Source organism: Loktanella sp. DJP18, from assembly GCF_049310965.1.
In the GTDB taxonomy this organism is placed as follows: domain Bacteria; phylum Pseudomonadota; class Alphaproteobacteria; order Rhodobacterales; family Rhodobacteraceae; genus Loktanella.
On the sequence record NZ_JBMERN010000021.1, the window covers coordinates 1 to 56297 of the forward strand.

Annotated in this window: 55 protein-coding genes (1 of these 55 running past the window's edge); 28 read left to right on the forward strand and 27 right to left on the reverse strand. The window is 66.6% G+C overall.

Annotated features, from left to right (window positions below; all coding sequences use genetic code 11):
- Positions 1-244: 244 nt before the first annotated feature.
- From ettA to ACOI1H_RS08425, 3 genes are all read left to right on the forward strand, one after another.
- Complete coding sequence (gene ettA, locus ACOI1H_RS08415; RefSeq protein WP_422436616.1) at positions 245-1900, forward strand: energy-dependent translational throttle protein EttA; 1656 nt, start codon at positions 245-247, stop codon at positions 1898-1900.
- Positions 1901-2160: 260 nt separating this feature from the next.
- Positions 2161-2367 (forward strand): cold-shock protein, encoded by a 207-nt coding sequence (locus tag ACOI1H_RS08420; RefSeq protein ID WP_072856590.1) that lies wholly within the window; start codon positions 2161-2163, stop codon positions 2365-2367.
- Positions 2368-2592: 225 nt separating this feature from the next.
- On the forward strand, positions 2593-2799 hold the full coding sequence (locus tag ACOI1H_RS08425; RefSeq protein WP_422436618.1) for a cold-shock protein: 207 nt from the start codon (positions 2593-2595) through the stop codon (positions 2797-2799).
- Here ACOI1H_RS08425 and ACOI1H_RS08430 read toward each other — a convergent pair.
- The gene (locus ACOI1H_RS08430; protein ID WP_422436619.1) at positions 2796-3464 is read right to left on the reverse strand and encodes an arylesterase; all 669 of its coding nucleotides are present in this window, start codon (positions 3462-3464) and stop codon (positions 2796-2798) included. The genes ACOI1H_RS08425 and ACOI1H_RS08430 overlap by 4 nt on opposite strands.
- Here ACOI1H_RS08430 and ACOI1H_RS08435 point away from each other — a divergent pair.
- Positions 3463-4137: an ABC transporter ATP-binding protein gene (locus tag ACOI1H_RS08435; protein ID WP_422436621.1), complete on the forward strand. Its 675-nt coding sequence runs from the start codon at positions 3463-3465 to the stop codon at positions 4135-4137. The genes ACOI1H_RS08430 and ACOI1H_RS08435 overlap by 2 nt on opposite strands.
- Positions 4134-6650: an ABC transporter permease gene (locus tag ACOI1H_RS08440; protein WP_422436622.1), complete on the forward strand. Its 2517-nt coding sequence runs from the start codon at positions 4134-4136 to the stop codon at positions 6648-6650. Before ACOI1H_RS08435 ends, ACOI1H_RS08440 begins: the two co-directional genes overlap by 4 nt.
- Positions 6651-6716: 66 nt before the next feature.
- On the opposite strand, the gene gltX is transcribed toward ACOI1H_RS08440, so the two are convergent.
- The 5 genes from gltX to ACOI1H_RS08465 form a co-directional block, all read right to left on the reverse strand.
- Positions 6717-8042: a glutamate--tRNA ligase gene (gene gltX, locus ACOI1H_RS08445; RefSeq protein WP_422436624.1), complete on the reverse strand. Its 1326-nt coding sequence runs from the start codon at positions 8040-8042 to the stop codon at positions 6717-6719.
- A 33-nt stretch (positions 8043-8075) separates the two neighbouring features.
- Positions 8076-9536 carry an MFS transporter gene (locus ACOI1H_RS08450; RefSeq protein WP_422436626.1) on the reverse strand — a complete coding sequence of 487 codons (1461 nt, stop codon included), beginning with the start codon at positions 9534-9536 and terminating at the stop codon, positions 8076-8078.
- Between the two features lie 51 nt (positions 9537-9587).
- Positions 9588-10028, reverse strand: a complete 441-nt coding sequence (locus tag ACOI1H_RS08455) for a DUF1801 domain-containing protein (protein WP_422436627.1) — start codon at positions 10026-10028, stop codon at positions 9588-9590.
- Positions 10029-10134: 106 nt separating this feature from the next.
- On the reverse strand, positions 10135-10818 hold the full coding sequence (locus tag ACOI1H_RS08460; protein ID WP_422436628.1) for a DUF1236 domain-containing protein: 684 nt from the start codon (positions 10816-10818) through the stop codon (positions 10135-10137).
- 269 nt (positions 10819-11087) lie between these two features.
- Positions 11088-12746, reverse strand: coding sequence for an NAD+ synthase (locus ACOI1H_RS08465; protein ID WP_422436630.1), 1659 nt, complete (start codon positions 12744-12746; stop codon positions 11088-11090).
- A gap of 132 nt (positions 12747-12878) precedes the next feature.
- Here ACOI1H_RS08465 and ACOI1H_RS08470 point away from each other — a divergent pair, with 132 nt between their 5' ends.
- Positions 12879-14372 carry an MORN repeat-containing protein gene (locus tag ACOI1H_RS08470; protein WP_422436631.1) on the forward strand — a complete coding sequence of 498 codons (1494 nt, stop codon included), beginning with the start codon at positions 12879-12881 and terminating at the stop codon, positions 14370-14372.
- 7 nt (positions 14373-14379) lie between these two features.
- Here the strand turns inward: ACOI1H_RS08470 and ACOI1H_RS08475 are convergent, their stop codons facing one another.
- Positions 14380-15177 carry a uracil-DNA glycosylase gene (locus tag ACOI1H_RS08475; protein WP_422436632.1) on the reverse strand — a complete coding sequence of 266 codons (798 nt, stop codon included), beginning with the start codon at positions 15175-15177 and terminating at the stop codon, positions 14380-14382.
- Positions 15178-15317: 140 nt separating this feature from the next.
- On the opposite strand from ACOI1H_RS08475, the gene ACOI1H_RS08480 reads away from it, so the two are divergent.
- The 7 genes from ACOI1H_RS08480 (at position 15318) to plsY (ending at position 21490) form a co-directional block, all read left to right on the forward strand.
- A complete protein-coding gene (locus ACOI1H_RS08480; RefSeq protein WP_422436634.1) occupies positions 15318-16268 on the forward strand; it encodes an aspartate carbamoyltransferase catalytic subunit in 951 nt (316 codons plus the stop codon).
- Between the two features lie 77 nt (positions 16269-16345).
- Positions 16346-17089 carry a 5-oxoprolinase subunit B family protein gene (locus ACOI1H_RS08485; RefSeq protein ID WP_422436635.1) on the forward strand — a complete coding sequence of 248 codons (744 nt, stop codon included), beginning with the start codon at positions 16346-16348 and terminating at the stop codon, positions 17087-17089.
- Positions 17086-18105 carry a biotin-dependent carboxyltransferase family protein gene (locus ACOI1H_RS08490; protein ID WP_422436636.1) on the forward strand — a complete coding sequence of 340 codons (1020 nt, stop codon included), beginning with the start codon at positions 17086-17088 and terminating at the stop codon, positions 18103-18105. Before ACOI1H_RS08485 ends, ACOI1H_RS08490 begins: the two co-directional genes overlap by 4 nt.
- A gap of 2 nt (positions 18106-18107) precedes the next feature.
- Entirely contained in the window at positions 18108-18872 is a 765-nt protein-coding gene (locus ACOI1H_RS08495) for a LamB/YcsF family protein (protein WP_422436637.1), read from the forward strand.
- 81 nt (positions 18873-18953) lie between these two features.
- A complete protein-coding gene (locus ACOI1H_RS08500; protein ID WP_422436639.1) occupies positions 18954-19475 on the forward strand; it encodes a hypothetical protein in 522 nt (173 codons plus the stop codon).
- Positions 19476-19608: 133 nt separating this feature from the next.
- Complete coding sequence (gene pyrC, locus ACOI1H_RS08505) at positions 19609-20889, forward strand: dihydroorotase (RefSeq protein WP_422436641.1); 1281 nt, start codon at positions 19609-19611, stop codon at positions 20887-20889.
- Positions 20882-21490, forward strand: coding sequence for a glycerol-3-phosphate 1-O-acyltransferase PlsY (plsY, locus tag ACOI1H_RS08510; protein ID WP_422436643.1), 609 nt, complete (start codon positions 20882-20884; stop codon positions 21488-21490). Before pyrC ends, plsY begins: the two co-directional genes overlap by 8 nt.
- Here plsY and ACOI1H_RS08515 read toward each other — a convergent pair.
- From ACOI1H_RS08515 to ACOI1H_RS08535, 5 genes are all read right to left on the reverse strand, one after another.
- On the reverse strand, positions 21487-21729 hold the full coding sequence (locus ACOI1H_RS08515; RefSeq protein ID WP_422436644.1) for a hypothetical protein: 243 nt from the start codon (positions 21727-21729) through the stop codon (positions 21487-21489). The genes plsY and ACOI1H_RS08515 overlap by 4 nt on opposite strands.
- Positions 21730-21790: 61 nt before the next feature.
- Positions 21791-22069 carry a hypothetical protein gene (locus tag ACOI1H_RS08520; RefSeq protein ID WP_422436645.1) on the reverse strand — a complete coding sequence of 93 codons (279 nt, stop codon included), beginning with the start codon at positions 22067-22069 and terminating at the stop codon, positions 21791-21793.
- A 37-nt stretch (positions 22070-22106) separates the two neighbouring features.
- A complete protein-coding gene (locus ACOI1H_RS08525) occupies positions 22107-23477 on the reverse strand; it encodes a glutamate--cysteine ligase (protein ID WP_422436646.1) in 1371 nt (456 codons plus the stop codon).
- Between the two features lie 60 nt (positions 23478-23537).
- Positions 23538-24056, reverse strand: a complete 519-nt coding sequence (locus tag ACOI1H_RS08530) for a hypothetical protein (RefSeq protein WP_422436648.1) — start codon at positions 24054-24056, stop codon at positions 23538-23540.
- Between the two features lie 84 nt (positions 24057-24140).
- On the reverse strand, positions 24141-24857 hold the full coding sequence (locus tag ACOI1H_RS08535) for a 16S rRNA (uracil(1498)-N(3))-methyltransferase (protein ID WP_422436650.1): 717 nt from the start codon (positions 24855-24857) through the stop codon (positions 24141-24143).
- A gap of 11 nt (positions 24858-24868) precedes the next feature.
- Here ACOI1H_RS08535 and ubiA point away from each other — a divergent pair, with 11 nt between their 5' ends.
- The 3 genes from ubiA to ACOI1H_RS08550 are packed head-to-tail and all read left to right on the forward strand — an operon-like array spanning position 24869 to position 28142.
- The gene (ubiA, locus tag ACOI1H_RS08540; RefSeq protein ID WP_422436651.1) at positions 24869-25834 is read left to right on the forward strand and encodes a 4-hydroxybenzoate octaprenyltransferase; all 966 of its coding nucleotides are present in this window, start codon (positions 24869-24871) and stop codon (positions 25832-25834) included.
- 60 nt (positions 25835-25894) lie between these two features.
- Complete coding sequence (locus tag ACOI1H_RS08545; RefSeq protein WP_422436653.1) at positions 25895-27799, forward strand: OmpA family protein; 1905 nt, start codon at positions 25895-25897, stop codon at positions 27797-27799.
- Between the two features lie 16 nt (positions 27800-27815).
- Entirely contained in the window at positions 27816-28142 is a 327-nt protein-coding gene (locus tag ACOI1H_RS08550; RefSeq protein ID WP_422436655.1) for a hypothetical protein, read from the forward strand.
- Positions 28143-28230: 88 nt separating this feature from the next.
- Here ACOI1H_RS08550 and ACOI1H_RS08555 read toward each other — a convergent pair whose 3' ends face one another.
- The 3 genes from ACOI1H_RS08555 to ACOI1H_RS08565 form a co-directional block, all read right to left on the reverse strand.
- Complete coding sequence (locus tag ACOI1H_RS08555) at positions 28231-28581, reverse strand: DUF6614 family protein (RefSeq protein WP_422436656.1); 351 nt, start codon at positions 28579-28581, stop codon at positions 28231-28233.
- A gap of 65 nt (positions 28582-28646) precedes the next feature.
- Positions 28647-29588, reverse strand: a complete 942-nt coding sequence (locus tag ACOI1H_RS08560; protein WP_422436657.1) for a cation diffusion facilitator family transporter — start codon at positions 29586-29588, stop codon at positions 28647-28649.
- A gap of 57 nt (positions 29589-29645) precedes the next feature.
- Complete coding sequence (locus ACOI1H_RS08565; protein ID WP_422436659.1) at positions 29646-30611, reverse strand: L-threonylcarbamoyladenylate synthase; 966 nt, start codon at positions 30609-30611, stop codon at positions 29646-29648.
- A gap of 80 nt (positions 30612-30691) precedes the next feature.
- Here ACOI1H_RS08565 and ACOI1H_RS08570 point away from each other — a divergent pair, with 80 nt between their 5' ends.
- Positions 30692-32395 (forward strand): acyl-CoA dehydrogenase, encoded by a 1704-nt coding sequence (locus tag ACOI1H_RS08570; protein WP_422436661.1) that lies wholly within the window; start codon positions 30692-30694, stop codon positions 32393-32395.
- On the opposite strand, the gene ACOI1H_RS08575 is transcribed toward ACOI1H_RS08570, so the two are convergent.
- The 8 genes from ACOI1H_RS08575 to ACOI1H_RS08610 form a co-directional block, all read right to left on the reverse strand.
- Positions 32396-34282: a bifunctional sugar phosphate isomerase/epimerase/4-hydroxyphenylpyruvate dioxygenase family protein gene (locus ACOI1H_RS08575; protein ID WP_422436663.1), complete on the reverse strand. Its 1887-nt coding sequence runs from the start codon at positions 34280-34282 to the stop codon at positions 32396-32398.
- A complete protein-coding gene (locus ACOI1H_RS08580) occupies positions 34279-35121 on the reverse strand; it encodes a shikimate dehydrogenase family protein (protein WP_422436664.1) in 843 nt (280 codons plus the stop codon). Before ACOI1H_RS08580 ends, ACOI1H_RS08575 begins: the two co-directional genes overlap by 4 nt.
- On the reverse strand, positions 35118-36623 hold the full coding sequence (locus ACOI1H_RS08585) for a tripartite tricarboxylate transporter permease (RefSeq protein ID WP_422436666.1): 1506 nt from the start codon (positions 36621-36623) through the stop codon (positions 35118-35120). The genes ACOI1H_RS08580 and ACOI1H_RS08585 overlap by 4 nt, the downstream gene beginning before the upstream one ends.
- Positions 36623-37186, reverse strand: coding sequence for a tripartite tricarboxylate transporter TctB family protein (locus tag ACOI1H_RS08590; RefSeq protein WP_422436668.1), 564 nt, complete (start codon positions 37184-37186; stop codon positions 36623-36625). Before ACOI1H_RS08590 ends, ACOI1H_RS08585 begins: the two co-directional genes overlap by 1 nt.
- Positions 37187-37300: 114 nt before the next feature.
- The gene (locus ACOI1H_RS08595) at positions 37301-38305 is read right to left on the reverse strand and encodes a Bug family tripartite tricarboxylate transporter substrate binding protein (RefSeq protein ID WP_422436669.1); all 1005 of its coding nucleotides are present in this window, start codon (positions 38303-38305) and stop codon (positions 37301-37303) included.
- A 118-nt stretch (positions 38306-38423) separates the two neighbouring features.
- On the reverse strand, positions 38424-39347 hold the full coding sequence (locus ACOI1H_RS08600) for a LysR family transcriptional regulator (protein WP_422436671.1): 924 nt from the start codon (positions 39345-39347) through the stop codon (positions 38424-38426).
- A gap of 25 nt (positions 39348-39372) precedes the next feature.
- Complete coding sequence (gene eutC, locus ACOI1H_RS08605) at positions 39373-40146, reverse strand: ethanolamine ammonia-lyase subunit EutC (protein WP_422436672.1); 774 nt, start codon at positions 40144-40146, stop codon at positions 39373-39375.
- Positions 40143-41522, reverse strand: a complete 1380-nt coding sequence (locus tag ACOI1H_RS08610) for an ethanolamine ammonia-lyase subunit EutB (RefSeq protein ID WP_422436673.1) — start codon at positions 41520-41522, stop codon at positions 40143-40145. Before ACOI1H_RS08610 ends, eutC begins: the two co-directional genes overlap by 4 nt.
- Before the next feature lie 175 nt (positions 41523-41697).
- Between ACOI1H_RS08610 and ACOI1H_RS08615 the strand changes: the two genes are divergently transcribed.
- The 5 genes from ACOI1H_RS08615 to ACOI1H_RS08635 all read left to right on the forward strand — a co-directional run bounded on the left by ACOI1H_RS08615 (position 41698) and on the right by ACOI1H_RS08635 (position 47317).
- Positions 41698-42801 (forward strand): ABC transporter substrate-binding protein, encoded by a 1104-nt coding sequence (locus ACOI1H_RS08615; RefSeq protein WP_422436675.1) that lies wholly within the window; start codon positions 41698-41700, stop codon positions 42799-42801.
- Between the two features lie 66 nt (positions 42802-42867).
- Positions 42868-43734, forward strand: coding sequence for an ABC transporter permease (locus tag ACOI1H_RS08620; protein ID WP_422436704.1), 867 nt, complete (start codon positions 42868-42870; stop codon positions 43732-43734).
- Positions 43731-44510, forward strand: coding sequence for an ABC transporter permease (locus ACOI1H_RS08625; RefSeq protein ID WP_422436676.1), 780 nt, complete (start codon positions 43731-43733; stop codon positions 44508-44510). The genes ACOI1H_RS08620 and ACOI1H_RS08625 overlap by 4 nt, the downstream gene beginning before the upstream one ends.
- Positions 44510-45568: an ABC transporter ATP-binding protein gene (locus ACOI1H_RS08630; protein WP_422436677.1), complete on the forward strand. Its 1059-nt coding sequence runs from the start codon at positions 44510-44512 to the stop codon at positions 45566-45568. The genes ACOI1H_RS08625 and ACOI1H_RS08630 overlap by 1 nt, the downstream gene beginning before the upstream one ends.
- A gap of 99 nt (positions 45569-45667) precedes the next feature.
- Positions 45668-47317 (forward strand): GMC family oxidoreductase, encoded by a 1650-nt coding sequence (locus tag ACOI1H_RS08635; RefSeq protein WP_422436679.1) that lies wholly within the window; start codon positions 45668-45670, stop codon positions 47315-47317.
- Between the two features lie 12 nt (positions 47318-47329).
- Here the strand turns inward: ACOI1H_RS08635 and ACOI1H_RS08640 are convergent, their stop codons facing one another.
- Together ACOI1H_RS08640 and ACOI1H_RS08645 are read right to left on the reverse strand one after the other, a co-directional pair.
- Positions 47330-49051 (reverse strand): hypothetical protein, encoded by a 1722-nt coding sequence (locus ACOI1H_RS08640; RefSeq protein WP_422436680.1) that lies wholly within the window; start codon positions 49049-49051, stop codon positions 47330-47332.
- Positions 49048-50058 (reverse strand): Gfo/Idh/MocA family protein, encoded by a 1011-nt coding sequence (locus ACOI1H_RS08645; protein ID WP_422436681.1) that lies wholly within the window; start codon positions 50056-50058, stop codon positions 49048-49050. Before ACOI1H_RS08645 ends, ACOI1H_RS08640 begins: the two co-directional genes overlap by 4 nt.
- A 175-nt stretch (positions 50059-50233) precedes the next feature.
- Between ACOI1H_RS08645 and ACOI1H_RS08650 the strand changes: the two genes are divergently transcribed.
- From ACOI1H_RS08650 to ACOI1H_RS08665, 4 genes are all read left to right on the forward strand, one after another.
- Positions 50234-51574: an ABC1 kinase family protein gene (locus tag ACOI1H_RS08650; protein WP_422436682.1), complete on the forward strand. Its 1341-nt coding sequence runs from the start codon at positions 50234-50236 to the stop codon at positions 51572-51574.
- Positions 51575-51738: 164 nt separating this feature from the next.
- Positions 51739-52764, forward strand: a complete 1026-nt coding sequence (locus ACOI1H_RS08655) for an MBL fold metallo-hydrolase (RefSeq protein WP_422436683.1) — start codon at positions 51739-51741, stop codon at positions 52762-52764.
- Positions 52765-52973: 209 nt separating this feature from the next.
- A complete protein-coding gene (locus tag ACOI1H_RS08660; RefSeq protein WP_422436685.1) occupies positions 52974-53108 on the forward strand; it encodes an aa3-type cytochrome c oxidase subunit IV in 135 nt (44 codons plus the stop codon).
- A complete protein-coding gene (locus ACOI1H_RS08665) occupies positions 53108-53719 on the forward strand; it encodes a hypothetical protein (protein ID WP_422436687.1) in 612 nt (203 codons plus the stop codon). Before ACOI1H_RS08660 ends, ACOI1H_RS08665 begins: the two co-directional genes overlap by 1 nt.
- A gap of 9 nt (positions 53720-53728) precedes the next feature.
- On the opposite strand, the gene ACOI1H_RS08670 is transcribed toward ACOI1H_RS08665, so the two are convergent.
- Together ACOI1H_RS08670 and ACOI1H_RS08675 are read right to left on the reverse strand one after the other, a co-directional pair.
- The gene (locus tag ACOI1H_RS08670; protein WP_422436688.1) at positions 53729-54064 is read right to left on the reverse strand and encodes an AzlD domain-containing protein; all 336 of its coding nucleotides are present in this window, start codon (positions 54062-54064) and stop codon (positions 53729-53731) included.
- Positions 54061-54759, reverse strand: coding sequence for an AzlC family ABC transporter permease (locus ACOI1H_RS08675; protein ID WP_422436689.1), 699 nt, complete (start codon positions 54757-54759; stop codon positions 54061-54063). Before ACOI1H_RS08675 ends, ACOI1H_RS08670 begins: the two co-directional genes overlap by 4 nt.
- Positions 54760-54821: 62 nt before the next feature.
- Between ACOI1H_RS08675 and ACOI1H_RS08680 the strand changes: the two genes are divergently transcribed.
- Both ACOI1H_RS08680 and mobA read left to right on the forward strand, forming a co-directional pair.
- A complete protein-coding gene (locus ACOI1H_RS08680) occupies positions 54822-55700 on the forward strand; it encodes a formate dehydrogenase accessory sulfurtransferase FdhD (protein ID WP_422436691.1) in 879 nt (292 codons plus the stop codon).
- A gap of 181 nt (positions 55701-55881) precedes the next feature.
- On the forward strand, positions 55882-56297 hold the 5' portion of the coding sequence (gene mobA, locus ACOI1H_RS08685) for a molybdenum cofactor guanylyltransferase MobA (protein ID WP_422436692.1). 166 nt of this gene lie beyond the right edge of the window; only the first 416 of its 582 coding nucleotides appear in the window; it begins with the start codon at positions 55882-55884; its stop codon lies beyond the right edge, outside the window.

Here is a 56297-nt window from a genome sequence, read left to right on the forward strand (position 1 = left end):
AGCAGATCTACTGTGTCGCCTGCGGGATCGAGACGGCATCGCAGGCCGAACTTGTCGTCGCGCGCGGTGGTTTTGTCGGGCAGGGCAATCATTTCGCGCGCGCCATGCCGGCAGAGGATGCCGTGGACTGGCTGAAGCGGCGCGTGGCAGCGACGGCCTTGCGATCCGCCGGCTAGACGCCGATTGCCCCCCGCGCCGTCCCCCGATATGCAAGGTCAAATTCCAGATCGAGCGGAGCATCCTCATGGCCAGCTATCAATTCGTCTATTTCATGGACGGCGTGTCCAAGACCTATCCCGGCGGCAAGAAGGTCTTCGAAAACATCCGCCTGAACTTTCTCCCCGGGGTCAAGATCGGCGTCGTCGGCGTCAACGGCACCGGCAAGTCGACCCTGATGCGGATCATGGCCGGTCAGGACAAGGAGTTTCAGGGCGAGGCCTGGGCCGCCGAAGGCGCCACCGTCGGCTATCTGCCGCAGGAACCCGAACTCGATCCCAACCTGACGGTGCGCGAGAACGTCATGCTGGGTGTGGCCGACAAGAAGGCGGTGCTGGATCGCTACAACGAAGTCGCGATGAATTACAGCGACGAGACCGCGGACGAGATGGCCCGCCTGCAGGACGAGATCGACGCCCAGAACCTCTGGGACCTCGACGCGCAGATCGACGTCAGCATGGAGGCGCTGCGCTGCCCCCCCGACGACGCCGATGTCACCACCCTGTCGGGCGGCGAAAAACGGCGCGTGGCACTGTGCAAGCTGCTGCTGGAAGCGCCGGACATGCTGCTGCTCGACGAACCGACCAACCACCTCGACGCCGAAACCATCGCATGGCTGCAGCAGCATCTGGTCGACTACAAGGGCACCATCCTGATCGTCACCCACGACCGCTACTTCCTCGACGCGATCACCGGCTGGATTCTCGAACTGGACCGCGGGTCGGGCATCCCGCACGAAGGCAACTACTCCAGCTGGCTGGAGGCCAAGGCCAAGCGGCTCGAGAAGGAAGCGAAAGAGGACAAGTCCAAGCAGCGGACGCTGGAACGCGAACTCGAGTGGATGCGGCAGGGGGCCAAGGCGCGTCAGGCCAAGTCCAAGGCCCGCATCAGCGCCTACAACGACCTTGCGAACCAGTCTGAAAAGGAAAAGCTGGGCCGCGCACAGATCATCATTCCGAACGGCCCGCGTCTGGGGTCCAATGTCATCGAGGTCACGGACCTTAAAAAGGCGATGGGCGACAAGCTACTTGTCGAAGGCCTGTCCTTCGACCTGCCGCCGGGTGGTATCGTCGGCGTGATCGGCCCGAACGGCGCCGGCAAATCCACGCTCTTTTCCATGCTGACAGGACAGACCCAGCCGGACGAAGGGACGGTCGAATACGGCGACACGGTGAAACTGTCCTACGTCGACCAGTCCCGCGACGCCCTGTCACCCGATGCCACCGTCTGGGAAGAGATCACCGGCGGTGCCGAGATCATCGAACTGGGTGACGCTGCCATGAACTCCCGCGCCTACTGCTCGGCCTTCAACTTCAAGGGGGGCGACCAGCAAAAGAAGGTCGGCCTGCTGTCGGGCGGCGAACGCAACCGCGTCCACATGGCCAAGCTGTTGAAATCCGGTGGCAACGTCCTGCTCCTCGACGAGCCGACCAACGACCTTGACGTCGAAACCCTCCGCGCACTGGAAGACGCCCTGACATCCTTTGCGGGCTGCGCCGTGGTCATCAGCCACGACCGATTCTTCCTTGACCGGATCTGCACCCACATACTCGCCTTCGAAGGCGATGCGCACGTCGAATGGTTCCAAGGCAACTTCGAGGACTACGAGGAGGACAAGAAGCGGCGTCTGGGGGCCGACGCAATGGAACCCAAGCGGCTGAAGCACAAGAAATTCGTGCGCTGAACACTTCGATTGCCGCAGTGCACGACGTGCATTGCGGCAAAATTTTGCTCAAATTCAGGCAAACGCCACCCAACCGCACCGTCGTGACCGCGAATGGATCGGATGGGCTTGCGTTTTGCGCAAATTGGCTGTACCAAGTCGGGGCAAACGTTATCCATCTCGACCCACTGTTTTCCTTTCCAGGCTACAGCGCTCGACATTGCACTGACTAAGCCGCGCCACCGCAATCTCGTGGGTGGCAAGACAAAAGGAATAACACGATGGCAACTGGCACCGTGAAATGGTTCAACGCAACCAAGGGCTTCGGCTTCATCGCTCCCGATGGCGGCTCCAAGGACGTTTTCGTCCACATCTCCGCTGTTGAGCGTTCGGGCCTGACCGGTCTGGCCGATAACCAGAAGGTCACCTTCGACATCGAATCCGGCCGTGACGGTCGCGAATCCGCTGTAAATTTGTCGCTGGCATAACGCCGCGAACTGCAAGACCGGGGTGCGCGGTTGCGCGCATCCTCCATCGCCATCGGCGATTATCCACCCCCCTCAAAATTGAAGTTGATTTTACGGCGGTGCCGCTGATAATGGCGTTGCTACGTTACCTCTATCGACGACGGTCCCTGACGGCCCTGTGCCTCGATCAAGCACTGACGAGCCGCCCCGCTGCATCCCGCGAGCGGTCAAGAAGGGAGACATGCCATGGCTACTGGCACCGTGAAATGGTTCAACACCACCAAAGGCTACGGATTCATCGCGCCCGACGGCGGGTCAAAGGACATCTTTGTCCATATTTCGGCTGTCGAACGGTCGGGCCTCACCGGCCTCGCCGACAACCAGAAGGTGAAGTTCGACGTCGAGGCCGGCCGTGACGGGCGCGAATCCGCCGTGAACCTGTCGCTGGCCTAGTCCGGCGACAGGGTTTCGACAAAGTCCAGAACCGCCGGACCCATCGCTGCGACAATCAACTTCACCCCTGCCGCGTTGGGGTGAACGCCATCGTCCTGAAGGTATTTCGGACGATCCACCCCCCGCAGCGCCGCGAACCAGTCCGGATAGACCGGCACATCGTATGTGGCTGCAAGGTCCGCATACATGCCGTTGAACGCATCGGCGTAGTCCGCGCCGTAGTTCGTGCCCGCCTGCAATCCGACCAGCATCGCCGGAACCTCGGCCATCTGCGCCTTTTCCAGAATCCGGTCGAGGTTCGCAGCCGACACCTGCGGGTCCAGCCCGCGCAGATAATCGTTGCCACCCAGGGCCAACAGCATCCCATCGACCTCGGGCGTCAGCGTCCATTCGACGCGGCTCAGCCCGCCGGCGGTCGTATCGCCCGACACGCCCGCATTCAGCAGCGTGACCTCGGCCCCCTGCGCGTCCAGCCAAGCCTGCATCTGCGGCACGAAGCCCGCGTCCTGTTCCAACCCATATCCCGCCGTCAGGCTGTCGCCCAGTGCCGCAACCGTGACCGGTTCCGCAAAGGCCGCCGTGGCAAAAAGGCTCAGGATTAATCCATTGCGCACCCGGCCTGCCGCACCATATGCAAAGCTGAACAATGCAAAGGCCTTACCCATGTCCGATTCCGTCCTCTCGCTGCGCAATGTGGCGTTGACCCTCGACGGAAATGCGGGGCCGGTCGACATTCTCCACGACATCTCGCTGGATGTGGCGGCGGGCGAAACGCTGGGGCTTGCGGGTCCGAGTGGGTCTGGCAAGTCATCTCTCCTGATGCTGATGGGCGGACTGGAACAGGCCACCGCCGGCACGATCACCGCGATGCACGAAGACCTGACCGCGATGAACGAAGACCAGCTTGCCCGTTTTCGCCGTTCACATATGGGGGTGGTCTTCCAGTCTTTCCACCTGATCCCGACAATGACCGCACTGGAAAACGTTGCGACCCCGCTGGAACTGGCGGGGGCCAAGGACGCATTCGACCGCGCGCGCGCAGAGCTGGATGCCGTCGGCCTCGGTAGTCGTGTCGATCACTATCCCAGTCAGATGTCGGGCGGCGAACAGCAGCGTGTCGCACTGGCCCGCGCCTCTGCCCCGCGCCCGCGCCTGTTGTTGGCGGACGAACCCACCGGCAACCTGGACGAGGCGAACGGTGCCGCGATCATCGACCTGCTCTTTGACCTGCGCGACCGGCACGGCGCGACCCTCATCATGGTGACCCACGCTCGTGACCTTGCCGCCCGATGTTCTCGCGTGATCGGCCTGCGCGACGGCCGTCTGGACGCCGCATGAGCCTCGCCCTTGCCGCCACCTTCGCCCGCCGTGAACTTCGCGGCGGCCTGCGCGGCTTCCGCGTGTTCCTCGCCTGCCTCGCCTTGGGCGTCGCCGCCATCGCCGCCGTCGGCACCGTCCGCGCCGGGATAGAAGCGGGGCTGGCCGAACAGGGCAGCGCCCTGCTGGGCGGTGACGCGCAGGCGACCATGACCTACCGCTATGCGACAGAGGATGAGCTGGCGTTCATGCAGGACGTCTCGACCACCCTCTCCGAGACCGTCGATTTCCGCTCGATGGTGCTGGTCGACGACGACCGCGCCCTGACGCAGGTGCGCGCCGTCGACGACCCCTACCCGCTGGTCGGCAACGTCACCCTTGATCCAGCCATGCCGCTGGCCGACGCGCTCGCAGGCAACGGAACCTTGCCCGGCGGCGTGTTGGAGCGTGTCCTTTCCGACCGCCTCGGCCTGCAACCGGGCGACACCTTTCGCATGGGGACGCAGGATTTCGTCTTTTCCGCCGTGCTGGAAGGCTACCCTGACAATGCCGCCGCCGGATTCTCGCTTGGCCCCCGGACGATCGTTCTGACCCAGGACCTGGCCAACGCGGGCCTGCTGTCCGAAGGCACCCTGTTCGACACGGATTACCGCATGCTCTTGCCCCCAGGCACCGACCTGCAGGCATTGGAGGATCGCGCCGATACTCAATTCCGCGATACCGGCCTGCGCTGGCGTGACAGCCGCGAAGGGGCCGGCGGCACGGCCCGCTTCGTCGAGCGCATGGGCGCCTTCCTGATCCTCGTCGGCCTGTCCGGCCTTGCCGTCGGCGGTGTTGGCGTCAGCGCCGCCGTGCGCGCCTATCTCGGCAACAAGACTGGCACCATCGCGATCCTCAAGACCCTCGGGGCCACGCGCGGGACGATCTTCGCGACCTACGCGCTCCAGATCGGCGTGCTGACGTTGCTGGGCGTCGCCATCGGACTGATCCTCGGCGGCGGCATCCCCCTCGCCCTCGCCCCTATGATCGAGGCGCAGTTACCCATCCCGGCCGACTTCGGCGTCTACCCCGCCCCACTGATCGAGGCGGCGATCTACGGCATCCTTGCCGCCGCGATCTTCACCCTCTGGCCGCTGGCCCGGACCGAACAGATTCGCGCCGCGACCTTGTTCCGCGACGCCTTTGCCGGTGGCACCGCCCTGCCCCGTTGGCCCTACCTGCTCATTACCGCGGCGCTGATCGCCCTACTCCTCGGCCTCGCCATCTGGTTCTCCGGCACCGCCTGGCTCACGCTCTGGACGGCCGGCGGCATCGCGGGTGCGCTCTTCATCCTCGTCCTCGCCGCCGCCCTGATCCGCTGGATCGCCCGGCTGACCCGGCGCGCCGCCCGTGGCCGTCCGGCCTTGCGGCTGGCACTTGCCAGCATCGGGGCACGGGGCGGCGAATCGACCTCTGTGGTTCTGTCGCTGGGGCTCGGCCTTGCCGTGCTGGCCGCCATCGGCCAGATCGACGGCAATTTGCGCCGCGCCTTTACCGCAGAGCTTCCCGACCGCGCGCCCAGCTACTTCTTCGTCGATATCCAGCCCGACCAGATCGACGGTTACCGTGAAATTCTGGCCGACAACGCCGCCGTGACCAAGGTCGAAACCGCACCCATGCTGCGTGGCATCACCACCCAGATAAACGACCGCGACGCGCAAGAGGTCGCCGGTGGCCATTGGGTCGTGCGCGGCGATCGCGGCATCACCTATGCCGACAGCCTGCCCGACGGCAGCACGCTCTCGGCCGGCGCATGGTGGCCCGAAGGCTACACCGGCGAACCCCAGATCAGCTTTGCCGCCGAAGAAGCGGCCGAAATCGGCCTGAGCCTTGGCGACACCCTGACCGTCAACGTCCTTGGACGCGACATCACCGGCACGATCACCAGCTTCCGGCAGGTGAACTGGGATTCGGCTGGCCTCGGCTTCGTGTTGACCTTCAACAGCGCCGCCCTTGCCGGTGCGCCGCACAGCTGGATATCAACGGTCTACGCATCAGAAGAGGCGGAGGCGCAGATCCTGCGCGACATCGCCAGCGCCTATCCAAACGTTACAGCGATCCGAATCCGCGACGCCATCGACCGTGTCGCCGTCCTGATCGAAGGCGTCACGGCCGCCACCCGCTACGGCGCGCTGGGGACGCTCATCACCGGCTTTCTCGTGTTGATCGGGGCCGCCGCCGCAGGCGAACGTGCCCGCACCTTCGAGGCGGCCGTGCTGAAGACCCTCGGGGCCACCCGTGGCCTGATCATCGCCAGCTTCGCCTTGCGCGCGGCCCTTCTGGGGCTGGCGGCAGGTGTCGTGGCGCTGACGGCGGGCATCCTCGGCGGCTGGGCGGTGCAGACCTACATCATGGAAAACGAATTCCGGATCATCTGGTCGAACGCGCTCTGGATCGTCGGTGGCGGCATCCTCGTGTCGCTGCTCGCGGGCCTCGCTTTTGCGATCAGGCCCTTGCAGGCCGCCCCGGCACAGGTCCTGCGCGCGCGCGACTAACGGTGAGCCCGCATGGAAACGGCGCAGGAGGACCCCCTGCGCCGCCTCGCCATCCCGGACCCTGCCTTAAAGCGCGGGCTTCGTCTGCAACAGCGGCATGACCTGTGCCATCTCGGGGCCCTTGGCTTGCCCGGTCACGGCCAGCCGCAGCGGCATGAACAGCGCCTTGCCCTTGCGGCCCGTCGCATCCTTCACCGCCCCGGTCCAGTCACCCCAGGTCGCATCCGTGTAGGGCGGCTGCCCCAGCAGATCGAACGCCTGCGCCACAAAGTCCCGGTCCTCGTCCGCAACCACCGCCTGTCCGCCATCGCGGAACAACGCCCACCAGGGGGCCACGTCGTCCAGCTTGGCGATGTTCTCCTTCACGACGTCCCAGAACGCCGGTTGCAGGTCACCGGGCACGCCCGCATCGTCCAATGTCGGCTTTACCGCTGTGGCGTCCAGCCGCGCAAAGTGTCGCGCGGTCAGCGGCCACAGATCCTCGAAATCGAACTTCGTCGGAGCCGACCCGAAGGTGCCGACGTCGAAACCGGCGACAACCTCATCGATTCCGTCGACCAGAACCACGGGCTGCGACGATCCCAGTCGCGCCATCAGGGACAGCACCGCCTCTGCGGCAATCCCCTGCGCGCGCAGATCGCGCAGCGCCAGCGTGCCAAGGCGCTTGGAAAGTGCCTCGCCCTGCGGACCGGTCAACAGCGAATGGTGCGCGAAACGCGGCACGGTGCCGCCCAGCGCGCGCATGATCTGGATCTGCGTCGCGGTGTTCGTCACATGGTCCGAACCCCGCACGATGTCGGTGATCTTCATGTCGACGTCATCGACGGGCGACGCGAAGGTATACAGGATTTGACCGCTCTCCTTGATCAGCACCGGATCGCTGACCGACGCGCAGTCGATGCTGATCGGTCCCATGATCCCGTCGTCCCACTCCACCCGCTCCAGATCGAGCTTGAAGCGCCAGTGTCCCTGACGCCCCTCGTCGCGGTAAGCCTGCTTCTGGTCTTCCGTCAGCGACAGCGCCGCACGGTCATAGACCGGCGGCTTGCCCATGTTCAGCTGCTTCTTGCGTTTCAGGTCCAGTTCCACCGGCGTCTCGAAACACTCGTAGATGCGCCCCGCGTCCAGCAACTGCTGCCGCGCTTCGTCGTATCGGGTCAGCCGGTCGGACTGCTTTTGCAGATCGTCCCACCGGATGCCCAGCCAGGTCAGCACGTCCTTGATGCCCTGCTCGTACTCGGGCTTCGACCGCTCCTGATCCGTGTCGTCGATCCGCAGGATGAACGTCCCGCCGTTCTGGCGCGCGATGGCATAGTTGAACAGGGCGGCGCGCAGGTTGCCGATGTGCATCCAGCCGGTCGGCGATGGGGCGAAGCGGGTGATCGTGGTCATGGGCGGCGTCCTTGTATCTTTGCGCCTCGTCTGTCACGCCGCCTGTCGTTTGTCCAGTTTCGGCGCTTGCGGCGCGGGCAGGCGCCAGACGCTGGCCGCAAGGATCAGGAAGGACGCCGTCGAGAACCACAGCGCCATCCGCAACGCATCAGAATAGACCGGCACCGTGTCACCGCCCGCCGCCAGACCATGTCCGACATGCGCAAAGAACAACTGTCCCATCACCGCCAGCCCCAGTGCCCCGCCCAATTGCTGGAACGACTGCAACGCGCCGGATGCCGACCCGGTGTCGCTGTCCTTGATCTGCCCCAGCACCGTGTTGAAAAGCGGCGAAATCGCGGTCCCCAGACCAAATCCCCCGATGAACAGCGGCAGCATGAAAGCGCTGCGGCTGATCTCTCCCGCCGCCTGCGGCGTCACGAATGGCAGGGCGATCATGCAGGCCGCCAGCAGCAGGCCACCCACGCTGATACGCGGTCGCAGGAAACGGTTCCCCATCCGCCCGGCCGCCAGCGAGGCGACCAGCACGCCGACCGAAAACGGGATCGTCGTCAGCCCCGATTGCAGCGGCGTCAGCCCGTTGCCGATCTGCAGCAGGATCGCCAGCACCAGAAAGAAACCTGGTATCCCCGCGAACAGCAGCATCACGATGCCCGTGCCGACCATGAAGTTGCGGTTGCGAAACAGCGCCACCGGTAGCAGTTGCGCGCGCCCGACCTCGGCCCGGTGCCGTTGCCAGCGGATGAAGACCCAGAGCATCGGCAGGGCGCTGGCCATAATCACCCAGATCCACAGGGGCCAGCCGATCTGACGCCCCTCGATCAGCGGGAACATGACCAGCAAGGTGGTGGCGGCGGCCAGTGCGATGCCCACGCCGTCGATCTCCAGCCCCTTGTTGCCCGGCAGGTTCGGCACGTAGCGCAGCGCGCCCAGCACCGCGATGATGCCGACCGGAATGTTCACCAGAAAGATCGGCCGCCAGTCCAGCCCCCACAGGTCCGCCCCGATCAGAATGCCGCCCAGCACCGGACCGGTGACGCTTGCCAGTCCCGCCGACAGGCCGAACAGGGCAAAGGCCAGACCGCGTTCCTTGGGCGCGAACAACGCCGGCACGATGGCCAGCGTCTGCGGCGTCATCATGGCCCCGCCGATGCCCTGCACGACGCGGGCACCGACAAGGCCCCATATCGATGGAGCCAGTCCGCACAGCGCCGACCCGAAGGTAAAGACGCAGACCCCTGCAATGAACATGCGCCGCCGCCCGACGACGTCGCCCAGCCGCCCCATCGGCAGCAACAGCAAGGCGAAGGTCAGGATATAGATCGCGACCACCCATTCGATCTGGCTGTCGGTCGCGTCAAAGGCGTCCTGCAGCGACGGGATCGCCACATTTACAATGGTCACGTCGATCAGGTTCATGAACCCGGCGACCAGCAAGGCCGCCATCGCGATCCAGCGGCCCGTCAGCGGGGCATCATCATTCGTGCGGTTCATGCGGGGGAAGGTTCCTGTTCAGTGACAGGGTCCATCTAGCAGGAAGCTGGATCAAGTCACGCGCGGCGTCATCGAAATCGGCCACTGCATTTCAAGATCGCGCAGTCCCGCCCGGATCAGCTCTGCCAGAACCTCCGGATCGATAACCGACAGCCGGGTCACGTAAAGGCAGGATTTGCCCTTTTTCCATTTGCCCAGCCGGTCGAGGATCGGTTCGAAGTTCGCATAGCCCGGCATGATGTAGATGACCTGATGCGCCTTGCGCGGGCTGAATCCGGTGGCCAGCCAGCGCCCGCCAGTCCCGGTCGCATAGGTATAGTCATAGTGACCGTAGCCCAGGATAGAACCGCCCCACAACTGTGGACTGGCACCCGTGACCGTCTGGAACAGCCGATCCAGCGCGACGGCATCCGCCTGCCGTCCGGGATGCGGGATGGCTGACAGGAACCGCTGGACGGCCTGCGGGTCTGGATCTGGCACGGTCTTGACCATGACCCGATCCTAGCGCGCGGCAAACCCTCGGTCACGCAAAAGACCCGGCTCCCCTATCAAGGGAACCGGGCCGGCTCAAATGCACTGCTTGAAATTCTGCTTAGGCCTAACGGACGATGCGGATGATCGTGCCGGTCTCGGCATCAACCAGCACCGGCAGGCCGTTGATGTTGAGGTAACGCAGTTCAGGCTGCGGCACTTCATAGGTCGTGATCTCGGCGGGGATCGACGCGCCGACGACGACTTCACCGTCCAGATAGACCGTCTCGACCGGGTTCGCTGTGACGAAGCTGATCGTGTCCTCCGTAGGCTCGACCGCAGCCGCGCCGACGGCGGTGCCCGCAATGCCGCTTGCCACGATGGCACCGACCGGACCGCCCAGCGCAAAAGCCGTCAGCGCCCCGACCGTGCCGGTGGCGAGCGCCGCGCCGTTCTGGTCAGCCTGCGACGTGCCCTCTTCGGTCTGCTCGATCACGATGATCTCCTCGGCGTTGCCGGCCATGTCGATCAGCGGCACCGCATTTGCGTCGTCCTCGACATAAAGGTACTGACCCGAGGCCCAGCCCATCGTTTCGCCCGACGAGATCTTGCACCAGGTCACGGATTCGAGGCAGCCCTCGATGCTGACCTCCTGATTGGTTTCCAGAACGCCCGTGATCTCTGCGGTGGACGATGGTGCAGCGCGAACGGACAGTTCCGTTCCCGCCTTGGCGGACGTCATCTGCGCTGCGGCAGGCAATGCAGCCGCCATTGCAAAGGCCGAGACGAGGGTCAAAGTTGCACGTTTCATAAACACTACCTTACGCGGGTCCACCACGCCGACAACCGGCGTCGCTAGCAAGACCTGCGATCTGTAGGAGGAATGCCGGGCCGACCCTGTGCGTTCCGGTCCCTAAAGCGTCTTCGGCGAAAATCCGCTTACTGCGACAACAAGAAGCGGCGGGTTTCGCAAGCGTTTGATTTCAAGTATTTTCACGCAGATTCGGTGACGCAGCGTGTCCATAAATACCGCCTAATAATGCACAGATGAAGCCCCAGCGGAAAAGCCTGCAAGGCTCCTCAAGTCGGGTCGCGCCAACAATTCACGATAGGATAGCGGCGGTCGAGCCAGAAGGCGCGTGGTGACAGCCGCGTGCCGGGCGCCGACTGGAACCGTTTGTATTCGCTGATATAGATCAGATTCTCGACCTTCTTGACCGTCTCGCGCGCATAGCCTGCCGCAACGCAGTCGGCCACGCTCGACTCTTCATCCACCAGCATCGTCAGGATGCCATCGAGGATGTCGTAGGGCGGCAGGCTGTCGTCGTCGCGTTGATCGGGCCGCAGCTCGGCACTGGGCGGCTTGTCGATGATCGCCACGGGAATCATCTCGCCCACCGGTGCCTTCATCCAGGGGCGATGATGGGCGTTGCGCCAGCGGCAGATGTCAAAGACGCGAGTCTTGTAGAGGTCTTTGATCGGGTTGTAGCCGCCCGCCATGTCGCCATAGATCGTGGCATAGCCGACCGCGACCTCGGACTTGTTGCCGGTGGTCAGCAGCATTTCACCGAACTTGTTCGACTGCGCCATCAACAGCAGGCCGCGCATCCGGCTCTGGATGTTCTCCTCGGTCAGGTCGGGCGCATGACCCGCGAACAGTCCCGCCAGGGCATCCCCCACCGCATCGACCGGCCCCGCGATCGGCACCGTGTCAAAACCGCAGCCCAGCGCATCCACGACCTTCTGCGCGTCGTCCAGGGACGCCCGAGAGGTATACTTGCTCGGCAGCATGACGCAGCGCACGTTGTCGGGCCCCAGTGCGTCGGCGGCAATCACCGCCACGATGGCACTATCGATGCCGCCCGACAGGCCCAGCAACACCCGTTCGAACCCCGTCTTGCGACAGTAGTCGCGCAGCGTTTCGACCATCGCCCGGTAGTCCTGTTCCAGACTGCTCGGATGCGTAGCGAACGCATCCTCCTCGGCCACCCAAAGGCCGTCCTCCCGCACCAGATCGACGTGGCCGACGCATTCCTCCATGAACGGCATCTGCATCGCCAGCTTGCCGTGCCGGTTCAGCACGAAGGACCCGCCGTCGAACATCTGGTCGTCCTGCCCGCCGACCATGTTCACGTAGATCAGGGGCACGTCGTTCTCGACCACCCGTGCCACCATGTTGTTCATGCGGATCGCGAACTTGTCGCGGAAATAGGGGCTGCCATTGGGCACCAGCAGCACCTCTGCACCGCTCTCGACCTGCGCCTCGGCGACGTCGGGATACCAGGCATCCTCGCAGATCGGGGTCCCGATGCGCGGGCCGGTTGTCGCGAAGGGCCCCTGGACCTCGCCACGACTGAACAGCCGGACCTCGTCGAAGACGTTGTAGTTGGGCAGGAAATGCTTGTCTGCCCGCCCCGCGATGCGACCAGCCTTCAGCACGTAATAACTGTTGTGCAGCTTGACGCCTTCCAATCCCGGCCCGCCGATCGTCAGAACCGGGCCGTCGGCACAGTTCAGCGCCAGCGCCTCGATCGCGGCCACCGCCTCCAGGATGAAACCGCGCCTGCGGATCAGGTCCTGCGTCTGGTATCCGGTGATGAACATTTCGGGCAGGGCCACCATCTGCGCCCCCGCATCACGCCCCTGCCGCCACGCCTCCAGCGCCTTGGCGGCGTTGCCCGACAGGTCGCCGACGGTCGGGTTCAGCTGCGCCAACGTGATGCGGTAACGGTCTGTCATGGGCCACCTCTCCGGTTTGTGACGCAAATAGCAGATATCCGACCAAGGGAAACCCGCCGTCCGCCGCCTTGCCCCGTTGTCACAGGTGCCGCCTTTCTTTACCAATCCCCGAGAGGCAAAGAGGGGACCCCCATGACGCGGCTCATCACGGCGGCATTTCTGGCATTCGCCCTTTCGGGGGCAGCCGCGGCACAGACCGTGGAGACGAAGCAGTACGACGACGGCGGCGTCTACGAGGGCGCCTTCCTGAACGGCAAGCAACATGGCGAGGGGACATATACCCTGCCCAACGGCTATAGCTACACCGGCAACTGGGTGCAGGGAGAGATCAGCGGCACCGGCACCGCGACCTTCCCCAACGGGTCGATTTACGAAGGCACCTTTGCCGCCGGCAAGCCCGACGGCACCGGCAAGATCATCTTCGCCGACGGCGGCACCTATGAAGGCGACTGGCTCGCCGGCGACATCACCGGACGCGGCATCGCCCGCTATGCCAACGGGGTCGTCTACGAAGGCGAATTCCGCAACGCGATGCACCACGGCACCGGCACCATGCGCAGCCCCGACGGCTATGAATACGCCGGCCCCTGGATCAACGGCGTGAAGGAAGGCACCGGGCGCGTGACCTATCCGGACGGTGCCGTCTACGAAGGCGAGCTGAAAGCCGGAGAGCGCGACGGCACCGGCAAGCTGACCATGACGGACGGGCTGATCTACGATGGCACCTGGGTCGATGGCCAGATCCAGGGCGCGGGAACCCTCACGCAGTCCAACGGCGACGTGTACGAAGGCGACCTCGTCGCCGGCAAGCGCGACGGCACCGGCCGGGTCACCTATGCCAACGGCGACGTCTACGAGGGTGGCTTTTCCAACGACCGCCGCACCGGCACCGGCACTTTCACCGGCACGGACGGCTACCGCTACACCGGCGACTGGAAGGACGGCCAGATCGACGGCAAGGGTGAAGTCACCTATCCGGACGGCGCGGTCTATACCGGCGACTTCACCGCCGATCTCGCGAACGGGACGGGCAAGATCGTCTATGCCGATGGTTCCACCTACGAAGGCCAGTGGACCAACGGCGTCATCGACGGGCGCGGCAAGGCGACCTACGCCAATGGTCTCGTCTATGAAGGCGACTTCGTGAATGCAAAGAACGAAGGCGAAGGCACGATGACCTATCCCGACGGCTATACCTATGCCGGTGGCTGGGCCGACGGGCAGCGCAACGGCACGGGCAAGGCGACCTACGCCGATGGCACCGTCTACGAAGGCGAGTTTCTGAACGGCCAGCGCCACGGCACCGGTACCATCACCCTGCCCGACGGTTTCACCTATGCGGGCGAGTGGCGGGATGGAGAGATCAGCGGCACCGGTGTCGCGACCTACGCCAACGGCGACGTCTACGAAGGCTCCTTCGTTCGTGGCCGCCGCGAAGGCCCCGGCACCATGCGCTATGCCAGCGGTGAACAATCCGCCGGCGAATGGGCCGACGGCGCGCTGCTGACCCCGGCAGAGGTCGCACCCGACGCGACTGACGCAGCCCCGACGCCCGCCGCACCCGCGAATTCCGACGCCCCGCCCGAAACCGACAGCACCCCCGCAGAACCCGCGCCTGCCGACTGACGCAACGTCAGGCGCTGCCGCGCAACCGACCCTTCAAGGCCAGAAGGTCGGCCCAGGCCTCGCGCTTGGCGGCGGGCCGGCCCAGCAGATGTTCGGGTGCGAACATCGGCAACGCCGGGCGGCCCAGCACCTCGGCCCACTGCCCGCGCAGCCGGGTGATCCCGGCACGGCCCAGCAGGGCCTGACACGGCGCATTGCCCATCAGCACCACGACGTCCGGCTGAACCAGCGCGATATGCCGTTCCAGGAACGGCAGCATCATCGCCAGATCCTCCGCCTGCGGCATCCCGGCGCCCGCCGTGCGCCAAGGCAGGACATGCAGCACATAGGCGGCGCGGTCGGCCTGCATCGCTGTCCGGTCCAGTCCGATCGCCGCCAGCATCCGGTCCAGCAACGCCCCCTGCGCACCGACGAACGGCTTGCCCGCCTGATCCTCCGCCCGCCCCGGCGCCTCGCCGACAAACATCACCCGCGCGGCCGGATCGCCTTGCGCCCAGACGAAAGTCCGCGCACCCCGCTTCAGGTTACACAGGCTGAACCCCTCCTGCGCCCTGTGCAGCGCCGCCAGATCGCCCGCCGCCTCCGCGGCCTCTCGCGCCAGTGCCGGCGCATCGAAACTCTCCGGGGCCGGGATCGGTGGCGGGGGCGGTCTTCGTCCTTCGACCACCGGGGCCACGGGCTTCGCCACGACCGTCTCCAACGCATAGCGGTCGACCGGCACATCGCCGATCGCCTCGTCCGCGCCTAGCGCCACCTGCCAGTCCAGCAAGGCCACAGTCGCCCAATATGTCTCGTGCGATTCCATCGCCACGACCCTACCCCACCGCATCGCGGAACGCAGTCCCCTTCTTCTCGTCGAAAATATCTCGGGGGGACGGCGCAGCCGGGGGGGCTGGCCCCCCTGCCACGCCCGTCCTATAAAACCCCATCAGTATCGGAGAACCCATGTCCTTCCGCGCCCGCCACCTGCTCGGCATCGAACATCTCGCCCCGGACGAGATCACGACACTTCTCGACCTCGCCGACCGCTACGCCACCGACAACCGCGCGGGCAAGACGCATCGCGACGTGCTGGCCGGCATGACGCAGATCAACATGTTCTTCGAAAACTCGACCCGCACCCAGGCCAGCTTCGAGCTGGCGGGCAAGAAGCTCGGCGCAGACGTGATGAACATGGCGATGCAGTCCAGCAGCGTGAAGAAGGGCGAGACGCTGATCGACACGGCCCTCACGCTCAATGCCATGCACCCCGACCTGCTGGTCGTGCGGCATCCGTCGTCCGGTGCGGTCGATCTGCTGGCGCAAAAGGTGAACGGCGCGGTGTTGAACGCCGGTGACGGCAGCCACGAACACCCGACGCAGGCCTTGCTCGACGGCCTGACGATCCGCCGCGCGAAGGGGCGGCTGCACCGCCTGTCCGTCGCGATCTGCGGCGACATTGCCCATTCCCGCGTCGCGCGGTCCAACATCATGCTGCTGGGCAAGATGGAAAACCGCATCCGCCTGATCGGCCCGCCGACCCTGATGCCCGCGGGCATCGCCGACTTCGGCGTCGAGGTCTTCGAGGACATGAAAGAGGGCCTCGCCGACGTCGATGTCGTGATGATGCTGCGCCTGCAAAAGGAACGCATGGACGGCGGTTTCATCCCGTCGGAACGCGAATATTTTCACCGGTTCGGCCTCGACGCCGAAAAGCTGGCCTGCGCCAAGCCTGACGCCATCGTCATGCACCCCGGTCCGATGAACCGCGGGGTCGAGATCGACGGCACCATCGCCGACGACATCAACCGCTCCGTGATCCAGACTCAGGTCGAGATGGGCGTCGCCGTCCGCATGGCCGCGATGGACCTTCTGGCGCAGAACCTGCGCAGGGCCCGCGCGGAGGTCGCGGCCTGATCCCCGGCCCGGTGCCGCCGCCCTCCCTGTCCGACCCACGTCCACGCCGATCCGGTTCAATCGCCAAAGGTCCGCCGATGTCCGATACCGCCGCCGACACCACCTACAGGTTGCTTCCGCTGGGGCAGGACGGCATCCTCGTGCGGTTCGGTGACGGGTTGCAGGCCCATCCGGACCGCGCGCAGGCCTTTGCCGACACCCTGCGCGCCGCCGACTTGTCTGGCGTCACCGAAATCGCCACCTCGCTGGCCGCCACCTATCTGCGGTTCCGGCCGGCAGAGATCGGCCGCGACGCTCTGACGGAGCAACTGTATCGCTTGCTTGACGCGCCGCACGCGCCGCAGGCCAAGACCCGGTCCCGGCTCTGGACGATTCCCGCCAGCTTCGGCGGCGACAGCGGTCCGCAACTCGACGCCGCTGCAGCCTTGGCCGGCCTGTCGCCGCAGGCCGCCATCGCCGAGATCGCTGCGACCGACCTGTCCGTCCTCGCGATCGGCTTCGCCCCCGGTCAGCCCTATCTGGGCCACCTGTCGCCCGGCTGGGACATGCCGCGTCAAAGGGATTTGGCACCGCAGGTTCCCGCCGGTGCGCTGGTCGTGGCGCTGCGGCAGATCGTGCTGTTCGCCAACCCCAGCCCGACCGGCTGGCGCTGGATCGGCACCTGTGCCTTTGCGCCCTTCCTTCCTGACCGCATGGAGCCCTTCGCCCTGCGCGCCGGCGACCGCCTGCGCTTTGCGCCGACGGATGCCGACACCATTGCCCGGCTACGGGCGGGGCAGACCGACGGCCTTGGCGGTGCGGTCTGCACCGACGTCCCATGACCGCGACCCTCTCAATCCTGCGCGGCGGGCCGCTGATGACGGTGCAGGACATGGGCCGCCCCGGCCGGATGGCCGTCGGCCTGTCGCCCGGCGGTGCGATGGATCGGCTCGCCTTGCTGGAAGGGGCTGCCCTGATGGGCCTCCCCCAGCCAGTCGCGGCCATCGAGATGGCGGGCCTCGGGGGTTCGTTCCGCGTCGATGCCCCCGTCCGCTTTGCCTTGACCGGTGCGCCGATGACCGCCCGCCGGGACGACACGGCGCTGCGCTGGCACGCAAGCCATGTGCTGCAGCCCGACCAGACGCTGACACTGGGCGGCGCGCAGGCCGGGACCTACGGATACCTTACGCCCGCCAGCGGAATCGCCGAGGATTGTCTGCTCGGGAGTGCCGCGGCGCATCTCTCTGCCGGCCTTGGCCGTCTTTTGCAGGCCGGTGACGTGGTGGCCCTCGGCACCGACCCCGCCCCGGACCGACCGCCGCAGGTGCTGACGGCCGATGCGCGGTTCTCCGGCGGCACGCTGCGCTTGATGCCGGGACCGCAGACCGCGCTGTTCGACGACGATACGCTGGCTCGGCTGGCTGCCACGCCGTTTCACCGCAGCGCCCGCGCGAACCGGACGGGGCTGCCGCTGACGTCGGACGGTCTGGGTTTCGCGACGCGGGCCACGGCCAGCCCGATCTCCGACTTTATCGTTGCCGGTGACCTCCAGATCACCGGCGACGGCAGCCCGTTCCTGATGCTTGCCGAATGCCAGACCATCGGCGGCTACCCCCGGATCGGCACGGTAATCGCCGCGGACCTGCCCCGCGCGGCGCAGGCCGCCCCGACCGATCCGCTGCGCTTTGCCTGGCTGACGACGGAAGCGGCCGACACCCTGTTCCAGACAGACGCGCAGGTGCTGGCGGCCTTGCGCGGCCGCGTGCACCCCCAAGTCCGCGATCCGGCAGACGTGCCGGACCTGCTGTCCCATCAACTGATTGGCGGCGTCACTGCCGGCCGCGACGAGGAGACCTGATCATGACCCAATCCATCGACCTGAACGCCGACATGGGCGAAGGTTTTGGCCCCTGGGCGATGGGCGACGACGACGCCCTGCTGAAGATCGTGAGTTCCGCCAATATCGCCTGCGGCTTCCACGCAGGCGATCCGGTCACGATGGGTCGCACGATGGACATGGCGCTCACCGCCGGCGTGGCGATCGGCGCGCATCCCGGATTTGCCGACCTGCAAGGCTTCGGACGCCGCCGACTGACGCTGTCCTCGACCGAACTGACCCACATGATCCAGTATCAACTGGGTGCCGCGATGGCCCTTGCGACCGCCCGCGGCGCGCGGCTCGCGCATTTCAAGCTGCACGGTGCTTTGTCCAACATGGCCTGCGAGGATCTGGATATGGCCGCGACCTGCTACCGCGCGGCGTTGGCCGTGCAGCCCGACCTGTGCCTTGTGGTCATGCCGCAGACGGCGCTGGCGCAGGCCGCAGCCGACCTTGGGGCCGCCACCGCGTCAGAGGTCTTTGCCGACCGTACCTATAACGACGAGGGCACGCTGACGGACCGCCGCCAGCCCGGTGCCATGATCCACGATCCCGCGACGGCCGCCACACGCATCCTCGACATGCTGCGCGACGGCGGCATCACCAGTACCGGTGGGCGGTTCCTGCGGGTGCCCATCGACACGGTCTGCGTCCACGGCGACGGACCAGAGGCGCTGGCCATCGCAGCCACCCTTGCCCGGTCGCTGACCGACGCGGGCCATGCCATCAGGGCCCCCTCGCGATGACGCCGCCGGAACAAGTTGACAGGGACGCGGTTGACCCGGACCACGACGGGCACCGCCCCGCAGAATAGCCAAAGGCCCGCCATGACCCTGACGATCCCCGCGACCGATCACGGCCTGATCCGCATCTTCAAGGTGACGGGCCCCGCACCCGAAGGGCTCGACACGCGCGCGCCTCAGGCCATGCAGGCGCTGTTCGGGACCGATGCGCTCGACCCCGATTTCGTCGATGTGGTCGACACCCGCGAATTGTCGGGGCTGTCGCTGCTGGATTACCTGCATCAAGGCTATGACATTCCGGACGACGCGCTGGCGGACCCCGCCCTGCGCGATCTGCGCGGCCTGGTCGTGCTGATCATGTCACGCGCCGCGCGGGGGCAGGATGTCACGCTGACGCTCGCGCCGCAGGTCAGCCACGTCACGACCACCGGCGATCCCGTCCGCCTGAATGCCCCTGCGGCACCGCTCGCCGCAACCTCAGCCACCGGCACCGTCTCGGGCGGCAAGGCACCGCCCAGTGCGGCAGCCATGTCGGGCCGTGTCGCCACGATCGCACTTCTGGTGCTGTTCGCTGTCGTCGCACTGATGATCTGGGTGGCAAGCTAGAACATCCCCGCAGCCGCAAGGCGATATCGCGACAGGTCTTTCGGCCCGTCGATGCCGACCGAACCGGTGGCATCCGATTGACCCTGCCTCCCGCGCTGCCTACACCTTGCGGCACCCAAGCCGCCAGGACCGCATGACCACGCTTCATTTCGCCAATGCCCGCCTGATCGACCCCGTCGCCCTGACCGACATGGTCGGCAGCCTGACCGTGCGCGATGGCATCATCATCGACCAAGGCGGCACGGCACCCGCGTCGGCCACCGTGATCGACTGCAACGGGGCCTGCCTTGCCCCCGGCATCATCGACGTCGGCGTCAAGGTCTCGGAACCCGGCGAACGGCACAAGGAATCCTTCCGCTCGGCCGGTCGCGCCGCCGCCGCCGGAGGTGTGACGACCATTGTGACCCGTCCTGACACCACGCCCGCCATCGACACCCCCGAAACGCTTGAATTCGTGCGCCGCCGGGCCGAGGCCGAATCCGTCGTCAACGTCCTGCCCATGGTCGCCCTGACCAAGGGTCGCATGGGCCGCGAGATGACAGAGATCGGCTTTCTGCTGGACGCCGGTGCCGTCGCATTCACCGATGGCGACCGGGTCGTGACCGACACCAAGGTCCTGTCGCGTGCGCTGACCTATGCCCGCAGCCTCGATGCGCTGGTGATCGGCCACCCGCAGGACCCCGGCCTGTCCGCCGGGGCCTGTGTGACCACCGGCAAGTTCGCGTCCCTGCGCGGCCTGCCCGGCGTGTCGCCGATGGCCGAGCGCATGGGACTTGATCGCGACATCGCCCAGCTGGAGATGACCGGCGCACGCTATCACGCCGACCAGATCACCACCGCCCGCGCCCTGCCCGCGCTGGAACGGGCCAAGCGCAACGGCCTGCACATCACCGCCGGCATCAGCATCCACCATCTGACGCTGAACGACATGGACGTGGCCGACTACCGCACCTTCTTCAAGCTGACCCCGCCCCTGCGGTCCGAGGACGACCGCCAGGCCGTCATCGTCGCCCTGGCCGAGGGGCTGATCGACATCGTCTGCTCCATGCACACCCCGCAGGACGAGGAATCGAAACGCCTCCCGTTCGCGCAGGCCGCCGCCGGGGCCGTCGGTCTGCAAACCCTGCTGCCCGCCGCCCTGCGCCTTGTGCATGGTGGCCAGATCGACCTGCCGCGCCTGTTCCGCGCCCTGTCGCTGAACCCCGCGCATCTGTTGCGCCTGCCCGCCGGACGCCTGACGACGGGCGCGCCTGCCGACCTCGTGCTGTTCGACCCCGACGCGCCCTTCGTGCTAGATCGCAGCACCCTGCTCTCCAAGTCGCGAAACACACCCTTCGATGGGGCGCGGCTGCAAGGCCGCGTCATCGGCACATGGGTCGCCGGAAACCGCGTTCACGGTGGCCTCGATGCCTGAGATCACATCTCCCACCGGAGTGCTGCTGCTCTGGGCCGTCCTTGGCTACCTGCTCGGCTCCATCCCGACGGGCGTGATCCTGGCGCGCGCAATGGGCCTTGGTGACCTGCGACAGATCGGGTCGGGCAACATCGGCGCCACCAACGTCCTGCGTACCGGCAACAAGCGGGCTGCCGCCCTGACCCTGCTGGGCGACGCGCTGAAGGGGGCCGCGGCGGTCCTGCTTGCCCGCGCCTTTGCCGCGCCCGACGCCGTGCAACTGGCCGCCCTGATGGCGTTTCTCGGGCATTGCTTTCCGGTCTGGTTGCGGTTCAAGGGCGGCAAGGGTGTCGCCACGTTCCTCGGCCTCCTGCTGGCCTTGGCACCGCCGGCGGGCCTTGCCGCCTGCGCAATCTGGGCGCTGACCGCAAAACTGGGCAAGATGTCGTCGCTCGCGGCACTGATGGCCGCAGGCTGGTCACCGATCATCGTCACCCTGTTGGGGCGCGGCGATCTCTTCGTTCTGGCCTCGCTGCTGGCGCTGCTGGTCTACCTGCGCCATGCGGCGAATATCGCCCGCATCCACAAGGGCACGGAACCGAAAATCGGCGCAAAGTCCTAGACCAGCCGCCGCCCGCGCCACAGCATCCGCAACGCGATCCACACCAGCCAGACAGGCCAGCCCAGGACCTGCCGCAAACCGACCACCCGCAACGCCAGCGCGAACGGCAGCACAACGGCCAGCCCCACCAGCGCCCCCAGCACGAAAGCCCCGCCCGCTTTCACGGGCAGGCCCAGCGCCAGGGGTCCAAGGATCAGCGCCACAGGCGCAATCCGCCCGAACAGGAAACGCATCATCATCGTTTCGATCTAGACAACAATCGTGCCGAAAATGCGGCGAAAACTAAGACTGCGCATCGAATCAGATGCGCGTCTGCCCTGCCATCTTCTCGGTCGCCTCGGCGGTGCGTCGGGTGTTGTGGTAGATACCCAGCCCCAGATACATGAAGCCCGCCACGAACGCGATATAAAGCCCGCCACCGATCAGGATCATCAGGAACCCAAGGATGCCGCCACCGGCCGGGGTCCCCATGCCCGGTGCGAACAACGCGGCAAGTGCAGCCACGACGACACCGATCACGCCCAACACGACAAAAACGCTGATCAACTTGTCCAGAACACCAATAAAAAAATCACGCATGGAAATCTCTTTTGTTCAATCCATGCGAGACTGTGGATCAGTAGGCATATTCCGCGTAAATGGGGTCGAGATTCTCGTTCCATTCACCGTGATACTTCGACAACAGTTCGTCGGCCGGCACGATCCCCGTCTCGACGCTGTCGCGCAACGCATCCAGGAAATGCGTCTCGTCCGCGACAAGCCCGCCGGCACCCAGTTTCGCCCGCGCCTTCAGGCCGCCATAGGCGATCGCGACGCAGGACCGGGCCAGCGCGAGCATGTCGATGCCGTCGACCTTGGCCTGCAATCCGTCGACGCTCGCTGCCACCCGCAGGGCCTCGCGCTGGTCCGCCGTCCAGTCCTTGCACAGGTCCCAAGCCGCATCGAGTGCCGACTGATCGTAGGTCAGCCCGACCCAGAACGCCGGCAGCGCACACAGCCGTCGCCACGGGCCACCATCGGCACCGCGCATCTCGATGTACTGCTTGATCCGCGCCTCGGGGAACACCGTCGTCAGATGGTCGGCCCAGTCGGACAGCAACGGCTTTTCCCCCGGCAGCGCGGGCAGCTCGCCCTTCAGGAAATCGCGGAACGACTGGCCCAGCGCATCGATGTATTTGCCGTCGCGGTAGACGAAGTACATCGGCACATCCAGCACCCAGTCCACCCAACGCTCGAATCCCATGCCGTCCTCGAAGACCCAGGGCAGCGTGCCGGTCCGGCTCGCATCCAGATCGCGCCAGATACGCGAGCGCCAGGACTTGTGGCCGTTCGGCTTGCCTTCGAAGAACGGTGAATTGGCGAACAGCGCCGTGGCCACCGGCTGCAAGGCCAGCGCCACGCGCAGCTTTTGCACCATGTCCGCCTCGGATGAAAAATCAAGGTTCACCTGCACCGTGCAGGTGCGCCGCATCATCTGCGTGCCATGCGTGCCGACCTTGCCCATGTAGGCATCCATCAGCTTGTAACGCCCCTTGGGCATCAGCGGCATCTGGTCATGCGTCCATTCGGGCGCGGCACCAAGGCCGATAAAGCCTGCGCCGATCTCGTCCGCGATCTCCTTCACCTGTGCGAGGTGATGGTTCACCTCGTCGCAGGTCTGGTGGATCGTCTCGAGCGGCGCACCGGACAGTTCCAGTTGGCCGCCGGGTTCAAGCGAGACATTCGCCCCGTCCTTCACCAGCCCGATCAGCTTGCCGCCCTCCATCACCCGGTCCCAGCCGAATCGATTGGCCATGCCATCCAGCATCGCATGGATGCCGACCGGGCCGTCGTAGGGCAGCGGCAGGTGGTTGGCCTTGATATAGCCGAATTTTTCGTGCTCGGTCCCGATGCGCCACTGGTCCTTGGGCTTGCAGCCCTTGGACAGCATCTCGGCCAGCTGGTCGTGGCTTTCGATGGGGCCGCCACCGGTTTGGGGAATGGACATGGGGCAGCCTTCTATTCGCCTGGGGTGTCGCAGACTATCTGGCGTGACCCGACCGCTGCGTCAATGCAAGAGCGTGCGTTCCTTTTCCCACACCGTCACCCGCGCACCGGGTGTGCGTTCAAGCACATCCAGCATGTGACCGCTGCGGATGCCCGGCAGCGTGGCAAAGACGTCGAACAGTGCTTCGGCCCCTTCGGCATTGACCGGGATCGCAAGTCCCTGTCCGCCCACGCCGGTCAGCACCCAATGCGGCGACGGCATCGCGGCAGGCTCCAGCTCCAGCCGGGTCAGGTCGGCCACATCCATCGTGCCACCGGTCAGGGGCCCCATGTAAACAAGCCTTCGTTCGTCCAGCACGACGACCCCGGGGCCCTGCCCGCCCTGCCGGAACCGGGCGCGTTGCCAGCCGGCAAAGGCGATGCCCGCCCCCAGCAGCACGAGCACGACACCGATCCACCGCACGACGCCGAAACTGCCCAGCGCCCACCACAGGCCCAGCACGGCAAGCCCTGCGGCGAACAACACTTCGCGCCAGCGCCACAGGGCCGCACGTGCGGCGGGACGCAGGAAATCAGACATCGGGCAACCAAGGAGCTGTCATACAGAACTGCCCAAAGCAGGACCTTTCCAAGTCGTCATCGGACATTCGGCTTGCGCCACCATTCATCGCCAATCCCCCAAGGTCACCTGCCACAACGTCAGCGCCGCCACCGCCGCCGTATCCGCCCGCAGGATGCGCGGGCCAAGGCTGATCGCCTGCGCCCGGTCCATCCCGTGCAGGCGCGCGCGTTCATCCGGTGAAAACCCGCCCTCCGGCCCGATCAGCACCGCCCAAGGCCCCGGAGTCAGGGACGCAAGGTCCGCCGCCGCACCCACAAGACCCTCGTCGCAGAACAGGATGCGCCGGTCGTTCCAGCCGTCCAGCACGGCAGACAGCCGTGCAACCTCGGCCACCTGCGGCACATAGGTGCCGCCGCACTGCTCGGCAGCCTCGACCGCATGGGCCTGCAACTTGTCGGTGCGCGCCTTCTCGTTGGTGTAGTCCGTGACCACCGGCAGGATGCGCGCGACGCCCAGTTCGACTGCCTTTTTCACCATGAAATCCATGCGCTGCTTCTTGATCGGCGCGCAGATCAGCCACAGGTCGGGTGGTGCTATCTGCGGTGCCGTCTGCGCCTGCACCGCCAGCACGCCGCCCCGCTTGGACCCTTCGACGACCACCGCGTCCCAGGCCCCGTCGCGCCCGTTGATGAGCGTCAGCACATCGCCGGCCCCCAGCCGCATCACGGCAAAGAGATACATCGCGCGGTCCCGATCCAGCGGAACCGTTTGCCCTTCCCCCAAGGGGTGATCTACAAAAAGGCGAACTTTGGAAGCCATGGACAAGACATATGACCCAGACCACCGGTATGCCAGAGGCCGCCGCCGGACGTGTTGCCGATTCCGCCGGCAACTGGGTCGACACCCGCGCGCCGTCCGCATGGCAACCCTACCTGCGGCTGTCGCGCCTCGACCGGCCCATCGGCACATGGTTGCTGTTGCTGCCCTGCTGGTGGGGGATCGCACTGGCGTCGCTCGCCACCGACAGCTTCACCCGGTTCGACCTCTGGCTGATCGCGGGCTCCGCGCTGGGTGCCGCCCTGATGCGCGGTGCGGGCTGCACCTGGAACGACATCACCGACCGCCACATCGACGGATCGGTCGCGCGCACGCGGTCGCGGCCGATCCCGTCCGGTCAGGTCAGCGTCAGGCAGGCGCTCGGCTGGATGATCGTGCAATGCGGCATCGCCTTCGCGATCCTGCTGACCTTCCCGCCTGCGGCCATCGCCCTGGGCATCGCGGCCCTGATCCCCGTCGCGATCTACCCTTTCGCCAAGCGGTTCACCTGGTGGCCGCAGGTCTTCCTCGGCCTTGCCTTCAACTGGGGCGCGCTGCTGCTGTGGACGGCCCACACCGGGTCGCTCGGCTGGCCCGCCGTGGCGCTTTACGTCGCCGGCATCTGCTGGACGCTGTTCTACGACACCATCTACGCCCATCAGGACACAGAGGACGATGCCCTGATCGGCGTGAAATCCACGGCCCGCCTGTTCGGGGCAAACAGCCCGCACTGGCTACGCGGTTTCCTTGTCGGAACCCTCATGCTGCTGGGCCTCGCGGTCGTCGGCGCAAGCCTCGACAGATCCGTGATCTCTCTGCTGATCGCGCTGCTCGGGCCTTGGGCCATGGCGTGGCACCTCACATGGGAACTGACCCGATTCAAGCCCGACGACACCGGCATCCTGCTGAAACTCTTCCGATCCAACCGCGACGCGGGTCTTTTGCCCTTGCCGTTTTTCGCCGTCGCACTGCTGGCATGATTGCACCCCCCCGCCGTCAGGCCTAGACCGGCGCCAGCCCAAGACCAAGGAGTCCCGGCCATGCGCCTGTCCCACCTCTTTCTGCGCATCGGCGTCTTCGTGCTCGCCGCCGTCGCCTGCACCTTCGCCGCCCGCGCCACCGTCGCCGTGGTCGAGGATGTCTCGGTCGTCGCCGTGCAAGAGGATCTAGTCGACGCCGAGATGTCCTGGGCCAGCGTGCTGGGCGACGGCCTTCAGATCATCCTCGAAGGCGAGGCCCCGACCGAGGCGGCGCGCTTTCGCGCGATTTCCACCGCAGGGCGGGTCGTGGACGCCAGCCGCGTCATCGACAACCTGTCCGTCACCGACACCGCCGGCATTGCCGCACCAGACTTTGCGGTCGAGGTGTTGCGCGGCGACACCGGGATATCGATCATCGGCCTGATCCCCCTCGGCAGCGATCGCGACGCGCTGGACGCGCGCATCGCCCGGATCGCCGACGGTGCCCCTGTCACCGACCTTCTGGAAACCGCCGACTATCCTGTCCCGCCAACCTGGCGTGCCGCGATGGACTACGCCCTGCGCGCGCTCGACCTGCTGCCACGGTCCAAGATTTCCGTGACCCAGAACCGTGTCGCGGTCACCGCCATCGCCGACAGCGCCGACCAGAAAGCCAGCTTCGAGACCGCACTGGCCCGCAATGTGCCGGCCGGCGTCCGCCGCGAGGTGCGCATAACAGCGCCGCGCCCGGTGATTTCGCCCTATACGACGCGCTTCACCATCGACGGCGACGGGGCCCGCTTTGCCGCCTGCGCGGTCGACAGCACGGAAACCGAACAGCAGATCGTCGAAGCGGCGACCGCCGCGGGCTTTGACGGCCGGTCGCCCTGCGTCCAGGCACTGGGCGTGCCGTCGCGCACCTGGGGGCAGGCCAACGCGCTGGCAATCAAGGCGGTGGCCGACATCGGCGGCGGCACCGTCACGATCGCCGACACGGACATCACGCTCGTGGGCCTTGAATCGACGGATCAGGACACCTTCGAACGGGTGGCGGGCGTGCTGGAAAACGCCTTGCCCAAAGTCTTTGCCCTGACGACCGACCTGCCCCGCCCCGTCGAGGCGACAGCCGAAGGCCCGCCAACCTTCGCGGCCACCCGCAGCCCCGAAGGCGGCGTGCAGTTGCGCGGCCGTGTCATCGACGATCTGGCGAACATGACCGTCGAAAACTATGCTGCCGCGAAATTCGGCGCGGCCAACATCACGATGGGGACCCGCGTCGGTGGTGAATTGCCGCAGGACTGGGGAGTCCGCGTCCTTGCCGGGGTCGAGGTGCTGGCGCAGCTCGTGAACGGCAGCGTCACCGTCACGCCGGACCTCGTGAAGGTCACCGGCAACACCGGCAATGCCAATGCGCCTGCCATCGTCACCAACCTGCTGATCGACAAGCTGGGCCAGACCGCCGAGGCCGACCTCGACATCACCTATGTCAAGGAACTCGACCCCGCCGCCGGATTGCCGACGCCCGACGAATGTCTCGCGAACATCGCCACGGTGACCGAAGGGCGCAAGATCGTCTTCGACCCCGGTTCCGCCTCGCTCACGTCGGACTCCCAGCCGATCCTCGACGATATTGCAGAAACGCTGGAGCGATGCCCCGACCTCGCCCTGCAGATCGCAGGCTATACCGACAGCCAGGGCGGCGAGGAGATGAACCTCGCGCTCTCGCAGTCCCGCGCCGAGGCGGTCCTCGACGCGCTGCGCATGCGCCGGGTGCCGATCGGCACTTTTACCGCAACAGGCTTTGGCGAAGCCGATCCCATTGCGGACAATGACACCGATGAGGGTCGCGAGGAAAATCGCCGTATCGCCTTTTCATTGACACAGACCGTGGAAGAACCCACGACGCTGGAGCAAGTAGAAAGCGACGCCGACACCGATACAGAATCCGAACCGGAGTCCGATCCGGCCCCCGAAACGACCAAATGACCGTCAGGACCTGCCCGTGAACCGCACCGAATTCATCATTGCCACGGCGATCATCCTCTTCGTCGCCTTCGTGCTGGGTTGGTTCGCAAGCTGGTTGGTGAACCGCGCGACCCGCGTGACCAAGGCAGAGATCGGCGAACTCGACCGCATGGCGCAGGCCCTCCACGAGGCGGAAGAGACCCGCGACCAGGCAATCACCTACCTGCAACAGCGCGAGGCCGAGATCACCAACCAGCTGTCGCAGACCGAAGCCGAACTGCGGGCCGCGATGGAGGGCCTGCGCGACGCCCGGCAAGAGGCCGAGGAATACCGCAGCTACATCGACCGCCAGAACGCCGGCTGACCTGCCCGACCTGATGCGCGAGCATCGGCGTCGTTTTCACGACAAGGCCGCACCCGTGAATTCAGTCGCCGGTCGGACGCCCGCCACGTCAGATCAGCGCCATCCGTTCCGCGCGTTCGGGATCGGGGAACGGACGATACAGCGCGACATCGACCTCTCCCACCATCTGATGCACCGTCGTGTAAAGCCTCTCGACGTTCGCGGCCCCCGACGCGGTAAAGCGAAACGCCTTGTCCAGTTGCGTCATGTCCTCCACCTCGATCTCGAGCTGGAAGTCGCGGGCGCGGGGCGCACCGAAACCCAGCTTGCGACGACACGGCCCCCAGGAATGGATCTTGCCGTTCGTCTGCAACAGCGACATCCAGGCCTCGATCGCGACGGCAAAGGCGACGGCCTTGGCATCGTCCTTCAGATCGATTCCGCAGGTATAGTAATTCACGACCATGCTCCCCATTCAGCGCGGGGCCAGCATCGCCGCTTCGTCCTGACAAATCGTGAACGGCCTCAATGACCGTGATGGGCGTGGGCCCGGAGTCCGGGGTCAGGATCACCGATCAGTTGCGCGCCGTGACAGGCATGCCGGCTGCATTCGACCTCCAGCGTCGCGCGCGTGACGCCGTGCGCCGCAAGGGTCTGCCGCACGGCGGCCTTGATCGCATCGGCGCGCCCCCAGTCGCCTTCGGTCACCACGACATGGGCATCGACCGACGTGCGCTCTTCGTCGATCATCCACAGGTGAACATGGTGGACGTCAGCGACACCCGCCACCGCACGCATGTCCGCCACGATCGCCGCCCCATCCGACCCGGCCGGACTGCCCAGCATCAGCAGGCGGATCACCGGCCCGATCTCGGTCACGGACTGCCACAGGATGTAGCCTGCGATTGCCAGCGTCACGACCGGGTCGACCCAGGTCCAGCCGAACCGCAGGATCAGCACCCCCGCCACGATCACGCCAACCGATCCAAGCGCATCGCTGACATTGTGCAGAAAGGCCGCGCGCATGTTCATGCTGGACTTGCTCATGGCATAGGTCAGCGCCGCCGTGATCAGGTCGATCACCAACGCCGCGACCGCGATCCAGATCACCAGCCAGCCGTTCACCCCCTCGGGAGAGATCAGCCGCGATACGCCCTCGTAGACCAGCCATAGGCCGATCACGATCAGCGTCGTATAGTTGATCAACGCCGCCACGACCTCGGCCCGCGCATAGCCAAAGGTCATGGCCATGTCGGCCGGCCTGCGCGCAATTCGGCGTGCACCGAACGCAATCACCAGCGCCAGCGCATCCGACAGGTTGTGGATCGCATCCGCAATCAGCGCGAGGCTGCCCGACAGGATGCCGCCGACGATCTGCGTCACCGTCAGCAGCAGGTTGACGCCCACGGCGGCCACGATGCGCCGGTCACCTGTCGCCGGGTCCACGTGATGATGATGTCCGGCCATGCCAGTCCCCTTGTCGATCCTTCGGTGCCGGGCGGCACCCGGTAATGCATCAGCGTTTCAGGGGCGGGGCGCCGCGGCCCTGCGCAGGCGGTCGTTGATCGCCGCCCCCAGTCCATGACCGGGCACGGGTGCCACGGCGACGGCACTGGCCGACATCGCGTCAAGTCGGTGCAGGCAGTCGAACAGGTTCGCCGCAGCCTCGCGCAGATCGCCGTTGCGCGACAGCGTCAGATGCCCGGCCACCGCGCCAAAGCCCAGCAGTACCTCGCCCGGTCGCGGTTCCGTTGCGTTCAGCCGCACCGTGCCACGCGGCGCATAATGGCTTTCCATCATGCCGGGTGCCGTGATTGCGTCGCCCGTCGGTCGCCGCAACAGCCCGCCCAACGCGTTTTCCAGCGCCTCCTCCGGCACGCCGCCGGCGCGCAGAAGCACCGGGTCGCCGGTCATGTCAAGGATCGTCGACTCGAGCCCGACGCCGCAGGCCCCGCCGTCGATCACGCCATCGATTCGGCCCGCGAGCCCGGCCAGCACATGCGCCGCCGTGGTCGGGCTGATCCGGCCAGAAGGATTGGCGCTTGGCGCGGCAACCGGCCCGCCAAATTCGCGGAGCAGGCCCCGCGCGACAGGATGATCCGGGACCCGCACCGCAAGCGTCGTCAGCCCCGCCGTCACCAGCGACGAAATTCCGGCATCCGGCCGCAACGGCAGCACCAGCGTCAGCGCGCCGGGCCAGAACGCTTGCGCCAGCTGTCGGGCCAGCGGGGTGAACGTGACCAACGCCTCTGCCGCAGCAAGATCGGCCACATGCACGATCAGCGGGTTGAAGCTGGGCCGCCCCTTGGCCGCATAGATGCCCGCCACCGCGACAGGTTGCCGCGCGTCAGCCCCAAGACCATAGACCGTCTCGGTCGGGAAAGCGATCAATCCCCCGCGCTGCAACACCGCAGCGGCCTGCGCCAGCCCGTTCGCATCCGCGCCAAGGATGGCGGTTTCTGACGTGGCGTTGTCATTGCGCGATTGCATGGGGTGGCTACCTTGGTCAGGATTGCGCCTGCATAGCGGCCCGTCGCCGCATTGCCAAGCACACCTCAGGAGGACCAGCCATGCCATACCGCGCGCCCGTCGCCGATTTCCGCTTTTTGCTGGACCACGTCGCCGGTTTCGACGCCGTCGCCGCGACCGACCGCTTCAGCGAGGCGACGCCGGACATGACCGACGCCATCCTGACCGAGGCCGCAAAGATGTGCGAGGCAGTGCTGGCCCCGCTGAACCGCGCGGGCGACCTGCACCCCGCGCATCTGGAAAACGGCGTCGTGCGCACGTCCCCCGGTTTCGCCGAAGGCTACCGGGCGATTGCAGAGGGCGGCTGGATCGGGATGTCCGCCGACCCAGCGAATGGTGGCATGGGTCTGCCGATGGCGCTGACGACGGCCGTCAACGACATGATGTCCGCCGCCTGTCTTGCCTTGCAGCTGAACCCGCTGATGACGCAAGGTCAGATCGAGGCACTGGAGCATCACGCCAGCGACACCCTCCGCGATCTTTACATCCCCAAGCTGATCTCGGGCGAATGGTGCGGCACGATGAACCTGACCGAACCGCAGGCCGGGTCCGATGTGGGTGCCCTGCGCACCAAGGCGACGGACAACGGCGACGGCACCTATGCGATCACCGGGCAGAAGATCTACATCTCCTGGGCGGACAACGACTTTACCGACAACGTCTGCCATCTGGTGCTGGCGCGCCTGCCGGACGGCGTGGCGGGAACCAAGGGGATCAGCCTGTTCCTTGTCCCGAAATTCATTCCCGATGCGGACGGCAACCCCGGCAAGGCCAACGACCTGCGGGTCGTGTCACTGGAACACAAGCTGGGCCTGCACGGCAGCCCGACAGCGGTGATGGAGTATTCCGGTGCGGTGGGCTGGATGGTCGGGCCGGAAAACGGCGGCATGGCGGCGATGTTCACGATGATGAACAACGCCCGCCTCGGCGTTGGCACCCAGGGCATCGGCGTGGCCGAAGGGGCCTATCAGCACGCACTGGCCTATGCGCAGGACCGCAAGCAGGGCAAGGCGGGGGGCACCGGCAGCATCATCGAACACGCCGACGTGCGCCGGATGCTGGCCGAGATGAAAGCCGACACCTTTGCCGCCCGCGCCATTGCCATGATGTGCGCCTGCGCCATCGACATGGCCGCAGCCACTGACGACGCCGGCTGGCGCGCCCGCGCCGCCTTCCTCACCCCCATCGCCAAGGCCTTCGGCACCGATACGGGGATCAAGGTCGCGTCCTTGGGCGTGCAGGTCCACGGCGGCATGGGCTTTATCGAAGAGACGGGTGCCGCCCAATATCTACGCGACGTGCGCGTCACCGCGATCTACGAGGGCACCAACGGCATCCAGGCGATGGACCTTGTCGCCCGCAAGCTGATGGACGGTGGCGAGGCCGCAAAACTGCTGATCGAGGAGATCCGCGCCGGGGCCGAAGCTGCCCGCGCCAGCCACGCGGACCTTGCCGAAGCCGTCTGGCAGGCGGCAGAGGATTTGCAGGAAACCACCGACTGGCTGACCGCGCAGGACGACCTGCAACAGCGCTTCTCCGGCGCCGTGCCCTACCTTGCGGCCTTTGCCCGCGTTCTGGGCGGACACGCGCATCTGGCCGCCGCGATCCATGGCGACGCGGGCTGCGCCCGCCTTGCCACCTTCTACATCAAGCGTCTGTTGCCAGAGGTCACGGGCCTGTTGGCCCATGTGCGCGAAGGCTCCGCCGATCTGCTGGCGATCACACCGGACGATCTGGCCGCCTGATCAGCTGCGCGGCACAGCCTTGCCGCGCAGCAACCGCTTTTGCGCCGCGATCCGGAACGGCGCATTCGCGGCCCCGTAGCCGTCGAAACCGCCCTGCCGTTGCAGAATTTCAAAGAACATTCCCCCCGCAAAGGGGCGAGAGTAAAGTTGCAGGAACACGCCCTGCGCGTCGGCATCGTACAGGATGTTGAACCGCTTGAGGTCGGCCATCAGCTCAGCCGGAATGTCGAACCGGGATTCGAGGTCGGCATAGTAGTTCTGCGGCATCGGCAGGCTTTCGAATCCCGCCTTCGCCAAGGCGCGCGCCGTCGCCAGCATGTCGTCGGTGGCCAGCGCCACATGCTGCACCGGCGCGCCAAAGCTGTCGGCCAGAAACGCCCCTGCAAAGGTCCGGTGACTTTCCGCACCGTTCAGCGTGATCCGGAACGTCCGTTCGGGCGTCTGCAACGCCTGGCTGCGCACCAGCCCATCCGGGTCCGTCACGTCCACCACAGGTGCCTTCGACATCGCGAAAAGAGAGGTGTAGAACAGCGACCAGCTCAGCATCTCGTCATAGGTCATGGTTTGCGCGATGTGGTCGATCCGGGTCAGGCCGACACCCGCCGTCGCGGGCACAATCGCATCGAACTCTGCCGTCCAGACGTCCGACAACGCCTGAGAGTGGTCGAGGAAATGCAGCACGCTCCCTCCCAACCCCCGAATTGCGGGAATAGCCGTCTGTCCGGGGCTCAGGTTCTGCGCAAAGGGGTCGGCCCCCAGGGCCTTGGCCCGCGCCGTCGTGTCGGCAGCCGAACCGACCGCCAGCCCGATGTCGTAGATGCTCGTGCCATGCGCATTGTAGATCGACGCCGCCAGATCGCCCGGCTCTGCGTTGATGAGGATGCGGATGTCGCCTTGCTGCCACAGCGTCAGCCGCTTGGACTTGTGCTGTCCAACGCGCGCGAACCCCAGTGTTTCCAGCAGCCGCGCCAGCGCCTTTGCGTCCGCCCCGCGCGACGCGAATTCGATGAAGGCCACGCCTTCCACCCCGGCACGCGGCGGGCAGGCGGGCATGACGACATGGGCCTCCGGTTCGGCGCGGCGCACATCGTCCATCAGCGCGATCAGCGAACGATAGCCGTCGCGCGCAACGCGCAGGGGCGATCCTCCGCGAAACTGGTCGTTGAAGATCTCCAGGCTGACCGGCCCCGCATAGCCTGCGGCCATCACGGCGCGGGTGAACCCGGCGACGTCCAGATCACCTTCGCCCGGCATGTTGCGGAAATGGCGCGACAAATAGAGCAGGTCCATGTCGATCTTGGGCGCATCGGCCAGTTGCATGAAGAAGATGCGATCCCCCGGCACCCGCCGCAGGCTGTCCGGGTCGATGCGGCGGGCCAGCGTGTGAAAGCTGTCCACGATCAGGCCGATATTCGGGTGATCCGCACGGCGCACGATCTCCCAGGCGTCGCGGTGGTCGTTCACATGCCGCCCCCAGGCCAGCGCCTCGAACCCGACGCGCACACCCTGGGCGGCGGCAATCGCGCCAAGCTCTGCAAAGTCGTCGGCAGCCCGGTCGATGCCACCCAGCGCCTCGGGATGGCAGCTTGAACAAACCAGCATCAGGTCGGTCCCCAGTTCGCCCATCAGGTCGAACTTGCGCCGCGCGCGGTCGAACGCCTTGGCCCGCAGCGGCTCCGGCAACCCTTCGAAATCGCGGAACGGCTGGAACAGCGTGACCTCCAGCCCGTGATCGCGGATCATTGCGCCCACGTCGCGCGGGCTGCGGTCGTCGGCGATGAAATCCTGTTCAAAGATTTCCACCCCGTCGAACCCGGCCGCGGCAATCGCCTCCAGCTTCTCGCGCAGGTTGCCGGATACGGATACGGTCGCGATCGAGGTTTTCATGCGTCATCCTTCGCGTGGATAAGATCGTGGCGCAGCCGGTCCTCGTCCAGCGGCAGCCCGGCGAAGAACGCCCAGGCGTGGACGCCCTGATAAAAGAACAGCTCCCACCCGGAAATCACCTGCAACCCGGCAGCCGCCGCATCGGTCAGGAACTGCGTGTCGGCCGGTGTATAGACCGCGTCGAATGCCCAGTCCGCGCCCGCCATCGCGTTGCCCGGCAAGGGGGTGCCGTCGTAACCGACCATGCCGACGGGTGTGCAGTTGATCAAGCCCCCCGCCCCCCGCGCCGCCGCCACCGCATCGGTGCCGGTCCTGACCGCCATGCCCGGCGACGCGCGGCGCAGGTCGGCGGCCAGTGCCTCTGCCTTGGTCAGATCACGGTCCACGAGCCGCAGGTCCGTGGCCCCCAGCGCGATCAGCCCAAAGGCCACCGCCCGCCCGACACCGCCCGTGCCGATCATCAGCACCGGCCCAGTGTCCGCATCGCCCCGCACGCGGCCATAGGCGGCCGTGAACCCGGAATAGTCGGTATTGTGCCCACGCGGCCCGTCCGGGTGAAAAATCACCGTGTTCACCGCCCCGATGGCCCTGACCAGGGGGTCGTCGATGTGCAGGCCCTGCGTCACGACTTCCTTGTAGGGATAGGTCACGTTGATCCCGCGATACCCGCCGTCCAGGCAGTCGGCAAAAACCTCTGCGAAGGTCTCTTGCCGGTCCTTCGGCACCAGCCGGTCATAGGTCACGTCGACGCCGTTCTGCCGCCCCGCCAGCCGGTGCAGCAAGGGCGAGCGTGACCGTGCGATGTTGTCGCCGATGAGCCCCAGTTTCAGCGCCTTCATGCCTTGCCCTTTCGCAACATCGCCTTGCCCCGCGCCCAGAATGGCGTCTGGCTGACGAAGATCAGGATCACCGCGACGAACAGGACGGCGGACAGCGGGCTGGACAGGATGCCGCCAAGGAATCGCCACAGATCCTCACGCTCTGATATGATCGCGCGGCGCCAGTTGTCATCCAGCAGCCGGCTCAGGATCACGCCCAGGATCACCGGCCCCAGCGGATAGCCGTAGTGCCGCATGAAATAGCCGAACACGCCGAACGCCAGCATCCAGTAGACATCCGTGATCGCGTTATTCACCGCATAGGCCCCGACGATGGACAGCAGCATGATCAGCGGGATCAGCACGGCGCGCGGCATCTCGACGATCTTCGTGAACAGCTTGATCCCCGTCAGGCCGAACAACAGCATGAAACAGTTGGCGACGCACAGCGCGCCCACGATGAACCAGAACATCTGCGGCTGGTCGATCATCAGCATCGGGCCGGGATTCATGCCGTGGATGAAAAGCGCGCCGATCATGATGGCCGTGACGGCATCGCCGGGGATGCCCAGCGTCAGCATCGGAATGAAGGCCCCCCCGACGGCGGCATTGTTCGCGGTCTCGGGGGCCACCAGCCCCTCCATTGCGCCTTGACCGAACGGCACCTCGGGGTTGCGGGTGACGCGCTTGGCGTGGTCGTAGGCCATCAATGCGGCGATGTCGCCGCCGGTGCCGGGCAGCGCGCCGATGATGACACCGATGGACGAGGTTTGCAGCGACAGGGGCAGATGCTTCCTGACTGTCCTCCAGGACGGCACGATGCGGCTGATCTTCTGGCGCACGGCGGTCTTGTCGGCGTGCTGCAACTGCATCAGCGCCTCGGACACGCCGAACATGCCGATCATCACGGCGATGAAGGAAATCCCGCCCTCCAGCAGGCGGAAGTCGAAGGTAAAGCGTTCGGCGAAGGTCAGAGGATCGCGGCCCACGGCACCGATCGCGATCCCCAGCGCCCCGGCAAAGATGCCCTTGACCAGTGACCCGGTGGACAACGACCCCACCAGCAGGATCCCGAGGACCGCCAGCAGCATGTAGTCGCGCGGCTGGAAACCCAGCGCAAAGTCCGACACGAAGGGTGCTGCCAGCGCCAGCACGATGATACCGATGAAGCCGCCGATGAAGGACATGACCGTGGTGACACCAATGGCCGTCCCCGCCTCGCCCTTCTGCGCCATCGGGTAACCATCCATCGCCGTGGCGATCGCCGACGGCGCGCCAGGGATGTTCAGCAGGATCGCCGTGCGCGACCCGCCATAGACGCCGCCCATGTAGATGCCGATCATCAGCGCGATGGCCGGATAGACCTCCCATGAAAAGGTGAACGAGATCAGGATCGACACCGCCATCGTCACCGACAGGCCGGGGATCGCCCCGACGTAGACGCCTGCAAAGGTGCCGACGCCGACCAGCAGGAAAAGCTGCGGCTGGGTAAAGACCGTCAGGAAAGCCATCAGCGTGTCCATCACTGCACGCCTCCGAACAGATTGCGCAGCATCTGCACGGCCTCGGCCTCTGGCACGATCCCGGCGGGCATCAGGACGGAAAACACGATGCGGAAGATCAGCCAGATCACCAGAAGACTGGCCAACGACACGCCCACCGTGAATCCCCAGCCCCGGCGCGACAGCACCTTGACGCCGACGATCAGGAACAGCGCAGACGTCGGAAGGAATCCGAAGGGGCGCAGCAGCACCGCGTAGCCCACCAGCAGGCCCACGAACAGGATCACGACACCGGGCAGGATGTCGCGGGCAATGCTCTCTTTGGCCACGACTGGCTGGCGCGCCGTGTGCACCACGACGATCACCGCCGTCAGGACCATGACCGCTGCGGTCGCCATCGGGATCGCACCGGCCGATGACAACTTGGAGAATCCGGCGATGCCGTAGGCGTTCCACAGCAGGCCAAGGCTTGCCAGCGCAAGGAAGATCGCAAAGGCCAACTCTCCCGGTCGGCGCTGCGCCGTGTAGCCGCCCGGCAGCGCATCACTGCTGCCGTCGTGGTGGATCGGTTCCGGTGTGGTCATCGTGTCCTCCCCAGACAGACTGTCGCGTCACGTGTGAAAAGGGCGCCGCACTTCGCATCGAAGGCGGCGCCCATTGGCGTCAGGGGGCGTGGCCGCGCCCCGCTGGCCGCGCGTTTATTCGGCGGGCTTGGCGATGCCGAACTCTTCGGGCGATGTCGTGGCCAGGCCCGCATCCTGCAACAGCCATGCGGTGTTCTGCTGCCAGGTGTCCAGGAACGCCTGCGCCTCTTCACCGCTGATGTTCATCATCGTGAACCCGCGGTCGTCCATCAGTTGCAGAAAGCCGGGGTTCTGGCTGGCCTGCGCATAGGCGTCCGTCAACTTGGCCACCACATCGTCCGGCGTGCCGGCCTTGACGAAGATGCCAAAGAACGGCCCCCAGGGCAGATAGGCCTCATAATCCGGGTTGGCGGACACGATGGTCGGCACGTCCGGCAGCTTGTCCGAGGCCACGGTGTCGAACAGCGCGATGGGCTTCATCGTGCCGGCGCGGATGCCTTCGATGGATGCACCCAGCACGGCGGGCATCACGTCGATGGCTCCGCCCTGCAACGCCGTCAGCGCCGGGCCGTCGCCGTCATAGGGCACCGCGATCACGTCGAGATCGCCCTCGACCGAGTCCATCATCGCGGTGATGACCGACGCCAGGCCGCCGGGTCCGGTCGAACCCAGCTTCAGCTCGCCCGGATTGTCGGCGATGTACTGCATCATGCCGGCGTAGTCGTCGAAGGGCACGTCGTTGTTGGCGACCAGAATCGGCGTGCCGCGTGCCAGCAGGTTGATCGCGGTAAAATCGGAGTAATCCTTGTCGCCAAGCCCCATGACCTTGTAAAGCAGCGGGTTTTCCGCGCCCATCAGCAGGGTGTAGCCGTCGGCCTCTGCGTCGGCCACGTAGTTCAGGCCAATGGCGCCCACGCCGCCGGTCATGTTCTGCATGACGACGGTGCCGCCCAGGATTTCCTCGGCGTGGGGCGTCACGGCACGCATGACCGTGTCGGTGGACCCGCCGGCCCCCCACTGGATGATGCCCTGGATTTCCTTCGTCGGATAATCCTGCGCCTGCGCGGCGGTCAGGCCAAGTGCGAGTGCCGAAACGGCACCCAGAATGATCGTCTTCATGTGAAGTTCTCCCTGGATGTTCCTGTGCAGGGCCTCCACCCCGCACGCTCGCCGATGCTTATGACCGCCAAGGCCCGGTAACGTCAAATGCCCATTTGTCTCGGGTATTAACCTCATGTTAATCGCGCGCCGGATTGTTCCAGTGGCCATGCGCCTCGGCCAGTTCCTTGCGGAATTGGCGGATCGTGAAGTCGGCAAAGTGCGACATGCTGCGCCCGGTCTTGGCGACAACGTAGATCGTGATCGGGGCCAGTTCCGCCAGCGGTCGCCGGACAAGGCCGGGCATATAGACCTCTGCCACGGAAAATTCGTCGATCAGCGCGACCCCCAGCCCGTGCCGCACAAGGCTGACGACCGTCTGCGCGAACCGACCACGCATGACGTAGCGCGGTTCGATCCCCGCATCGCGAAACGGCTTGGCCATGATCGCGCCGTAAGGATCGTCCGGCTCCACACCGATCAGCGGCTCCTGCGCCAGATCGGCGACGGTGACCTGCGCCTGCGCGGCCAGCTTGTGCCCGTCCGGCAGGATGGCCACCAGCCGCCCCTCGGCGATCGGCGTGCTGTCGATGCCGGGGTTGTCGACATGCGACGACATGATGACGAACTCGCCGCGTTCCAGCAGCAAGTAATCCAGCGTCTCCTCGATCTTGAGGATGTTGACGTCGATGAACAGGTCCGGACAAGCGCCGCGCACGTTGCGGATCGCGCGGTCGGCGATGAACTGCGCGACGGACGGGGCAGAGGCGAAGGACAGCCGCACATCCTCGCCCTTCTGCAAGGACCCCAGCGCCTGTTGCAGGTTCTCGACGCCCTTGTAGACCTGCCGGATCTGGTCAAAGACCGCACCCGCCTCGATCGAGGGCACGAACAGGCCGCCGCGCCGCTCGAACAGGCGGATGCCCAGCGAATCCTCGGTGTGCTTGATCAGGCGGCTGATGCCGGGGGCCGACACGCCAAGGTGTTCGGCCGCGCCGTTGATCGTGCCGCGCAGCATGACCGCGCGGATCACCTCGACCTGTCGCAGCGTGATGTCCCGCATCGCCTCCCCTTCCCCCCGGTCTGGATCAATTCCGCGGCGGCGACAGGAAACTGTGCGCAGCACCCGCGATGGCGTCCGGTGCCACGGACCGATCCTTCAACGCCACGCCCGATGTCGCCAGCCTGCGCGCCTGATCGTGCAGCCAAGCGAGCCGCCCCGCCGCCTGCGCAAAACCCAGACCGGCCGGGCGCACGTTGGAAATGCAGTTGCGTCGCGCATCCGTCAGTCCGACCTGCGGCGCAAAGGTAAAATAAAGTCCCAGCGAATCCGGCGAGGACAACCCCGGTCTTTCCCCGATCAGGACCAGCACCGCCTGCGCGCCCAGCCGCGCACCGACGTTGTCGCCCACCGCGACGCGGCCCTGTGTCACGATCACCGGCACCGAAAACCGCACCTGCGGCAGGGCCGCAACGAGTGCCGCAACCATCTGCGCCGCATGATCCTGCACGGCCCGGGACGACAGCCCGTCCGCGATGACCAGCGCAAGGTCCGGTGCGTCCATTGGCAAATCAATCCCGTCCGCCAGCCTGCGCCCCTTGTCCGGGTGGCGCAGGTAATCGGCGCGGTCAGTCGCCTGCGACGCGCAGACCACCGCAGGGGCCAGCCCCGCGACGGCACCCAGAACGGTCACAAGTCGCGTCACGTCCAGCGGCACATGCACCGCATCGCGCGCCTGCGCATGGGCCGACTGAAACGCCAGAAGCTCTGCCGTCGGCAGGCTGACGCCCGCCCGCCCCATGCCGATGCGCGCATCGGTAAAGGCCCGAAGCCGTCGCCAGGGATTGTCAGTGACACTCATGGCAGCGCCCGCGCAAAGCGGTCGGGCATCCCGTCGCCCAGCCGAAGGTCGCCGTCCATGATCCCCATGCGTCCCAACCAGGCCTCGAACTCCGGCGCGGGCTTCAACCCAAGCACCCGGCGCAGATAGAGGGCATCGTGGAACGACGTGGACTGGTAGTTCAGCATGATGTCGTCCGATCCCGGCACCCCCATGATGAAGCTGACGCCCGCCACGCCCAACAGCGTCATCAGCGTGTCGACGTCGTTTTGATCCGCCTCGGCGTGGTTGGTGTAACAGATATCGCAGCCCATCGGCAGGCCCAGCAGCTTGCCGCAGAAATGATCCTCCAGCCCCGCCCGCGCGATCTCTCGCCCGTCATACAGGTATTCCGGCCCGATGAAGCCCACGACGGTATTCACCAGCAGCGGATCGAAGTGCCTTGCCACGCCGTAAGCCCGCGCCTCGCAGGTCTGCTGGTCCAGCCCGTGATGTGCGCCCGCCGACAGGGACGACCCTTGCCCTGTCTCGAAGTACATGACGTTGCGCCCCACCGTGCCGCGGTTCAGCGATAGCGCCGCCTCCCGCGCCTCGGACAGATGCGCCAGCGTGAAACCAAAGGCGTCGTTCGTCGCCTCGGTCCCGCCAACGCTCTGGAACACGAGGTCGACCGGCGCGCCATTCTCGATGCAGTCCAGCGTGTTCGTCACGTGAGTCAGCACGCAGGATTGCGTCGGGATATCGTAGCCGTCGATGATGTCTGCCATCAGGTGCAGCAACCGCTCGGCCTGCCCCACGTTGTCGGTCGCCGGATTGATCCCGATGACCGCATCGCCCGCACCATACATCAGCCCGTCCAGAATCGAGGCCGCGATCCCGTTCACATCGTCCGTCGGATGGTTCGGCTGGATGCGCGTCGACAGCCGCCCCGGCAACCCGATGGTGCCGCGAAAGGCGGTCGTGATCCGGCATTTCTGGGCGACAAGGATCAGATCCTGATTGCGCATGATCTTGGCCACCGCCGCCGCCATTTCCGGTGTGATGCCGGGGCGCAATGCCGCCAGCGCTGCCGGCGTCGCAAGATCGCTCAGCAGCCAGTCGCGGAAATCGCCCACCGTCAGATGCGACACCGGCGCAAAGGCCGCGGCGTCGTGCGTGTCGATAATCAGCCGCGTCACCGCGTCAGCCTCGTAGGGAATCAGCGCATCGGTCAGAAAGGTCGCAAGCGGCACATCGGCCAGCACGATCTGTGCCGCCGCCCGCACCTGCGCCGTCCGTGCCGCGACCCCGGCAAGCCGGTCGCCTGCGCGGTCCGGCGTCGCCTGTGCCATGACCTGCGCCAATGACGCGAAGGCGTGCACATGGCCGCCGATGGTCGTGCGATAGCGGCTGGGCATGGTCCCGGTTCCCTTCGTTCCGCCGCATCCTACAGCGCGCGGGTCAAACGGAAAGACCCTGCACTGCATGACGCTTGCAATCATGCGCGCCGCCGTTAACGTCTTCACACGAATGTCATACGGCAGGGTTAACCGCTGCCCCCGTGCACTACCGCAATCATGATCGGAGCATCCCATGATCTCGAAAACGACCCTGCTGACGACCGCCAGCGTATTCTCGCTGCTGTCCGCACCGCTGGCACAGGCCCAGTCGATGGACGAACTCATCGCCGCCGCCAATGCCGAAGGCCGCCTGACCACCATCGCCCTGCCCCATGACTGGTGCGGTTATGGTGCCGTGATCGACGGCTTCAAGGCCAAATACCCCGAGATCGAGGTCAACGAGCTGAACCCCGACGCAGGGTCCGCGGACGAGCTTGAGGCGATCCGCGCCAACGTCGGCAACACCGGCCCGCAGGCCCCCGACGTGATCGACGTCGGCCTGTCCTTTGGCCCCGCCGCCCAGGAAGAAGGCCTGATCCAGCCCTACAAGGTCTCGACCTGGGACACGATCCCCGACGGTGCCAAGGATGCCGACGGCTATTGGTACGGCGATTACTACGGCGTCATGTCGTTCCTCGTGAACACCGATCTGGTGGACAACGTGCCGACCTCCTTCGCCGACCTGCTGAAGCCGGAATATGCCGGGGCCGTCGCTTTGGCCGGTGATCCGCGCGCGTCCAACCAGGCGATCCTGGCCGTCATGGCCGCCGGCATGTCGCGCGGTGCCGAACCGGGCGAGGCTGCTGCGCAGGCCGGTCTGGAATATTTTGCCGAGATGAACGCCGCGGGCAACTTCGTCCCCGTCATCGGCAAGGCCGGCACGCTGGCGCAGGGGACCACGCCCATCGTGATCCAGTGGGATTACAACGGACTTGCCGCCCGCGACACCCTGAACGGCAACCCCCCGGTCGAGGTCGTGGTGCCCTCGGACGCCGTCCTCGCCGGCGTCTATGTGCAGGCGATCAGCGCCCACGCGCCGCAGCCGAACGCGGCAAAACTCTGGATGGAATACCTTTATTCCGACGAAGGGCAGCTGGGCTGGCTCGCGGGCTACTGCCACCCGATCCGGTTCAACGATCTGGTCGCCAACGATGCCGTCCCGCAAGAGCTGATGGACGCCCTGCCGCCCGCGGAAGCCTATGAAGCCGCCGTGTTCCCGACGCTCGATCAGGTGAACGCGAACAACGCCGCAGTCGTCGCGGGCTGGGACTCGGTTGTGGGCGCAAACGTCCAGTAAGCCCTTGACATGACATGGCGTCTCCCGGACCACTCCGGGGGACGCAGTTCTGACCAGCGGGGCGCAATGGCGCGACATTCGGCGATCACGGCGACAGCGCAGAAGTGGGTGGGGATGGTCCCCTTCATGGCCTTCACGGGCCTGTTCCTGATCGCGCCGACCCTGTTCATCGTGATCGGTGCCTTCCGCACGCCCGCCGGTGGCTTCACCTTCCAGAACATCCTCGACCTCAACACCCCCTCGATCCTCAGCGCCTACTGGGTGTCGATCAAGGTCAGCTTCCTGTCCGCCCTGCTCGGCTGCCTGATCGGTTTCGCGATGGCGGCCGCAATGACGCTGGGCGGCATCTCCAACCGCGTCAGAAGCCCGCTGCTGACGTTCTCCGGCGTCGCCTCGAACTTTGCGGGCGTGCCGCTGGCCTTCGCCTTCATCGCGACCATCGGGCCTGCGGGCCTGATCACCATGTATCTGCGCACGGAATGGGGCATCAACCTGCGCATGTATGGCTGGAACCTGTTGTCCACCTGGGGCCTGATTGTCACCTACCTGTTCTTCCAGATCCCGCTGATGATCCTCATCATCACACCCGCACTCGAGGGGCTGAAGAAGGAATGGCGAGAGGCCGCGGAGATCCTGGGGGCCACCCGCCTGCAATACTGGCGCATGGTTGCCTTTCCGATCCTGTTCCCCTCGATCCTTGGCACGATGGCGCTCTTGTTCGCCAATGCCTTCGGAGCCGTCGCCACCGCCATCGCCCTGACGGGTCCGTCGCTGAACATCGCGCCGATCCTGCTTTATGCGCAGATCAGGGGCGACGTGCTGGGCAATCCGAACCTCGGTTACGCGCTGGCCTTCGGCATGATCGTCATCACCGGGGCCGCCAACACGCTCTATATCGTGCTGCGCCTGCGGGCCGAAAGGTGGCTGAAATGAACCGCATCGCGGCCTATGGCGTCATCCTTCTGGGCTGCCTCTATTTCCTGATGCCGATGATCGGGATGATGGAATTCTCGCTGTCGATGCGCAGGGGCGTCTATTCGCTGGACGCCTACCGCGTCGTGCTGGCCGATCCGCAGTTTCAGGCCACCTTCGTCTATTCGCTCGTCATGGCGCTGCTGACCATCGTCTTCGGCGTGCTGCTGGTCGTGCCGACCGCCTATTGGGTGCAGCTGAAAATGCCCGGCCTGCGGCCGGTGGTCGAATTCATCACCCTGCTGCCGCTGGTCATTCCCGCCATCGTCGTCGTCTTCGGCTACATCCGGCTTTACAACACCTCCAGCTTTCTGCCGCTGACGGGCAGCGTCACCGGCACGAACCTGCTGCTGATGTTCGGCTATGCCACCCTCGCCCTGCCCTACATGTACCGCGCCGTCGACACCGGCCTGCGCACCATCGACGTGGCAACCCTGACCGAGGCCGCGCAATCGCTAGGTGCCGGCTGGTTCCGCATCATGGCACAGCTAATCCTGCCCAACGTGCTGGGGGCCGTCCTGTCGGGCGCATTCCTGACGCTGGCCATCGTCGTCGGCGAATTCACCATGGCCGCCTTGCTGAACCGGCCCGCCTTCGGCCCCTACATGCAGATCCTCGGCGCCAACCGCGCCTATGAACCCGCAGCGCTCGCCGTCATCGCCTTTGCGATCACGTGGTTCTGCATGGGCCTGATCCAGTTGGTCGCCCGCCTCTCCAGACACAAAGGGGCGCAGTGATGGCCTTCCTCGACCTCTCTCACCTCGACAAGTCCTTCGGGGCCAACCACGTCGTCAAGGACTTCAACCTCGCGATCGAGAAGGGAGAATTCATTTCACTCCTCGGCCCCTCGGGCTGCGGCAAGACCACCGTGCTGCGCATGGTCGGCGGGTTCGAGGACCCCAGCGCGGGCACCATCACCATCGACGGTCAGGACGTCACCAACCTGAAGTCGAACCAGCGCAACATCGGCATGGTGTTTCAGGCCTACGCCCTGTTTCCCAACCTGACCGTCGCGCAGAACGTGGCCTTCGGGTTGAAGGTCGCTGGCGTGAGCAAGACCGAGACCGCCGACCGCGTGAAGGAGATGCTGTCCCTCATCGGCCTTGCCGATCTTGGCAACCGCTATCCCTTCCAGCTCTCGGGCGGGCAGCAGCAGCGCGTCGCACTGGCCCGCGCGCTGGCCGTCCGGCCCAAGGTGCTGCTGCTTGACGAACCCCTCTCGGCCCTCGATGCGAAAATCCGCACCAGCCTGCGGCGCGAGATCCGCAGCATCCAGCAACGGCTTGGCATCACCACGATCTTCGTGACCCACGATCAGGAAGAGGCGCTGTCGATGTCCGACCGCGTCGTCGTCATGACCCAGGGCCGCGCCGACCAGATCGGCACCCCGTACGAGGTCTACAATCGTCCCGCCACCCGCTTTGTCGCGGGCTTCGTCGGTACGCTGAACACGTTTCAAGCGACCGTCACCGACGCCGCCACCGGCACCGTGACGCTGGGCGGCCATCCTGTCGCGCTGAACCGTCCAGTGCAGGCCGCAGCGGGTGCGCCGATCACGCTGGCCATGCGTCCCGAATCCGCGACCCTCGGCCACGGCGACCCCGGCGACGTGACGCTGACCGGTCACATTTCCGAGGTGCAGTTCCTCGGTGCGATCATCCGCATCACCGCCGATCTGGGCCAGCAGGCCCTGACGCTCGATACCTTCAACCGCGCGCAGACCCCGCCGCCGGTGATCGGGCAAGAGGTCACGATCAGCCTGCCCCCCGACGGTCTGGTGGCACTGGTCGACTGAAGGCCACGACACCCTGCGCCGCATCGCGCTCGCCGGAATTGACGTTGGCCTTCCGCCGCCCGCAGTCCTAGGCTCGCCCCGGACAGACAGGGGGCGCGCATGACCTACGACTACATCGTCATCGGGGCGGGGTCCGCCGGGTGCCTGATGGCCAACCGCCTGTCCCGCGACCCCGCGAACCGAGTCCTGCTGCTCGAGGCGGGCAGGCGCGACACCTACCACTGGATTCACATTCCCGTCGGCTATCTCTACTGTATCGGCAATCCGCGCACCGACTGGATGTACCAGACCGCGCCCGACGCCGGCCTGAACGGCCGCACCCTGCGCTATCCGCGGGGCAAGACGCTGGGTGGCTGTTCGTCGATCAACGGCATGATCTACATGCGCGGCCAAGCCCGCGACTATGACAACTGGGCGGCGCTGACCGGCGACAAGGCATGGTCGTGGGACCGGTCCCTGACCGACTTCAAGGCGCATGAGGATCACTACAAGCTTGACCACGGGGCCGACCCCGCCACCGGCGACAACAGCCGGTTCTCCGACATGCACGGATCGGGCGGCGAATGGCGGATCGAAAAGCAGCGCCTGCGCTGGGACATCCTCGACAGCTTTGCAAAGGCTGCGACCCAGACCGGCATCGCGCCAACCGACGACTTCAACGCGGGCGATAACGCGGGCGTCGGCTATTTCGACGTGAACCAGCGGTCCGGCTGGCGCTGGAACACCTCCAAGGCGTTTCTACGCCCCGCGAAAAAGCGCGCCAACCTGACCGTCTGGACCGAGGCGCAGGTTGAAAGGCTGACCCTGACCCGCGACGACAGCGGCGCGTTGCGTTGCACCGGGGCCGTGGTGGACCGGGCGGGGCAGTCCACGCCCGTCGCCGCCGCGAAAGAAGTGATCCTCTGCGCCGGTGCGATCAACTCGCCGCAGATCCTGCAACTGTCAGGACTCGGCCCCGCGTCCGTTCTAAAGGCGCACGGCATCGACGTGGCGCTCGATGCCCCCGTCGGCCTGAACCTGCAGGACCACCTGCAAATCCGTGCCGTGTTCAAGGTCAAGGGCACCAGGACCCTCAACACCCTCGCGGCGACCCTGTTCGGCAAGGCGTTGATCGGCGCGGAATACCTGTTCCGCCGCACCGGCCCGATGAGCATGTCCCCCAGCCAGCTCGGGGCCTTCACCCTGTCCGACCCATCGCGCGCCCATCCCAACCTCGAATACCACGTCCAGCCGCTGTCCCTGGAGGCGTTCGGCGATCCGCTGCACGCCTTTCCGGCGATGACCGTCAGCGTCTGCAACCTGAACCCGACCAGCCGGGGACAGGTGCAGATCAGGTCGCGGGATTTCCGCGATGCGCCGCTGATCGCGCCGAACTACCTGTCCACCGCCGACGACCGCAAGGTCGCGGCCGACAGCCTGCGGCAGGTGCGAGAGATCATGGCCCAGCCCGCAATGGCCCCCTACGCGCCCGAGGAATACAAGCCCGGTCCGCAATACCAAAGCGACGCGGAGCTGGCCAAGCTGGCGGGAGATATCGCCAGCACGATCTTTCACCCGGTCGGCACGGTCCGCATGGGACACCCCGACGACCCTGCCGCCGTCCTCGACCCGCACCTGCGGGTCAAGGGCGTGGCGGGTCTGCGCGTCGTGGACGCCAGCGTCATGCCCGAGATCACGAGCGGCAACACCAACGCACCCACCCTGATGATCGCCGAAAAGGCCGCCGCCTGGGTGCTGGCGGGGGTCTGAGGCCCTGACAGATCAGGCCATCCGCCAGCCATAGGCGGGCAGGTCCGGCCTGTCCCGGTCGGTCAGGTTCGCCGCAAATGTCGTGTCACCCACCGCCAACACCGCCCGTCCCCCGTTCACGCGGGCTTCTTGCACGGTCTGCCTGGCAACGCGCGCCAGCGCCCGCAGCACCTGCGTGATCGGCCAGTCCGCCTCGGCCCCGCGCGGACCGTATAGTCCCGCCGGCGTCCAGACCTTCGCGCCCGCCGGGGCCAGTGCTGCAGCCAGCCCCAGCGCATAGGCCGCCCCGAACCGGGCCCGGTGGCGCGGGTCGTCGTCGGTCATGCACAGCCGTTCCGCGCCCGGATTGGGGATGGTGCGGCTGCCGTAGGGGTTCTGCCGCATCGCGATGGTCGCCGGTCCGATCCGCACCGCCCGGTCCCCCGCGATGTGCCGGGCCGAGGCCATGATCGCCGGCACTGCCTCCAGCGTCTCCATCACCGCGGCGTCGCCTGCGTCATGCACGATGGGGCACAAGCCGAACGCCACGAAGTCCAATAGGTCCATCGGCGGGCGCTTGCGGTTCAACTCAGGAAAGAAGCTGACCATGCCGCCGCCCCGGATCAACCCTGCAAAGGCCACCGCCGCCGCCGCGTGAATCGCCTCCAACGGTGGACAGTCCGGCCACTCCGACCCCGGCGGCGTCGATTGGCGGTCCACGGCTGGGCAGACAATCATGCTCGCTGGCGCAAACCCCGCCTGCGCCATCGCCACAGCGATCGCCTGCAGTTCCGCACCCGGGTCGCCCGCGCAGACCGCAACCAGTTCCAGATCGAAGGTCTGGGCGGGACAGACCGCCTGCGCCGCCGCAAAGGCCGCGCACTGCCCCGCCACATCGCCCAGCGTCGCATCCAGATGGCACAGCAGGCGCTGCGGTGCCACGATGTCCACATCCGCAGGCGACCCGGCCAGCCGCCGCGCGTCCTGCGGTGTGATGACCAGCGCCATGTCGGGGAACGGCGGCTGGGCGGCGCGTGGTGCCGGTGACACCACCACAGAGCGCGCCGCTTTCTGCCAGGTCAAGGTCACGCTCTGATCCAGCACCGCCTCCTCGTCGATCACATAGGGCCAAGGCCGCGCCAAGGGCCGGTTGTAGGTCTTGAACGACGCATCCCCCCACTGGCGCTGGTCCTCCATCTCGAAGGTGTCGCCCGCAAGGTCGCAGCGCAGCAGATGGCCGCCGACCCGGTGCGTCAGCGCCGCGATGTCCGTCACCGGTTGCCACGGCGCGATCAGACCCGGCCAGCGCGTCTCCTCGGTCGTGTCGTCGCCGTGCCTGACCGACAGCCATTGCCCCGCCACGTCCCGGATCGGATGCAGCACGGTGAACCCCGCGCGATTGGTCTCGAACCTGCCCCGCGCCCGGCCCACCGCCCGCATCGCCAGCCGGTCCGGCGTCACATCCACCGTGACCGCGACCTCCAGCACGCCCGGACCGTTCACATAGTGGGCCGTGTGGCGCATCTGCAGCCTTTCGCCGGACCGGTCCACATGCGCCCCCGTGATCTGCGGCACCAGCGTCCCCCAGTCCCGGTCGCGCACCAGAAACGCGATGCCGCGCACGGCCTCCTCCCCATGCAGCGCGATATGGCGCAGAGCCCCGCCCGCCAGCCCGAACGACCACGGCCCGCAGGCAAATGCCTCGACCGGCACCGGCGGCTCGTCGGTGCCGTAAAGGTCTCGCAAACGGCTCACAGGTCGGCCAGCGCGACACTGCGCCCCTCGGCCGCCGACAGATAGGCCGCCTCGACCAGCGCCAGCGTCGCCAGATTGTCGCGCCCGCTGGTCTGCGGTTCCGCCCCGGCCCGCACGCAATCGACAAAGTGCTGCTGGATGATCGCCACGCTTTCATGAATGGTGTGCCAGGGCACCTGCGCCCAGGGCAGCACGGGCGGCGACACGTCCCGCACGACGCCTTTGACGTGCAACGCATAGCCCACGTCCAGCCGCAGCGTGCCGGTCGTGCCGTCGATCTCCAGCAGCGTCTGCGGAAAGGTCTCCGGCACCCGGCGTGTGGCGTAAGAGCAGTCGACGACGCTCGTGGCCCCGCCCGCATGGGACAGCAGCATGGTCGCCACATCCTCGCCCCTGATGCGCGGATTGATCCGCCGGGTCGTCGCCGTGATCCGCTCCGCATCCCCCAGAAACGCCCGTGCGATATCCAGCACATGAATCCCCAGATCAGCGATGATGAACCGTTTGTCCTCGGCCAGATAGGGCTGACCGGCAAAGACGTCATGGCCCGACCGGAAACTGAACCGGCCAAAGAACGGCACCCCGATCTCGCCCGCCCGGACCGCCGCCAGCGCGGCCTGAATCGGCGATTGCCAGCGAAAGTTCTCGTGCACCATCAGGGTCTTGCCCGCCGCATTGCAGGCCGCGACCATCGCGCGCGCGTCCGCCAATGTTGGCGCAAAGGGCTTCTGGCAGATGACGTGACACCCGGCCCGCGCCGCGGCCTCGACCAGGGCGCGATGCGACCCGACGGTCGTGGCGATATCGACGAAGTCGAACCCGCCCGCCGCCAGCATCGCCTCTGCATCGGTGTCGGTCCGCAGGATACCGAAGGCCGCCGCCGTGTCGGACAGACGGCCCGCGTCGCGGTCGCACAGCGCCACGATCTCCACGCCATCGATATTACGCCAGGCGTGCAGCTGGTTCTGCGCAAAGAACCCGCAGCCGATCAAGGCACCCTTCATCATTGTCCTCCCCTTGGCGCGTCCCGCGCCTGCCGCACACTCAGCGCCCCATGTCGGTCCTTGGCAAGCCCCTGCCACCGACAATCGCCCCGGACAATCGCGCCTGACAATCGCACGGGACAATCGGACGCGGCCCTGCCTCACTTGCAGGTCCGGTCGTCCCGGCTATCTCAGTGCGATGGACAAGCCCCCCGCCCGCCCCGTCGCCGTGCCCGCCCATCGCCTTGTGCGACTGGGACATCTGTCCGCCATGACTGCCGGAGTCGCCGGCAACATGGCGCGGCACGGTCTGGCGCAGCTGGGGCGCGGCCAGCGACCCAGCTTTCGCGACCTGCTGCTGACCCCGTCTAACCTGACCCGCATCGCCGACCAGCTTGCCAAAATGCGCGGTGCCGCAATGAAGGTCGGGCAGCTCATGTCGATGGACACCGGCGACGTGCTGCCGCCGGAACTCGCGCAGATCATGGCCCGCCTGCGCGACGACGCCCATGTCATGCCGCCCGCGCAACTGCGCCGCGTGCTGGACGCCCAGTGGCCCAAGGGCTGGCTGGCGCAATTCCGCACCTTCGACGTCCGCCCCATAGCAGCGGCCTCCATCGGGCAGGTCCACCGCGCCGTGCTGCGTGACGGCACGGACCTTGCGATCAAGGTGCAATACCCCGGCATCTCGCGCAGCATCGACAGCGACATCGCCAACGTCGGCTCCCTGATTGCCCTGTCCGGCCTGCTGCCCAAGGGGCTCGACCTCGCTCCCTATCTGGCGCAGGCCAGCGCACAACTGCACGAGGAAACCGACTACGTCCGAGAGGCGGCTCAGCTGACCCGCAGCGCGGCGCTCCTCTCTGGCAGTCCACAGTTCGTCGTCCCACAGGTTCACGCGGCGCTGTCCACACCGCAGATCCTCGCCATGACCTACCTGCCCGGCACCCCGATCGAGGCTGCCGCCGAAGCCGATCCCGACACCCGCAACCGCATCGTCCGCGACCTGATCGCGCTGACCCTGCGCGAGGTCTTCGACTTCGGCTACATGCAGACCGACCCCAACTTCGCCAACTTCCGCGAACAGCGCGACAGGGGTCGCATCGCCCTGCTGGATTTCGGCGCGGCCCGCGACCTCGATCCGCGCGTGACCGGCCTCTACCGCGACCTGCTGCACGCCGGCCTGCGCGACGATGCCACGGCCCTCACCGCTATCGCGAACCGGATCGGCTTCATCGGCTCCGACACCGCCCCGCGCCACAGCGCGGCGATCGTCCACATGATGCAACAGGTTTTCGCCGCCCTGCGCACGCCCGGCCCCTTCGATTTCACCGACACCGCCCTGTCCCGCCAACTCCAGCGCGACGGCATGGCCTTGGCCGAGGACGGCTTAGTCCCGCCCCCCCTGCCCATCGACGTGCTGCTGCTGCAGCGCAAGTTCGGTGGCATCTTCCTTCTGGCCTCCCGTCTGGGCGCTCAGGTCGACATCATGGCGCTGCTGCGCGCCCATCTCGACCCGGAGTCCATTGCACCACGTTGACAGGGGACGGTGGGCGGGGCGCCTTGTCCGCGCCAGCGGGCAACAGCGTCGTCCCGCCGTGACGCAAACCGGGACGCTATCAATAAGAGGTCCCTCCCACCGGGACGCCACGGCGTCCGTACCCCGGCCTTTACCCCGGTCCGAAAATCCGTCAGGCCGGGGCCATGAAGATTACCACCCCCTTTCCCGATCCCCCGGCCCCCGGGACTGCCATCACCGTCGCCCCCGGCGTGCTCTGGATGCGCCTGCCGCTGCCGATGGCGCTCGATCACGTGAACGTCTACGCGCTCGACGACGGCGACGGATGGACGGTCATCGACACCGGCTTCGACAGTGGCAAGACCCGCGCACTGTGGGATGATCTGCTGGCCGGACCGCTGGCCGGCAAGCCCGTGACCCGCCTCGTCGTGACCCATCACCACCCCGACCACGTCGGCCTTGCGGGCTGGTTCATGGATCGCGGGACCGAACTCTTCATGCCGCGCACCGCCTGGCTGATGGCCCGGATGCTGACCCTCGACGCACAGGATACCCCCTCGCCGCAGCAGATCGCATTCTGGGAACGCGCCGGCATGGACGCCGAAACGCTCGCTCGTCGCCGCGCTGAAAAGCCCTTCAACTTCGCCGACTGCGTCCATCCGCTGCCGCTCGGCTTCACCCGCCTGACCGAAGGCGGCACGATCCGCATGGGCGGCCGCACGTGGGACATCCGCATGGGCGACGGCCATGCCCCGGAACATGCGACCTTCTGGTCCCGCGACGATGCCCTCGTGATCGGCGGCGACCAGCTGCTGCTCTCGATCAGCCCCAATCTGGGTGTCTACCCGACCGAGCCCGAGGCCGACCCCGTTGCCGACTGGATCGCCAGTTGCGAACGGTTCCAGCCCCATGCGCGCGCCGATCAGCTTGTCCTTGGCGGGCACAAGCTGCCCTACACCGGGCTGCCCCTGCGCCTGACCCAGATGATCGAGAATCATCACGCCGCCCTGACCCGCCTGCACGCCCATATCGCTGTGCCGCGCACCGCCGGCGACTGCTTTGCGCCGCTGTTCAAGCGGACCATCGGGCCTCAGGTCTACGGCCTCGCCATCGTTGAATCCGTGGCGCACCTGAACCACCTGCACCAGACGGGCCGCGCCACGCGCAAGCTCGGCCGCGACAATGCCTGGCATTTTCAGGCGATCCCCTGACACGACGTCGACCTGTGGGGGTGCAGGCGTCGCAATCCGCGATAGCGACCGGGACACAGCCTTCGGGCGACTGGACCGACGCCTTGCACGCGGGTCTTCACACCTTTGCGAAAGCGGCGCACTGTCGCAGGCCCGGCGGTGCGCAGGGGCGTGACAGGCGCGGTGCGATGGTCTAGGACAGCATCGAACCGATAGAAGGGACCGATCACATGGCAGACCACAAGCACGGCGAAATGGACGTCAGCGTTCAGGAAAAGACCTTTGACAGCTTCATCTGGTTCGTCTCGCGTGGCGCCATCGCGATCATCGTCTTCCTGATCTTCCTCGCGCTCGTCAACGGCTGATGATCTCGCGTCGGGCGCTGGTCTTCGGGCTGCCGCTGGCGGCGCTCGGGGCCTGTTCCGCGCCACAGACCTCCTCGCCGCCCGCGATGATCGCGACAAAGCGATTCGCCGGGCCCGGTCCCCGCGTGCTGACTCTGTTCACCATGCGCAGCACGTCCTCGAGTGGCGGCGCGCACAGCAGCCTGTTGATCGACGCGCCCAGCCAGCGGATCATCTTCGACCCCGCCGGCAGCTTCCGCCATTCCACGATTCCTGAACGCAACGACGTCCTCTTCGGCGTCACGCCAGATGTCGAGGCCTACTACGTCTCCTACCACGCGCGCGAAACCTACTACGTCCTCGCCCAGACGGCGCAGGTCAGCGACGCCGTAGCCGAACAGGCGGCGAGTCTTGCCCTGACCAACGGCCCCGTCGCGCGATCCTTCTGCACCACGGCCACCGCCCGGTTGCTGCGGCAACTCCCCGGCTTCGGCAGCCTGCCGCAGACGTTCTTTCCCAACACGCTGGCCAGTGCCTTCGGTGCGCTGCCGGGGGTCGCCGCCCGCGAATGGCGCGAGGACGATCCCGACAACAAGGCCCTCGCCCTGGCCGAGATCGCGATGCAGATCTGACGGCGTCGGCTACAGCAGCCCTGCGACGAACAACCCCGCATAAAGTGCGGCAAAGCCCGCGAGGATCGCCCAGATCACCTGACGCGTCCAAAGCCCGACCGCCAGCGCCACGACGGCCGCCGCCAAACGCACCGCATCCGGTTGTCCGCCCGTCGCGGCGGGCCACAGGACCAGCGGTGCCACCAGCCCCGGCAGCACCGCGACCGGCGTGTAACGCAACAGCCGCAGCACGATCCCCGGCATCGGCCGGTTGCCGATCAGTCCAAGGAATGAAAACCGGATCAGGAACGTGCCGACGGCCAGCACCGCGATGATTCCCCAGATCTGTGCCGTTGTATAACTCACGTCGTCCGTCCCTCCACCAGCACGCCGACGGTCATCGCACAGCCCGCCGCGATCAGCAGGCCGAACCCCGACGGCAACCCGATCAGCAGCAACGCCACCGCGACCGAGGTGCCCGCCGCCGCCACATGCGCCAGCGTCCGCAGCATCGGGGCCACCATCGCCAGAAACGTGATCGGCAGCGCGAAATCCAGCGCCATGGCGGGCGGGATCGTGGCCCCCACCAGAACGCCGACCGCCGTCATCCCGCACCAGATCGGCGTGATCGGCGTGGCGACGCCAAAGTAATAGGCGACGCGCTGACGCAAGGTCATCTCCGGCCGTTCCTCATAGGCCTTCACGCTGGCCAAATAGGTCTGATCGAACATCAGATAGGCCGCACAGGCGCGCTGCCACAGCGGCGCAGCCCCCAGATAAGGCACCAGTGCCGCCGAATACATCGCCATCCGCAGGTTCACCGCCAGGGCCGCCAGCAGCACCAAGGCTATTCCCGCATCGTCCATCATCATCTGCAAGGCCGCGAACTGCGAAGCCCCCGCGATGACCAGCACGGTGAACCCCATCGCCTGCCCCAGCGTCAGCCCTGCATCGGTCGCCGCCACGCCGAACAGCAGGGAAAAGGGAATCACCACGATCACGAAGGGCGATCCGTCCCGCAGCCCTTGCCAAAAGGCGGATTTCGCGGTGGCAGCGGTCATGGGTTTGGCCTAGCTTCGGGACTGAACACGCCTTGCCTACCCCCGCGCCTCAGGATTGACAATTGGCCCGCCTGACCGACACGCCCTATCTGATCGCGCCGCAGCCCGACCTGCCGCGGCTGACCCGCGCCGTCACGGGCACCGACCAGACCGGCGCCCCCGTCGACCTGCGCGTGGTCGAGGAACGGCCGCTGACGATCTACCTCAACAGCCGCGAGATCGTCACCGCCATGACGATCGGCGACTACCCGGCCTATCTGGCGCTGGGTTTCCTGCGCAATCAGGGGATGCTCTCGGACACCGACGTCGTCACCGGCGTCGACTACGACGCGGAACTCGAGGTCGTCGTCGTCCGCACGACAGTCGAGACGAACCACGAGGCGAAACTGCAAAAGAAGACCCGCACCTCCGGCTGTGCGATAGGCACCGTCTTCGGCGACATGATGGCGGGTCTCGACAACCTCGCGCTGCCGCAGACGCCGGTCCGGACCTCCGACCTCTACACCCTCGCCGCCACCATCAGCCGCACGCCCAGCCTTTACCTCGAGGCAGGGGCGATCCACGGCACCGTCCTGTGCCAGGGCGACACGCCGCTGGTCTACATGGAGGATGTCGGCCGCCACAACGCCGTCGACAAGATCGCCGGCTGGATGTTCGCCGAAGACATCACCCCCGCCGACAAGCTGCTCTACACCACCGGCCGCCTCACCTCCGAAATGGTGATTAAGACCGCCCTCATGGGAATCCCCACGCTCGTCTCCCGCTCCGGCTTCACCGCCTGGGGGGTCGAGATCGCGCAGCAGACAGGCCTCACCCTCATCGGCCGCATGAAGGGGCAGCGGTTCACCTGCCTTGCCGGCGACCACCGCCTGATCCGCGACGCCGATCCCGCCAGCATCCCCGAAGAGCCGCGCAAGCAAGGACGCAAGGCCGCCGAATGACCGATCCGATGACCACACGCCGCAGCCCTGCAGTCTCGTCTTCTTCTGGTCAGACATATCCCGGGGGGCGGCGCAGCCGCGGGGGCTGCGCCCCCTCCACGCCTGCCAGTCGCGCCACGCCCAGGGGACGGCGGGCGGGGCGCCTTTGCGCGCAGCGCAAACAGCGCCGCACGGTGTCCTCGTGATCCAGCCGCACGGCCTCATCCTGATGGGCGGCCGCGCGACCCGCATGGGGGGCGGCGACAAGGGGCTGCTGCCCCTGGGCGACACCACCATCCTCGGCCACGTGCTCGACCGCCTGACGCCGCAGGTCGACCGTCTGGCCCTGAACGCCAACGGCGACCCCGCACGCCTTGCCCACCTGCACCTGCCCATCCTGCCGGACAGCCTGCCCGATCACCCCGGCCCCCTTGCGGGCACCCTCGCAGGGCTCGATTGGGCCGCGTCGCTGGGGGCCACCCACATCGTCACCGCCGCCGCCGACACGCCGTTCCTGCCCTGCGATCTGGTCCCGCGCCTCCTGCTCGCGGGCGGCCCTGCCGGCTTCGCCCTTGCCGCCTCGCCGGGCGGCCGCCAGCCCACCTTCGGCCTCTGGCC

Bases quoted from the DNA above. Each gene is read 5' to 3' on its own strand.
- ettA (WP_422436616.1), top strand. From the start codon at position 245: ATGGCCAGCTATCAATTCGTCTATTTCATGGACGGCGTGTCCAAGACC.
- ACOI1H_RS08420 (WP_072856590.1), top strand. From the start codon at position 2,161: ATGGCAACTGGCACCGTGAAATGGTTCAACGCAACCAAGGGCTTCGGC.
- ACOI1H_RS08425 (WP_422436618.1), top strand. From the start codon at position 2,593: ATGGCTACTGGCACCGTGAAATGGTTCAACACCACCAAAGGCTACGGA.
- ACOI1H_RS08435 (WP_422436621.1), top strand. From the start codon at position 3,463: ATGTCCGATTCCGTCCTCTCGCTGCGCAATGTGGCGTTGACCCTCGAC.
- ACOI1H_RS08430 (WP_422436619.1), bottom strand. From the start codon at position 3,464: ATGGGTAAGGCCTTTGCATTGTTCAGCTTTGCATATGGTGCGGCAGGC.
- ACOI1H_RS08440 (WP_422436622.1), top strand. From the start codon at position 4,134: ATGAGCCTCGCCCTTGCCGCCACCTTCGCCCGCCGTGAACTTCGCGGC.
- gltX (WP_422436624.1), bottom strand. From the start codon at position 8,042: ATGACCACGATCACCCGCTTCGCCCCATCGCCGACCGGCTGGATGCAC.
- ACOI1H_RS08450 (WP_422436626.1), bottom strand. From the start codon at position 9,536: ATGAACCGCACGAATGATGATGCCCCGCTGACGGGCCGCTGGATCGCG.
- ACOI1H_RS08455 (WP_422436627.1), bottom strand. From the start codon at position 10,028: ATGGTCAAGACCGTGCCAGATCCAGACCCGCAGGCCGTCCAGCGGTTC.
- ACOI1H_RS08460 (WP_422436628.1), bottom strand. From the start codon at position 10,818: ATGAAACGTGCAACTTTGACCCTCGTCTCGGCCTTTGCAATGGCGGCT.
- ACOI1H_RS08465 (WP_422436630.1), bottom strand. From the start codon at position 12,746: ATGACAGACCGTTACCGCATCACGTTGGCGCAGCTGAACCCGACCGTC.
- ACOI1H_RS08470 (WP_422436631.1), top strand. From the start codon at position 12,879: ATGACGCGGCTCATCACGGCGGCATTTCTGGCATTCGCCCTTTCGGGG.
- ACOI1H_RS08475 (WP_422436632.1), bottom strand. From the start codon at position 15,177: ATGGAATCGCACGAGACATATTGGGCGACTGTGGCCTTGCTGGACTGG.
- ACOI1H_RS08480 (WP_422436634.1), top strand. From the start codon at position 15,318: ATGTCCTTCCGCGCCCGCCACCTGCTCGGCATCGAACATCTCGCCCCG.
- ACOI1H_RS08485 (WP_422436635.1), top strand. From the start codon at position 16,346: ATGTCCGATACCGCCGCCGACACCACCTACAGGTTGCTTCCGCTGGGG.
- ACOI1H_RS08490 (WP_422436636.1), top strand. From the start codon at position 17,086: ATGACCGCGACCCTCTCAATCCTGCGCGGCGGGCCGCTGATGACGGTG.
- ACOI1H_RS08495 (WP_422436637.1), top strand. From the start codon at position 18,108: ATGACCCAATCCATCGACCTGAACGCCGACATGGGCGAAGGTTTTGGC.
- ACOI1H_RS08500 (WP_422436639.1), top strand. From the start codon at position 18,954: ATGACCCTGACGATCCCCGCGACCGATCACGGCCTGATCCGCATCTTC.
- pyrC (WP_422436641.1), top strand. From the start codon at position 19,609: ATGACCACGCTTCATTTCGCCAATGCCCGCCTGATCGACCCCGTCGCC.
- plsY (WP_422436643.1), top strand. From the start codon at position 20,882: ATGCCTGAGATCACATCTCCCACCGGAGTGCTGCTGCTCTGGGCCGTC.
- ACOI1H_RS08515 (WP_422436644.1), bottom strand. From the start codon at position 21,729: ATGATGATGCGTTTCCTGTTCGGGCGGATTGCGCCTGTGGCGCTGATC.
- ACOI1H_RS08520 (WP_422436645.1), bottom strand. From the start codon at position 22,069: ATGCGTGATTTTTTTATTGGTGTTCTGGACAAGTTGATCAGCGTTTTT.
- ACOI1H_RS08525 (WP_422436646.1), bottom strand. From the start codon at position 23,477: ATGTCCATTCCCCAAACCGGTGGCGGCCCCATCGAAAGCCACGACCAG.
- ACOI1H_RS08530 (WP_422436648.1), bottom strand. From the start codon at position 24,056: ATGTCTGATTTCCTGCGTCCCGCCGCACGTGCGGCCCTGTGGCGCTGG.
- ACOI1H_RS08535 (WP_422436650.1), bottom strand. From the start codon at position 24,857: ATGGCTTCCAAAGTTCGCCTTTTTGTAGATCACCCCTTGGGGGAAGGG.
- ubiA (WP_422436651.1), top strand. From the start codon at position 24,869: ATGACCCAGACCACCGGTATGCCAGAGGCCGCCGCCGGACGTGTTGCC.
- ACOI1H_RS08545 (WP_422436653.1), top strand. From the start codon at position 25,895: ATGCGCCTGTCCCACCTCTTTCTGCGCATCGGCGTCTTCGTGCTCGCC.
- ACOI1H_RS08560 (WP_422436657.1), bottom strand. From the start codon at position 29,588: ATGGCCGGACATCATCATCACGTGGACCCGGCGACAGGTGACCGGCGC.
- ACOI1H_RS08565 (WP_422436659.1), bottom strand. From the start codon at position 30,611: ATGCAATCGCGCAATGACAACGCCACGTCAGAAACCGCCATCCTTGGC.
- ACOI1H_RS08570 (WP_422436661.1), top strand. From the start codon at position 30,692: ATGCCATACCGCGCGCCCGTCGCCGATTTCCGCTTTTTGCTGGACCAC.
- ACOI1H_RS08575 (WP_422436663.1), bottom strand. From the start codon at position 34,282: ATGAAAACCTCGATCGCGACCGTATCCGTATCCGGCAACCTGCGCGAG.
- ACOI1H_RS08580 (WP_422436664.1), bottom strand. From the start codon at position 35,121: ATGAAGGCGCTGAAACTGGGGCTCATCGGCGACAACATCGCACGGTCA.
- ACOI1H_RS08585 (WP_422436666.1), bottom strand. From the start codon at position 36,623: ATGGACACGCTGATGGCTTTCCTGACGGTCTTTACCCAGCCGCAGCTT.
- ACOI1H_RS08590 (WP_422436668.1), bottom strand. From the start codon at position 37,186: ATGACCACACCGGAACCGATCCACCACGACGGCAGCAGTGATGCGCTG.
- ACOI1H_RS08595 (WP_422436669.1), bottom strand. From the start codon at position 38,305: ATGAAGACGATCATTCTGGGTGCCGTTTCGGCACTCGCACTTGGCCTG.
- ACOI1H_RS08600 (WP_422436671.1), bottom strand. From the start codon at position 39,347: ATGCGGGACATCACGCTGCGACAGGTCGAGGTGATCCGCGCGGTCATG.
- eutC (WP_422436672.1), bottom strand. From the start codon at position 40,146: ATGAGTGTCACTGACAATCCCTGGCGACGGCTTCGGGCCTTTACCGAT.
- ACOI1H_RS08610 (WP_422436673.1), bottom strand. From the start codon at position 41,522: ATGCCCAGCCGCTATCGCACGACCATCGGCGGCCATGTGCACGCCTTC.
- ACOI1H_RS08615 (WP_422436675.1), top strand. From the start codon at position 41,698: ATGATCTCGAAAACGACCCTGCTGACGACCGCCAGCGTATTCTCGCTG.
- ACOI1H_RS08620 (WP_422436704.1), top strand. From the start codon at position 42,868: ATGGCGCGACATTCGGCGATCACGGCGACAGCGCAGAAGTGGGTGGGG.
- ACOI1H_RS08625 (WP_422436676.1), top strand. From the start codon at position 43,731: ATGAACCGCATCGCGGCCTATGGCGTCATCCTTCTGGGCTGCCTCTAT.
- ACOI1H_RS08630 (WP_422436677.1), top strand. From the start codon at position 44,510: ATGGCCTTCCTCGACCTCTCTCACCTCGACAAGTCCTTCGGGGCCAAC.
- ACOI1H_RS08635 (WP_422436679.1), top strand. From the start codon at position 45,668: ATGACCTACGACTACATCGTCATCGGGGCGGGGTCCGCCGGGTGCCTG.
- ACOI1H_RS08645 (WP_422436681.1), bottom strand. From the start codon at position 50,058: ATGATGAAGGGTGCCTTGATCGGCTGCGGGTTCTTTGCGCAGAACCAG.
- ACOI1H_RS08650 (WP_422436682.1), top strand. From the start codon at position 50,234: ATGGACAAGCCCCCCGCCCGCCCCGTCGCCGTGCCCGCCCATCGCCTT.
- ACOI1H_RS08655 (WP_422436683.1), top strand. From the start codon at position 51,739: ATGAAGATTACCACCCCCTTTCCCGATCCCCCGGCCCCCGGGACTGCC.
- ACOI1H_RS08660 (WP_422436685.1), top strand. From the start codon at position 52,974: ATGGCAGACCACAAGCACGGCGAAATGGACGTCAGCGTTCAGGAAAAG.
- ACOI1H_RS08665 (WP_422436687.1), top strand. From the start codon at position 53,108: ATGATCTCGCGTCGGGCGCTGGTCTTCGGGCTGCCGCTGGCGGCGCTC.
- ACOI1H_RS08675 (WP_422436689.1), bottom strand. From the start codon at position 54,759: ATGACCGCTGCCACCGCGAAATCCGCCTTTTGGCAAGGGCTGCGGGAC.